At 38.5% G+C, this 57,671-nt stretch carries 55 protein-coding genes and 1 tRNA gene (2 of these 56 running past the window's edge); 27 read left to right on the top strand and 29 right to left on the bottom strand.

Annotated features, from left to right (window positions below; genetic code table 11):
- The 7 genes from DFQ12_RS10925 to DFQ12_RS10895 form a co-directional block, all read left to right on the top strand.
- On the top strand, positions 1–171 hold the 3' portion of the coding sequence (locus DFQ12_RS10925; RefSeq protein ID WP_147420385.1) for a FecR family protein. The gene continues 1,005 nt to the left of window position 1, outside the view; the window shows 171 of its 1,176 coding nt (coding positions 1,006–1,176); the start codon falls outside the window, past its left edge; its stop codon occupies positions 169–171.
- Positions 172–364: 193 nt separating this feature from the next.
- Positions 365–3,727 (top strand): TonB-dependent receptor, encoded by a 3,363-nt coding sequence (locus DFQ12_RS10920; protein WP_120258947.1) that lies wholly within the window; start codon positions 365–367, stop codon positions 3,725–3,727.
- 19 nt (positions 3,728–3,746) lie between these two features.
- Positions 3,747–5,660, top strand: coding sequence for a RagB/SusD family nutrient uptake outer membrane protein (locus DFQ12_RS10915; RefSeq protein WP_120259313.1), 1,914 nt, complete (start codon positions 3,747–3,749; stop codon positions 5,658–5,660).
- Positions 5,661–5,712: 52 nt separating this feature from the next.
- Positions 5,713–6,894: a DUF5000 domain-containing lipoprotein gene (locus DFQ12_RS10910; protein ID WP_120258946.1), complete on the top strand. Its 1,182-nt coding sequence runs from the start codon at positions 5,713–5,715 to the stop codon at positions 6,892–6,894.
- 24 nt (positions 6,895–6,918) lie between these two features.
- Complete coding sequence (locus tag DFQ12_RS10905) at positions 6,919–8,130, top strand: DUF4998 domain-containing protein (protein ID WP_120258945.1); 1,212 nt, start codon at positions 6,919–6,921, stop codon at positions 8,128–8,130.
- A 95-nt stretch (positions 8,131–8,225) separates the two neighbouring features.
- On the top strand, positions 8,226–10,595 hold the full coding sequence (locus DFQ12_RS10900; protein WP_120258944.1) for a discoidin domain-containing protein: 2,370 nt from the start codon (positions 8,226–8,228) through the stop codon (positions 10,593–10,595).
- 44 nt (positions 10,596–10,639) lie between these two features.
- Positions 10,640–12,970 (top strand): glycoside hydrolase family 95 protein, encoded by a 2,331-nt coding sequence (locus DFQ12_RS10895; protein WP_120258943.1) that lies wholly within the window; start codon positions 10,640–10,642, stop codon positions 12,968–12,970.
- Between the two features lie 143 nt (positions 12,971–13,113).
- On the opposite strand, the gene DFQ12_RS10890 is transcribed toward DFQ12_RS10895, so the two are convergent.
- The 4 genes from DFQ12_RS10890 to DFQ12_RS10875 form a co-directional block, all read right to left on the bottom strand.
- Positions 13,114–14,052: a DUF5777 family beta-barrel protein gene (locus DFQ12_RS10890; RefSeq protein WP_120258942.1), complete on the bottom strand. Its 939-nt coding sequence runs from the start codon at positions 14,050–14,052 to the stop codon at positions 13,114–13,116.
- Between the two features lie 18 nt (positions 14,053–14,070).
- Entirely contained in the window at positions 14,071–14,619 is a 549-nt protein-coding gene (locus tag DFQ12_RS10885) for a YceI family protein (protein WP_120258941.1), read from the bottom strand.
- A 12-nt stretch (positions 14,620–14,631) separates the two neighbouring features.
- Entirely contained in the window at positions 14,632–15,036 is a 405-nt protein-coding gene (locus DFQ12_RS10880) for a c-type cytochrome (RefSeq protein ID WP_147420384.1), read from the bottom strand.
- 155 nt (positions 15,037–15,191) lie between these two features.
- Positions 15,192–16,040 carry a hypothetical protein gene (locus DFQ12_RS10875; protein WP_120258939.1) on the bottom strand — a complete coding sequence of 283 codons (849 nt, stop codon included), beginning with the start codon at positions 16,038–16,040 and terminating at the stop codon, positions 15,192–15,194.
- 162 nt (positions 16,041–16,202) lie between these two features.
- Here DFQ12_RS10875 and DFQ12_RS10870 point away from each other — a divergent pair, with 162 nt between their 5' ends.
- The 3 genes from DFQ12_RS10870 to DFQ12_RS10860 all read left to right on the top strand — a co-directional run bounded on the left by DFQ12_RS10870 (position 16,203) and on the right by DFQ12_RS10860 (position 19,300).
- The gene (locus tag DFQ12_RS10870) at positions 16,203–16,781 is read left to right on the top strand and encodes an RNA polymerase sigma factor (RefSeq protein WP_208642504.1); all 579 of its coding nucleotides are present in this window, start codon (positions 16,203–16,205) and stop codon (positions 16,779–16,781) included.
- The gene (locus DFQ12_RS10865; RefSeq protein WP_120258937.1) at positions 16,778–18,031 is read left to right on the top strand and encodes an outer membrane beta-barrel protein; all 1,254 of its coding nucleotides are present in this window, start codon (positions 16,778–16,780) and stop codon (positions 18,029–18,031) included. Before DFQ12_RS10870 ends, DFQ12_RS10865 begins: the two co-directional genes overlap by 4 nt.
- Positions 18,032–18,292: 261 nt before the next feature.
- Positions 18,293–19,300, top strand: a complete 1,008-nt coding sequence (locus DFQ12_RS10860) for a bestrophin family protein (protein ID WP_120258936.1) — start codon at positions 18,293–18,295, stop codon at positions 19,298–19,300.
- A gap of 527 nt (positions 19,301–19,827) precedes the next feature.
- Here the strand turns inward: DFQ12_RS10860 and DFQ12_RS10855 are convergent.
- The 5 genes from DFQ12_RS10855 to DFQ12_RS10835 form a co-directional block, all read right to left on the bottom strand.
- Positions 19,828–20,466 carry a hypothetical protein gene (locus DFQ12_RS10855; RefSeq protein ID WP_120258935.1) on the bottom strand — a complete coding sequence of 213 codons (639 nt, stop codon included), beginning with the start codon at positions 20,464–20,466 and terminating at the stop codon, positions 19,828–19,830.
- Between the two features lie 201 nt (positions 20,467–20,667).
- Positions 20,668–21,183 (bottom strand): cupin domain-containing protein, encoded by a 516-nt coding sequence (locus DFQ12_RS10850; protein ID WP_244211714.1) that lies wholly within the window; start codon positions 21,181–21,183, stop codon positions 20,668–20,670.
- Positions 21,184–21,187: 4 nt separating this feature from the next.
- Positions 21,188–21,913, bottom strand: a complete 726-nt coding sequence (locus DFQ12_RS10845) for a carboxymuconolactone decarboxylase family protein (protein WP_120258933.1) — start codon at positions 21,911–21,913, stop codon at positions 21,188–21,190.
- Between the two features lie 51 nt (positions 21,914–21,964).
- Positions 21,965–22,411 carry a nuclear transport factor 2 family protein gene (locus DFQ12_RS10840; protein WP_120258932.1) on the bottom strand — a complete coding sequence of 149 codons (447 nt, stop codon included), beginning with the start codon at positions 22,409–22,411 and terminating at the stop codon, positions 21,965–21,967.
- 24 nt (positions 22,412–22,435) lie between these two features.
- Positions 22,436–23,485 (bottom strand): alpha/beta hydrolase, encoded by a 1,050-nt coding sequence (locus DFQ12_RS10835; protein WP_120258931.1) that lies wholly within the window; start codon positions 23,483–23,485, stop codon positions 22,436–22,438.
- A gap of 338 nt (positions 23,486–23,823) precedes the next feature.
- Between DFQ12_RS10835 and DFQ12_RS10830 the strand changes: the two genes are divergently transcribed.
- Positions 23,824–24,723 carry a helix-turn-helix domain-containing protein gene (locus DFQ12_RS10830; RefSeq protein WP_120258930.1) on the top strand — a complete coding sequence of 300 codons (900 nt, stop codon included), beginning with the start codon at positions 23,824–23,826 and terminating at the stop codon, positions 24,721–24,723.
- 83 nt (positions 24,724–24,806) lie between these two features.
- Here DFQ12_RS10830 and DFQ12_RS10825 read toward each other — a convergent pair whose 3' ends face one another.
- A complete protein-coding gene (locus DFQ12_RS10825; protein ID WP_120258929.1) occupies positions 24,807–25,838 on the bottom strand; it encodes a hypothetical protein in 1,032 nt (343 codons plus the stop codon).
- 31 nt (positions 25,839–25,869) lie between these two features.
- Positions 25,870–26,691: an SH3 domain-containing protein gene (locus DFQ12_RS10820; protein ID WP_120258928.1), complete on the bottom strand. Its 822-nt coding sequence runs from the start codon at positions 26,689–26,691 to the stop codon at positions 25,870–25,872.
- A 214-nt stretch (positions 26,692–26,905) separates the two neighbouring features.
- Here DFQ12_RS10820 and DFQ12_RS10815 point away from each other — a divergent pair, with 214 nt between their 5' ends.
- The gene (locus DFQ12_RS10815; RefSeq protein ID WP_120258927.1) at positions 26,906–27,343 is read left to right on the top strand and encodes a GNAT family N-acetyltransferase; all 438 of its coding nucleotides are present in this window, start codon (positions 26,906–26,908) and stop codon (positions 27,341–27,343) included.
- A 17-nt stretch (positions 27,344–27,360) separates the two neighbouring features.
- Here the strand turns inward: DFQ12_RS10815 and DFQ12_RS10810 are convergent, their stop codons facing one another.
- Positions 27,361–27,984: an outer membrane beta-barrel protein gene (locus tag DFQ12_RS10810; RefSeq protein WP_120258926.1), complete on the bottom strand. Its 624-nt coding sequence runs from the start codon at positions 27,982–27,984 to the stop codon at positions 27,361–27,363.
- Positions 27,985–28,286: 302 nt separating this feature from the next.
- Between DFQ12_RS10810 and DFQ12_RS10805 the strand changes: the two genes are divergently transcribed.
- The 4 genes from DFQ12_RS10805 to DFQ12_RS10790 all read left to right on the top strand — a co-directional run bounded on the left by DFQ12_RS10805 (position 28,287) and on the right by DFQ12_RS10790 (position 31,392).
- Complete coding sequence (locus DFQ12_RS10805; protein ID WP_147420383.1) at positions 28,287–28,745, top strand: hypothetical protein; 459 nt, start codon at positions 28,287–28,289, stop codon at positions 28,743–28,745.
- 166 nt (positions 28,746–28,911) lie between these two features.
- On the top strand, positions 28,912–29,652 hold the full coding sequence (locus DFQ12_RS10800) for an SDR family NAD(P)-dependent oxidoreductase (RefSeq protein ID WP_120258924.1): 741 nt from the start codon (positions 28,912–28,914) through the stop codon (positions 29,650–29,652).
- 258 nt (positions 29,653–29,910) lie between these two features.
- The gene (locus tag DFQ12_RS10795; protein WP_120258923.1) at positions 29,911–30,879 is read left to right on the top strand and encodes an ROK family protein; all 969 of its coding nucleotides are present in this window, start codon (positions 29,911–29,913) and stop codon (positions 30,877–30,879) included.
- A 129-nt stretch (positions 30,880–31,008) separates the two neighbouring features.
- Positions 31,009–31,392, top strand: coding sequence for a hypothetical protein (locus tag DFQ12_RS10790; RefSeq protein ID WP_120258922.1), 384 nt, complete (start codon positions 31,009–31,011; stop codon positions 31,390–31,392).
- A gap of 147 nt (positions 31,393–31,539) precedes the next feature.
- Here the strand turns inward: DFQ12_RS10790 and DFQ12_RS10785 are convergent, their stop codons facing one another.
- Positions 31,540–32,436 carry a hypothetical protein gene (locus tag DFQ12_RS10785; RefSeq protein ID WP_120258921.1) on the bottom strand — a complete coding sequence of 299 codons (897 nt, stop codon included), beginning with the start codon at positions 32,434–32,436 and terminating at the stop codon, positions 31,540–31,542.
- A 119-nt stretch (positions 32,437–32,555) separates the two neighbouring features.
- On the opposite strand from DFQ12_RS10785, the gene DFQ12_RS10780 reads away from it, so the two are divergent.
- Complete coding sequence (locus DFQ12_RS10780) at positions 32,556–33,296, top strand: glycine-rich domain-containing protein (RefSeq protein WP_120258920.1); 741 nt, start codon at positions 32,556–32,558, stop codon at positions 33,294–33,296.
- 611 nt (positions 33,297–33,907) lie between these two features.
- Here the strand turns inward: DFQ12_RS10780 and DFQ12_RS10770 are convergent.
- The 5 genes from DFQ12_RS10770 to DFQ12_RS10750 form a co-directional block, all read right to left on the bottom strand.
- Positions 33,908–34,354, bottom strand: a complete 447-nt coding sequence (locus DFQ12_RS10770) for a VOC family protein (RefSeq protein WP_120258918.1) — start codon at positions 34,352–34,354, stop codon at positions 33,908–33,910.
- 87 nt (positions 34,355–34,441) lie between these two features.
- On the bottom strand, positions 34,442–34,660 hold the full coding sequence (locus DFQ12_RS10765) for a PLDc N-terminal domain-containing protein (protein WP_120258917.1): 219 nt from the start codon (positions 34,658–34,660) through the stop codon (positions 34,442–34,444).
- A gap of 221 nt (positions 34,661–34,881) precedes the next feature.
- Positions 34,882–34,963, bottom strand: a tRNA-Leu gene (locus DFQ12_RS10760).
- Positions 34,964–35,502: 539 nt separating this feature from the next.
- Entirely contained in the window at positions 35,503–36,222 is a 720-nt protein-coding gene (locus tag DFQ12_RS10755; RefSeq protein WP_120258916.1) for a DUF1028 domain-containing protein, read from the bottom strand.
- 339 nt (positions 36,223–36,561) lie between these two features.
- On the bottom strand, positions 36,562–37,446 hold the full coding sequence (locus DFQ12_RS10750; RefSeq protein ID WP_120258915.1) for an AraC family transcriptional regulator: 885 nt from the start codon (positions 37,444–37,446) through the stop codon (positions 36,562–36,564).
- Between the two features lie 126 nt (positions 37,447–37,572).
- On the opposite strand from DFQ12_RS10750, the gene ppsA reads away from it, so the two are divergent.
- The 3 genes from ppsA (at position 37,573) to DFQ12_RS10735 (ending at position 41,687) form a co-directional block, all read left to right on the top strand.
- Complete coding sequence (gene ppsA / locus DFQ12_RS10745; RefSeq protein ID WP_120258914.1) at positions 37,573–40,005, top strand: phosphoenolpyruvate synthase; 2,433 nt, start codon at positions 37,573–37,575, stop codon at positions 40,003–40,005.
- Between the two features lie 319 nt (positions 40,006–40,324).
- Positions 40,325–41,125, top strand: a complete 801-nt coding sequence (locus DFQ12_RS10740; RefSeq protein WP_120258913.1) for a 3-keto-disaccharide hydrolase — start codon at positions 40,325–40,327, stop codon at positions 41,123–41,125.
- Between the two features lie 103 nt (positions 41,126–41,228).
- Positions 41,229–41,687, top strand: coding sequence for a VOC family protein (locus tag DFQ12_RS10735; RefSeq protein ID WP_120259312.1), 459 nt, complete (start codon positions 41,229–41,231; stop codon positions 41,685–41,687).
- On the opposite strand, the gene DFQ12_RS10730 is transcribed toward DFQ12_RS10735, so the two are convergent.
- The 3 genes from DFQ12_RS10730 to DFQ12_RS10720 form a co-directional block, all read right to left on the bottom strand.
- Positions 41,684–42,013 (bottom strand): winged helix-turn-helix transcriptional regulator, encoded by a 330-nt coding sequence (locus DFQ12_RS10730; RefSeq protein ID WP_120258912.1) that lies wholly within the window; start codon positions 42,011–42,013, stop codon positions 41,684–41,686. The genes DFQ12_RS10735 and DFQ12_RS10730 overlap by 4 nt on opposite strands.
- 87 nt (positions 42,014–42,100) lie before the next feature.
- Entirely contained in the window at positions 42,101–42,535 is a 435-nt protein-coding gene (locus tag DFQ12_RS10725; RefSeq protein WP_120258911.1) for a hypothetical protein, read from the bottom strand.
- Positions 42,536–42,635: 100 nt separating this feature from the next.
- Entirely contained in the window at positions 42,636–43,484 is an 849-nt protein-coding gene (locus DFQ12_RS10720) for an NAD-dependent epimerase/dehydratase family protein (protein ID WP_120258910.1), read from the bottom strand.
- Between the two features lie 346 nt (positions 43,485–43,830).
- Between DFQ12_RS10720 and DFQ12_RS10715 the strand changes: the two genes are divergently transcribed.
- Together DFQ12_RS10715 and DFQ12_RS10710 are read left to right on the top strand one after the other, a co-directional pair.
- Entirely contained in the window at positions 43,831–44,397 is a 567-nt protein-coding gene (locus tag DFQ12_RS10715; protein WP_120258909.1) for an RNA polymerase sigma factor, read from the top strand.
- Positions 44,398–44,399: 2 nt separating this feature from the next.
- Positions 44,400–45,242, top strand: a complete 843-nt coding sequence (locus DFQ12_RS10710; RefSeq protein WP_120258908.1) for an anti-sigma factor — start codon at positions 44,400–44,402, stop codon at positions 45,240–45,242.
- A gap of 62 nt (positions 45,243–45,304) precedes the next feature.
- Here the strand turns inward: DFQ12_RS10710 and DFQ12_RS10705 are convergent, their stop codons facing one another.
- Both DFQ12_RS10705 and DFQ12_RS10700 read right to left on the bottom strand, forming a co-directional pair.
- Positions 45,305–46,138 (bottom strand): ferritin-like domain-containing protein, encoded by an 834-nt coding sequence (locus DFQ12_RS10705; protein ID WP_120258907.1) that lies wholly within the window; start codon positions 46,136–46,138, stop codon positions 45,305–45,307.
- A 21-nt stretch (positions 46,139–46,159) separates the two neighbouring features.
- A complete protein-coding gene (locus DFQ12_RS10700) occupies positions 46,160–46,882 on the bottom strand; it encodes a ferritin-like domain-containing protein (protein WP_120258906.1) in 723 nt (240 codons plus the stop codon).
- Positions 46,883–47,308: 426 nt separating this feature from the next.
- Between DFQ12_RS10700 and DFQ12_RS10695 the strand changes: the two genes are divergently transcribed.
- The gene (locus DFQ12_RS10695) at positions 47,309–47,638 is read left to right on the top strand and encodes a hypothetical protein (protein ID WP_120258905.1); all 330 of its coding nucleotides are present in this window, start codon (positions 47,309–47,311) and stop codon (positions 47,636–47,638) included.
- Between the two features lie 209 nt (positions 47,639–47,847).
- On the opposite strand, the gene DFQ12_RS10690 is transcribed toward DFQ12_RS10695, so the two are convergent.
- A complete protein-coding gene (locus tag DFQ12_RS10690; protein WP_208642503.1) occupies positions 47,848–48,942 on the bottom strand; it encodes a DKNYY domain-containing protein in 1,095 nt (364 codons plus the stop codon).
- Between the two features lie 157 nt (positions 48,943–49,099).
- Between DFQ12_RS10690 and DFQ12_RS10685 the strand changes: the two genes are divergently transcribed.
- From DFQ12_RS10685 to DFQ12_RS10675, 3 genes are all read left to right on the top strand, one after another.
- Positions 49,100–50,095 (top strand): phosphotransferase enzyme family protein, encoded by a 996-nt coding sequence (locus DFQ12_RS10685; RefSeq protein WP_120258904.1) that lies wholly within the window; start codon positions 49,100–49,102, stop codon positions 50,093–50,095.
- A gap of 232 nt (positions 50,096–50,327) precedes the next feature.
- Positions 50,328–50,822: an RNA polymerase sigma factor gene (locus DFQ12_RS10680; RefSeq protein WP_120258903.1), complete on the top strand. Its 495-nt coding sequence runs from the start codon at positions 50,328–50,330 to the stop codon at positions 50,820–50,822.
- Complete coding sequence (locus tag DFQ12_RS10675; protein WP_120258902.1) at positions 50,813–51,469, top strand: hypothetical protein; 657 nt, start codon at positions 50,813–50,815, stop codon at positions 51,467–51,469. The genes DFQ12_RS10680 and DFQ12_RS10675 overlap by 10 nt, the downstream gene beginning before the upstream one ends.
- A 74-nt stretch (positions 51,470–51,543) precedes the next feature.
- On the opposite strand, the gene DFQ12_RS10670 is transcribed toward DFQ12_RS10675, so the two are convergent.
- From DFQ12_RS10670 to DFQ12_RS10650, 5 genes are all read right to left on the bottom strand, one after another.
- On the bottom strand, positions 51,544–52,701 hold the full coding sequence (locus tag DFQ12_RS10670; protein WP_120258901.1) for a TlpA disulfide reductase family protein: 1,158 nt from the start codon (positions 52,699–52,701) through the stop codon (positions 51,544–51,546).
- A gap of 128 nt (positions 52,702–52,829) precedes the next feature.
- Positions 52,830–53,765, bottom strand: coding sequence for an alpha/beta hydrolase family protein (locus DFQ12_RS10665; RefSeq protein ID WP_120258900.1), 936 nt, complete (start codon positions 53,763–53,765; stop codon positions 52,830–52,832).
- Between the two features lie 323 nt (positions 53,766–54,088).
- Positions 54,089–55,147, bottom strand: coding sequence for a hypothetical protein (locus DFQ12_RS10660; RefSeq protein ID WP_120258899.1), 1,059 nt, complete (start codon positions 55,145–55,147; stop codon positions 54,089–54,091).
- Between the two features lie 372 nt (positions 55,148–55,519).
- Positions 55,520–56,419, bottom strand: coding sequence for a TraB/GumN family protein (locus DFQ12_RS10655; RefSeq protein WP_120258898.1), 900 nt, complete (start codon positions 56,417–56,419; stop codon positions 55,520–55,522).
- A 335-nt stretch (positions 56,420–56,754) separates the two neighbouring features.
- On the bottom strand, positions 56,755–57,132 hold the full coding sequence (locus DFQ12_RS10650; RefSeq protein ID WP_120258897.1) for a nuclear transport factor 2 family protein: 378 nt from the start codon (positions 57,130–57,132) through the stop codon (positions 56,755–56,757).
- Positions 57,133–57,385: 253 nt separating this feature from the next.
- Here DFQ12_RS10650 and DFQ12_RS10645 point away from each other — a divergent pair, with 253 nt between their 5' ends.
- Positions 57,386–57,671 carry the beginning of a winged helix-turn-helix domain-containing protein gene (locus tag DFQ12_RS10645; RefSeq protein WP_120258896.1) on the top strand. It continues 962 nt past the right edge of the window, so the window shows 286 of its 1,248 coding nt (coding positions 1–286); its start codon is at positions 57,386–57,388; its stop codon lies beyond the right edge, outside the window.

Here is a 57,671-nt window from a genome sequence, read left to right as displayed (position 1 = left end):
GATTTTGCCAGATGGTACAATATTGATGTGGATCTTGAAACCCTTCCTACACTTACATTTAGCGGAACTATACCAAGAAATTATGAGCTGGACAAAGCACTGAGTGTTATTGCGCGGACAGCAAATATCAAGATTAACCGAACGGGAACTACACTAAAATTTGAAAAATAAATGGGGAAAAAAACTTAATCAAAAAAAAACCGACAGTACTGCCATACCGTCGGCGAACATTAGGGTAATACAAAATTTTCTAAAAACCTAACATCACAAAAGTATGAATTTAAAAGTTCAATACAAGCATTTGTATTGTTTATTACAGCGCCTATTTGGGACTGGAATATGTACTCGCAAGCATCTAATCATAATGAAGCTAACATTTGTAATTACATTTTTATTTTCAATTTCGGCATTTGCGGAGGGCTATGGCCAACGTATCAATATCGAGCTGAAAAATACAGCTGTAGAATCTGTGCTGAAAGAGATCAAGAAACAATCGGGGTACGACATGTTCTATAATATAGATCTGATCAACCCGTTAAAAAAGACAAATTTTCGGGTTAAGAACGCCACACTTGATGAGGCGTTGAAGGAAGTTACAGCTAATTTAGGGCTAGAGTATGCGATAGAGGAAAGAATGATTATTATCTCCAAAAAAAGGGAGAGCCGGGCCAATCAGAATCTGATCAAAGGTGTTGTTTCGGGAGAAGGAGATAAAAAACTACAGGGTGTCTCTGTCGTAGAAAAAGGGACAAGCAATGGAACGACAACAGACGTCGATGGAAATTATAGTCTCAAAGTCTCAAACCCCAAGGGAATTCTTGTTTTCTCTATCGTTGGTTATGCAAAAAAAGAAGTTCCGATTGAGGGGCTTCAACAGATAGATGTACAATTAACGGAGGATAAGAGCGAATTGGATGAGGTGGTCGTCGTCGCTTATGGCCATCAGAAAAAAGAGAGTATGGTCAGTTCCATTACAACAATCAATCCGAAAGAATTGAAAGGACCGACCAGCAACCTGACAACGATGCTTGCAGGAAGGCTATCCGGGGTCGTTGCCTTTCAACGGAGTGGTGAACCCGGGGCTGATAACGCACAGTTTTTTATCCGCGGGATCACAACATTTGGTAGTGGGAAGGTAGATCCATTGATTTTGATTGATGGTATGGAATCCACTTCTAACGCGTTAGCCCGATTGCAACCCGATGATATTTCCGGATTCTCGGTCTTAAAAGATGCAGCAGCATCATCGCTTTATGGGGCTAGGGGAGCTAATGGCGTGGTGTTGGTGACGACGAAATCTGGTATCTCAGGCAAAACAAAATTCAATGTGAGGGTTGAGAATTCGCTTTCCTCCAATACGCAAAATTTCAAACTGGCGGACAATATCACCTATATGAAGCTGGCGAATGAAGCTGTGCTGACCAGGGATCGCTTGGGAGAGCTGCCATACAGTCAAAACAAGATTGATCGGACAATTGCTGGAGATAACCCCTTACTGTATCCAAATAATGATTGGATCGGCTTGTTGATCAAAGATTACACACTCAACCAGCGATTTAATATGAATATGAGTGGTGGCGGAAAAAACGCACAGTTTTATATTGCGGGAACCTATAACGTGGATAATGGTGTATTAAAGTCTGATAATGGAAATAAATTCGATAATAATATTAACCTGAAAAGTTATCAGATCCGGTCAAATGTCAATGTTAAACTGACCCCTACTACCGAGGGAATCGTAAGAACTTCGGGAAGCTTTGATGACTATCAAGGGCCAATTGGTGGTGGTGGAAATATCTTTCAGGGCGCAATAGCTGCAAATCCTGTTAAATTTCCAGCTGTTTTTCCTGCGTCTGATATGGCCTATGCGCAACATCCTTTATTTGGCAATGCTAAAATTAGTGAAAGAGGAGAAGCTTTGTATTTTAATCCGTATGCAGAAATGGTATCGGGATTTCAGCAGTACAACACTTCAACATTAAATGTGCAACTTGAAGTTAAGCAGGATTTCAAATTCCTTACAGAAGGACTGAGTGCAAGACTCATGGCTTATACACAACGCTATTCTTATTTTGATTTGAACAGAAGGTACAATCCTTTCTATTATCGGGCAAATGCGCTAGATGCCAAAGGTGATAAATATTCATTGGAATTGCTCAATGAGAAAAATGCAACAGAGTATCTGGATTACAATAGAGGAGATAAAGTTTCAAACACAGTCTCTTATATGGAGGCAGCGGTTAATTATAATCGTGTTTTTTCAGAAAAACATAGTGTCGGTGCTTTATTAGTGACCCAGTTACGGAGTTTTCTTACCGGCAATGCAGCTGATCTTCAGGCTTCGCTTCCTTTTCGCAATCAAGGGCTGTCGGGGAGATTTACGTATGGCTATGATAACAGGTATCTACTTGAAGCAAATTTTGGACTAAATGGCTCTGAACGTTTTGCGAAAAATCATCGTTATGGCTTCTTTCCTTCAATCGGGGTAGCTTGGAATGCATCGAATGAAGATTTTTTTAGATCATTAAGACAGACTATAACGAAACTAAAATTTAGAGCAACTTATGGTTTGATCGGTAACGATCAGATCGGCAATACAGATGACCGCTTCTTTTATCTGTCTAAAGTGAATCTGAGGGATGGAGGTCATGGATCAGCTTTTGGTACAAACTATACCTATAGCAAAGATGGTGTATCGATTTCGAGATATGCCAATGAGACGATTACCTGGGAACAGGCAACAACGGTCAATCTAGGAATGGATCTTAGCCTGTTTAACAGTGTCAATATTATTTTGGATGCTTACAAAACACGCAGAAATAATATTTTGATGAATCGGGCTTATGTTCCTACGACAATGGGATTATCTGCTGGCATACAGGCTAATGTGGGTGAGGCAGAAGGAAAGGGTATTGACCTTTCGGTGGATTACAATAAGACTTTTGGTGATATGTGGGTACAGGCAAGGGGAACATTTACCTATGCCACGAGCAAATTGCTTGTCAATGAGGAACCCAATTATCCATCCAGTTTAGCTTATCTGTCTAAAGTCGGTAATCCACTTAGCCAATATTATGGTCTTATTGCAGAACGACTTTTTGTCGATAATGAAGAGGTGAAAAACTCTCCAGTTCAGACTTTCGGTGAGGTTATGGGGGGAGACATCAAATACAGGGATATTAACGGGGATGGTATTATCTCTTCCTTAGACTATGTGCCATTGGGCTTGCCGACAGTACCTGAAATTATTTATGGTGTTGGGTTGTCTGTAGGCTATAAGAACTTTGATCTTAGTGGATTCTTTCAGGGATCAGGTCGGTCTTCTTTCTGGATTGATCCCGATAAAACTAGTCCTTTTGTTATGAATGGCGCCTATCAGCATGGTTTGTTACAAGCCATTGCTGATGATCACTGGTCCGAAGAGAATGGCAATATTTATGCGTTTTGGCCTCGTTTAAGTCCGAATCTAAATCAAAATAACCTCAAACCTTCCAGCTGGTGGATGCGTAATGGTTCTTTTTTACGGTTAAAAACAGTCGAGTTGGGCTATAACCTCTCGAGCAAAATGCTCGATAAAATGGGTGTGGGACCAATCAGATTTTATCTAAATGCCAGTAACCTATTTGTCAAAAGTAGCTTTGATCTCTGGGATCCAGAGATGGGGGGTAATGGTCTAAGATATCCACTTCAAAAAGTATACAATTTCGGATTAAATGTCCAATTCTAATACAAAAAAGAAATTCAATATGAAAAGATATACGATTCGTTTTACCCTTTCAGCGGTTTTGCTGCTATTGATGATGAATTCCTGTAAGAAAAATTTTCTTGATGTGGTTCCAGACAATGTCTCTACCATTGATCATGCTTTTTCCAATCGTAATGAAGCAGAGAAGTTTTTGTTTACTTGTTATGATGGGCTGCCACGGGAAGGCCATCCAGAAATGAATGCTGGACTGAATACCGGAGACGAGCTATGGATTTATTGGCCAATGCCAACGGGCGAGGATTATTCAAGTTTATCTCCTTATAATATTGCCAGAGGGCTTCAGAATAAAGATGAGCCTGAATTAAACTATTGGGACGGTTATGACGGTAAGTCGATGTGGAACGGTATTCGGAACTGCAATATATTTCTTGAAAATATCGACAGGGTCAAAGATGTTGAACCCTATATGAGAGATCGCTGGATTGCTGAAGCCAAATTTTTGAAGGCTTATTTTCACTGGTACCTCTTTAGAATGTATGGTCCTATCCCTATTGTCGATAAGAACTTACCAATTTATGCAACGCCAGAGGAGGTAAAAGTAAGTCGGCAGTCAGCTGACTCCGTCGTGAACTATATTGTTAATCTACTCGATGAGGCGGCGGCAGGAGAAGGTAGTGTGGGATTACCGGATAAGATTATAAATCAAAGTACTGAATTAGGAAGAATTACTAAACCTATTGCACTCGCAATAAAAGCAAGATTGCTTGTCACGGCAGCAAGTCCTTTGTTTAACGGAAATCCGGATTTTGCCAATATTAAGAATCCCGATGGGAGAGTATTATTTAATGCAACCTATGATCAGAAAAAATGGGAAAGAGCAGCAGAGGCATGTAAATTGGCAATTACTGCAGCAAAAAATGCAGATATTGATTTATATCGTTTTATTTCGCCAACAAAGCCGGTCGATGATTTCACAAAAACGGAAATGAGCATCCGTAATGCCGTATGTGAGAAGTGGAACTCGGAGCTGATCTGGGGAACAACAACCAAGCCCAATGATACCTGGACGCTGCAGCTCTATGCGAGCCCGCAGCTGGATCCGAATGTTCCTAATTCCGGTTTAAAAGGGCAACTCGCGCCTACCATGAAAATGGCAGAATTGTTTTACACAGAAAATGGTGTTCCTATTACAGAAGATAAAACATGGGACTATGCCAATAGGTTTCAGCTGCGGACTGCAACAGCTGCCGATCTTGGGATACAGAATGGATACCAATCCGTCGGCTTACATTTTGACAGAGAGCCCCGTTTTTATGCAGATATGGCCTTTGATGGTTCTACATGGTATATGGAGAATGGAAATTTTAACATTCAAGCCAAATCAGGTCAACATTCTGGGAAAAAGCAAAGTCGTATCTATTCGGTGACAGGTTATTACACTAAAAAATTGGTCAATTGGAAAATGGTTGCCAGTGCTACGAATATTACCGTTGAGCGCTATCCATGGCCTGTGGTGCGCTTAGGCGATCTTTATTTACTTTATGCCGAAGCGTTAAATGAGACGGATAACAAGGCTCTTGCTTTGGAGTATGTTAATATGATAAGAGACCGGGCAGGGCTTAAATCTGTCGAATCGTCATGGACAAACTTCGCAAAAAATCCGAATAAATATACTGATAAGAACGGTTTGAGGGAAATTATTCAACAGGAACGTTTGATTGAAATGGCTTTTGAGGGTAGCCGCTTCTGGGACCTGAGACGTTGGAAAAGAGCCGGAGAATTTTTAAATCAACCTATCTATGGTTGGGATGTCATCCAAACGAGCTACCCCGATTATAACCGCAGGATATTATTGTTCAATCAAAGCTTTAATAGTCCAAGAGATTATTTTTGGCCAATAAAAGACAACAGTATTTTGGTAAATCCGAATCTGGTTCAAAATGGGGGGTGGTAATAGTAGCCAAGGAAAATTTAATATGAATGACTAACTAGTGAGAAAAGAAAAAATGAAACGAATAATATCTGTGTTATTTGCGGGACTATTGATCGTTGGAATGATCGGATCCTGTCGGAAAACCGAGGTGGGTACAATGGATAAAAGTGACAAGCAGGCACCGGATCCCGTGAGCCATGCTGAGGTTGAAAATTTAAATGGGGCGGCTAAAATAACCTATAGTCTACCAAAAGATAAAGATTTACTCTATATAAGAGCTGAGTATACCACCAAAGAGGGGGTTGTTCGGGCGACAAAAGTGAGCCGGTATCTGGACAGTGTTGTCTTGGAAGGATTTGCTGATACGGATGTTTACGAAGCAAGGTTATACGCGGTCGACAAAAGTGAAAATGTATCGGCGCCATTGGTCGTAAAAGTACAGCCCAAAACACCGCCATTTGATCTTGTTAAGGAAAAGCTAGTCGCGAGTGAGGCATTTGGAGGAATAGATGTTACCTATAAGAACGATATTGGCTCAGATGTCGCTATTGTGATCTTAACCAATGATAAGCTGGGCAATTTTGTGCCTGTAAAAACGCTCAGTACAAAAGCGAAAACAGGACGCTTTGGCGCCAGGGAGCTGCCATCTGTGGAAACCCGATTCGGACTGATGGTACGGGATCGCTGGGGCAACCTATCGGACACGACTTACGTAACATTAACTCCCATCTTTGAAGCTAGACTGGACCGGACAAAGATGAAAGGACTAAATATTAATGGCACGGATGCTAAAAATTTTCCGGGTAACGAGGTCGAATATCTTTTCGACGGTGATGTAAGCAATGCGACAGCATATCATACGATAGACCCTGTAAAGATGCCGCAGTGGTTTACCTTTGATATCGGGAAGGCAGCGAAATTAAGCCGTTTAGTTTGGTTTATGAGACCAGGATGGTTTTATGACCTACACAACCCAAGAAAGGTAGAAATATGGGGTTCTAATGATCCGAGTCCGGACGGCAGTTTCACCAATTGGATATTACTAGCCGAACACGAACAGATTAAACCTTCTGGCTTACCTCAGAAACAGAATTCGAACGCTGATATAGAAGCTGCCTTAGAAGGAGAGACCATTAATATCCCTATAGAAGCACCTGCAGTAAGATATATCCGGTTTAAAACCTTACAAAACTGGACCAATGGTGTTTATGTAAACTTTACGGAACTGACACTATGGGGGAATCCTAATCCGTAGTAATCATACTTTAAAAGAGAAAATATGAAAATAATAAAATATCTAACCTGCTTTTTTTTCTTTATCGTTGCTGGGATCGCTATAATTTCCTGTACAAAAGAAGACGATTATAAAGAAATTACAAAAGATGGCGAAATTTACTATCCGGGGAGAGCAGATAGTGTAGCAGCCAATGGAGGAAGGAATAGGATTCAATTGAGGATTATTCTTGGCAATGATCCCCTGGTCACTAAAGTCAAGGTGTTCTGGAAAAATAATACTGATTCGGTGGAGGCAGATGTTGTAAAGACAACTGGGAAGGATGTTGTTGATTTTATGTTCAATAACCTTACCCAAGGAGCCTATTCTTTTGAGGTATATACATATACCGCCAATAATGCGAGATCAGTCGTCAAAAAAGTGACTGGTACAGCATATGGTGATAATTATCAACGTGCATTGTCCAACCGTACGGTTAAATCAATTGGTTTTTCTCCGGATGGAAACAAGCTTATTGTCAATTGGAATGCAGCATTAGATGGCGAAAAATCCATTGAACTAAAGTATACAGACGAAGCGGGTGTGGCACAGACAGCCATTGTTCCAGGAGGAAGTGCAACGACGGAGCTGCCAGGGTATAAGGACCAGTCTAAGATCATTTACAGATCCATTTATCTGCCCGAACCTAAAGCAATAGACGAGTTTACTGTAGAAGCGATGGAATCGACTATTCCTTTATTCGAACGGCAGCTGGACAAGTCCAAATTTAAAGAATATGTTTTGCCAACAGATGTTACAGACAACTGGAATTGGCTATTACGTTTTCTATGGGATGAGAATTATGGAACACCTGGCTTTGCATCTACATACAGTAACACACCTTGGTTCACTTTCGATATGGGGGAGTCTGTTTCGATTGGTAAATTTAAAACCTGGCAGGCAACAGACCGGATTTTCAGAGCAGAAAGCATTAAGCGATTCGAAATCTGGGGGAGCAATAGTCCTGCTTCAGACGGATCTTGGGCAAGTTGGACAAAATTGGCGGATTGTCAATCCATAAAACCTTCTGGATTGCCTGGCGGTGAAACGACCGCAGGAGATATTGACTATGCGAAAGCAGGAGAGGAGTTTAAACTTCCTCCGGGAACGCCGAAAGCGCGGTATATCCGAATTAAAGTACTGGAAACTTGGGGTAATGGTTCATTTATCACCATGGGAGAACTTGGTGTATGGACTAGCGATAAGATAGGCAAATAATAACGATTTTTTAGCATGTGCTATTACAAGAATATTCAGGGTAAAACCGTCAGATTTTACCCTGAAATTTATGCAAAATTCAAACAGGTAATACAATGAAACCAACTATGTTTAAAAACACAATTACAACACTTTACTTAGCTCTTGCAGTCAGTGCTGCTTTAGCACAGACGAATGCTGGTTCATCAAAACTAATTAAGATTGACGAAAAAGGTAGCGGACGGCTTTTTGATGGGGTCGGCGCTGTGAGTGCAGGCTCCTCCTCAAGGCTGTTAATAGATTATGCTGATAAATCTAGAAGCGATATTTTAGATTACCTGTTCAAACCAAACTTCGGTGCAGGCTTTACTTACCTTAAGACTGAAATTGGGGGGGATGGTAACACCACTTGTGGTTCGGAGCCAAGTTTTGCACGAACAAGGGCTGAAATGGAAAAACCTCATTACAATCGTGGATTTGAGTACTGGCTGATGCGTGAAGCCGCAAATCGAAATCCGAATATAGAACTTGATGCCCTGGAATGGAGCATGCCCGGATGGTTTAAAGGAGTATGGTCACAGGACAACGCAGACTACCTGGTCAAGTTTATTGAAGGTGCAAAACACTGGGGACTCAAGATGAAGTATATTTCAGGTTGTTGGAATGAACGCGATTATAACAGGGATTGGATTGTCAATGTGTTAAGACCTACACTCGATCGAAATGGCTTTAAAGATATTAAAATAAATGCACCCGAAGGTGCTGGTAAAGCATGGGAAATCAGTGATTTGCTGGTTAAAGACTCTGTATTCAGAAATACAATTTCATCGATCAGCTATCACTATCCGGACTCCTATATGTGGGGATATAGAGGTGAAGAACCAAATCCAAATTCTGTTCTGACAGAATTACCCTTATGGTCTGGTGAGGATTTTTCATTGCCTGGAGCATCCTGGAGAAACACGACATATTTAGCCAAGAACATTTTAAAGTGTTACATCAAATGGAAAATAGTGAAAGTAAATATGTGGTGTCCGATTGCTTCAATGCCCGATATTTCCTGTTTTTCGAATGTAGGCTTGATGAAAGGAACTACACCTTGGTCAGGATATTATGAGGTGTGGCCAACGATCTGGGCAGTAGCGCATTTTAACCAGTTTGCCAAACCAGGATGGAAGTACCTCGATAGTGGCTGTGGGGAATTCAGTGGTGATGGTGCTTACTGTACTTATAAAAACATGGATGGCAGCAATGATTATAGTATTGTGGTGGTCAGCGGTTCAGAGGGACAGAAATTAACATTCAATATCGCTGATCTTCCTAAAGATAAGTTGCATGTGTGGAAGTCGGACAGTAAAAGCCAATTTGTACAACAGCAAGATATTTCGGTAGTCAACGGAGAAGTTACATTAGCTGTTGATCCGGAGAGTATTTATACGATTACGACAACGACAGGTCAGCAAAAGGGAGCGCACAATATCCCTAAAGAAAAAGCCTTCCCAACAAAGTACAGTGATAATTTTGATAATTACTCTTTAGAAAGAGCACCGCTTTCGCCAAAATACTTTTATGACAACTCGGGTGCTTTTGAATTGGCGCAATCTGAAGGGAATAATAAATACTTAAGACAATTGCTCGTAAACGATATCACCCACTGGATTCCGGATGAATGTGCCTATACGTTTGTTGCGCAAAATACGGAATGGGAGCAGGGCGAAATTTCTTCTGATGTTTTTGTCGAAAATGATGCCTTTAATGGAGTCGGTTATGCCGGACTAATTTTGAGAGGAGCCTATGATAAAGCCAATCAATCAAATATTCCTTTCGGCTATCGTTTTAATATCTATAAAGATGGTACATGGAAACTTCAGACGAAGAAAAATATACTTGCAAGTGGAAATGTGGATGCCAGTAAATGGCATAAATTGAAGCTGACCGGAAAAGGAAGCAATATCAAAGGTTACATAGACGGCCAACTCGTTGTTGATGTACAGGATGATACCTATTCAATTGGTGCAGCAGGTTACGTATCGGGCTTTAATTTTGCTGGATTCGACAACCTTGTCCTCAATTACACGCCGGCCTCAGGCCAATTGCTGTCCGCATGGAAACCAGCTACCTCTCCTGCTGATCCCGTGGGACATAGCTTGATTGGTGCATTTGATGGAAATAGCCTTTCCAAGTGGAGTCCAAAAGCTGATGGTACCGAGCAGCATCTGGTCGTGGATCTTGGTTCTCTACAGAAAATAAAAAGATGTGAAACCTTCACGGATTTTGTAGATAAAGGAGCACAATACAAAATTGAGTACTCCGCCGACAATGTGAAATGGTCTGTTTTTGCAGATAAAACCAACAATGCTAAAATATCAATTCCATGTTTTGCTGATGAGGGCAATGCCAAAGCGAGATGGGTGCGATTGACAGTGTTGCCTGCCAAAGACAAGACTATTGCCAATATCTATGAATTTAAGGTTTATGGAGATTAACTAGCTTTCCGCAACAAAATGAGGGATTTGAAACACGATATATCATGAAGAAACTGTTAACTGTATTTTATTTTTGCTGCTTCGCTCTTACAACCGTATCTGCCCAGCAAAAGCCCTTAAAATTGTGGTATGATAAACCAGCGGAAATTTGGGAAGCCACATTGCCGCTGGGCAATGGCCGGTTGGGAATGACACCCGATGGCGGTATTTTAAAGGAGCGCATTGTCCTGAACGATATTACTTTATGGTCTGGAAGTCCGCAGGATGCCAATAATTATGAGGCCTATAAAAGTCTTCCGGCTATCCGGCAACTTATTTTACAGGGTAAAAATGATGAGGCGCAAGCATTGGTAAACAGCAATTTTGTTTGTAAAGGCGAAGGCTCAGCAGGAGAAAGGTGGGGTAAATTTCAAACAATGGGTGCATTGCAGATCGATTTCACCTATAAAGGGGATCAGGGAAAGGAACAAAAAGTTGAGAACTACCGTCGCGAACTCCTATTGGACCAAGCCATTGCGAACTGTACATTTACACGTAATGGTGTAAATTATAAACGCGAGTATTTTACAAGTTTTGATGATGATGTCGATGTCATTCGGTTGACAGCAGACAAGCCCGGGCAGCTCAATTGTCGTATTGCGATGAATAGACCTGAGCGCTATCAGGTTAATACGGTGGGCAACGAATTGCAGATGTCCGGCCAGCTCAATAATGGTACCGATGGTAAGGGCATGAAGTATCTGGCTCGGGTACAGGCGAAATTGAAAGATGGAACTATCCGTTCGGAAAATAATAATCTGGTTATTGAAGATGCTACTGAGGTGTTGATTTACGTTTCTGCTGGAACTGATTTCAAGGGCTTTGCCTTTGAAGAAAAGACAAATCAGTTTTTGTCCGCAGCGATGAAAAAAAGTTATGATCTGCAAAAACGCAGTCATATAGCTGCATTCAGCAAGCTCTTTAAACGTGCTTATATTGATCTTGGAGAAGGGGCAGCTGCAGATTTACCAACAGACCGTCGGATAGCCAATTTTTACAACAATTTCAATAATGATCCATCACTTGCTACTTTGTTTTTTCAGTATGGGAGATATCTGAGCATCAGTAGTACCCGGGTGGGATTGTTGCCACCAAATTTACAGGGTCTTTGGGCGCAGGAGATCAACACACCATGGAATGGGGATTATCACCTGGATGTGAATGTACAGATGAATCATTGGCCTCTAGAGGTGGTCAATCTATCTGAACTGAATCTGCCACTAGCGGAATTGGTGAAAAGTCTCGTTGAACCGGGAAAGAAAACCGCCAAGGCTTACTATAATGCTGATGGTTGGATTGCGCATGTCATTACAAATGTCTGGGGATTTACTGAGCCTGGTGAGAGTGCGTCATGGGGAGCATCAAATGCAGGCTCAGGATGGCTATGTAGCAATTTATGGGATCATTATGCTTTTACAAATGATTTAAACTATCTAAAAGATATCTATCCTGTGCTGAAAGGTTCTGCGGAATTTTATAAAAGCGTGTTAGTGAAAGACCCTAAAACAGGCTGGATGGTTACTTCCCCCTCGGTTTCGCCAGAGAATACTTTCTATATGGCTAACGGAAAGACCGCGAGCATCTGTATGGGACCTACCATTGATAATCAGATTGTGCGGGAGCTGTTTACGAATGTGATCACAGCCTCCAAAAAGCTGAAAATTGATCATGCGTTTAGACAGGATTTAGAGAATTTGTTGCAAGCGATACCTCCAGCTGGAGTGATCAGTAAAGATGGACGTATACAGGAGTGGTTGGAGGATTATAAGGAAATCGAGCCGACCCATCGTCATGTTTCTCATTTATATGGGGTTTATCCAGCACCATTAATTACGCCTTTATCTACTCCTGAACTTGCGGAAGCGGCAAAAAAGACGCTTGAGGTAAGAGGAGATAATAGTACGAGCTGGTCTATCGCTTATAAAACCTTGTTTTGGGCAAGACTTCATAATGGAAACAGGGCGTTCAAATTGATCCGGGAAATGCTAAAACCGGTCGCTGACCCCAATAATATGGGCGGTGGTGGAGGTGTTTATCCGAATCTATTTTCCGCACATCCTCCATTTCAGATCGATGGCAATTTCGGTGCTACAGCTGGTATTGCTGAAATGCTTTTGCAGAGTCACGATGGCTGTATAGATCTGTTGCCTGCTCTACCTGATGCATGGAAAAATGGCGAGGTGAAAGGCCTCAAAGCGAGGGGCAATTATACGGTCGACATGAAATGGAAAGACGGTAAATTGATCAAATATACCATACGCTCTGCGAAGCCAGAGAAAATAAAAATCAGATTAAATGGTGGTTACCAATGGTACACCACACTTAAAAATATTTAAGTAGCTGTTCAAAAGAATGCTTCTCATGTGCATTTAAAAAAACTATTATCCCTCTCACCGATAAAGGAGAGGGGATAATAGTTCAGCTTTAAACGATTAATATCATTGATAGCAAATCAATAAGCGCAGCGTGTATACTGATTTTATCCCTTCTCTTTTTTGTTAAAATTAAAACGTCTTGCAATATTGAATCCCCATCTAAATTGTCCTTTCCCCCATGAACTGTTGGTCTCACTGATAAACTGTGATTCTTGTATCGCTGTTGCATTTGTAAAATTGAGATGAAATATATGTCCACCTGTGTCCATTTCCAAACCAACTCCTAAAGCATTATAGTAGCGTTGGCCAGTTACCTCTTCGCGGTATTTCTTTTTCGAGGATTGACGGAAGGGAAGGAAATAATCGGCAACGAATGCTATCCTTTTACTTACTTTCGCCCTACCACCAATACCGATTGCAAACATGTTATTCTGATCATTATAAGCTGTATAATTACGGTGAAGATAGGAGGGTACAACAGTAAGAGAAAAACTCGAACTGAATTTTCGAGCAATAATCAATTGCGTCACATAGCTCAGACGGTCGCTGAACCGTTCGAAACTTGCCGCTGAATGTTTTTCTTCCGTAGCCTCCATCGCGGATACGACTGTGCTTCCAAAAAAGGCGATCGAAACAGGTACACTATTGTCTATTGTTTGTTCAGCAAAGCGGTATTTGATATTACCCTCATAGAGCTGTCTGACTTCTGTGGCACCTTTCGCTCTGGCGATTCCGATGTTGATATTATCCGTTAAACCATAATCAAAACCGATCCGGATATCTGTTGAATTGTCAAGACCGAAGAAATTTTTTGCTCCGCCGGCACTTCCTCCAATATCCCCAAACCGGTGATCTACTCTGAAGTCCATTTCATTTCGATGAATGGTTTCAGTAGTTTTTAGATTGATCAAGTTGCCTGATTTAAATGTTGCAGTAACTTTTTCGTTCTTTGGCCCTTCAAGCTTGATCATTTTATCGAGATCTTCCTGTGCAACTACTTTGAGCGAAATAATAGATAGCATTATGCATAGTATACTTTTCATAATTGAATGGAATAATTATTAGTTATAAGCAGCTTCTATTTTTACTTTCACGACCTCCGCAATTTTCTTTCCGACGATGGAGGGAATACTGATTTTATGGTCTGCCAGTCTGACATCAAAGGCTGCGATAGCTTTTATTGCACCATTCTTCACATTGAAAGTTGCCGCGGTAGAATAGGATTTACCGACACCGTGAATTTGTAAAGTACCTGAGACATTCAATTTGTAGGTGCCATCTTTGGCTAATTTTTCACATTCTTCGATCTTACCTTTAAATTCAGAGAGCGGATATTTATCGCTCTCCATATAGTTTTCATTAAAATGCTCCTGCATCAGTTTTTTATCAAATTGAAATGAGGTAATTTTTACCCGAAAGATAATTTCTCCTGTTTTGATATTTAGGGCAGACCCCGCTAAACTGCTTTTCGCTTCTATATCTTCCAGGGGGGCACTGCTGAAAAAAGAAATGCTTGCAGCTTTGGAGACTAAGGAATTTGTCTGCTGAGCGAATGTCGCTTTACTCCCAAGCAATAACAGGAGTATACTATAGATATGTATCTTATTCATATGAGTTTTGCATTAGTTTTCCGGAGTATTGCGTTTGATCCAAGCATCCAGCAATTCTATTTCTTTCGCTGTCAAGGTGCCCCCGATGGGCATCGTTTTGGTCACCAATACGACGTTGTTAATTCTTGTAATATGATCTTTGACAGAGTTATATCCGTTAAATTCCCAGCGTGCACTGGCAGGTCGTCCAGCGGTATGGCATGACCTGCATTTGGTTTCAAAAAGTGCTTTTGCAAAATTTGTATAGGATACATTTTTTACGGTAACTTCTTCTGGGCCCGGAGGTTCAGGAGATAATTCCTCGGCCTGTTTTTTTGTACATCCTGTAAGTGCAATCGCTATTACAATAATAGTCGCAATAGTCAACATGAACTTATTGTTCGGAATGAGCGTTCTAGCTATTTTTAGTTTTTTCATCTGTATCATTTTTTTCTCGAAGTTGATGAAGCTACCAGCTTTATTTTTACACATTTTTATCTGCTGTTGCTGTTCAGGGACTCATTCGAATGTTTCGGACTCCGTTCAGCTGGCCGTTTATTTGAATAAATCATTGTAGCTTCATAAACTATAATTTAGCTAGTAGGTGCGGTAGTTGTTTTGTCATTCAAGATTGGCCATACAGCGGGGCGAGGGAAGCTAATTCCTTTGTTGTCACCACGTTGTTGATCCTGACCAAAATAGTACATAGGCCATCCTTTGAAAGTCAATTGTTTTTTACCAAAAACATCGATAACGGAGATATCTGCCGATTTTATGAGGGACGGTAAGGCTCCTTTGTCCATTTGATAGATGGGCCAGATGTTATCATTGCTGAAATCGGGTTTGGTAAACGTATTTTTATTGAATTTGTCAGGGCTAAAGGCATAAAGTGTTCGACCTTTATCGTCGGTTAAATACAAGGTGCTGCCCGTACCTTCCGTGTAATCTCCCAGATAGTTTTTCCCATCATGCCCGACAAGTTGTGCATTGGCAACCATCAGCAGATAATCGGGCTTTGCCACATACCAGATTTTATTTACGGCATCTCCTTTTACAGGATCAGATTGGCTGTCTCCTGCATAATAATATAATGGCCAACCTTTGTAGGTGCTTTGTTTGTTACCATCGGCTCTCGTAATTTCGCCCAGAAGACTTTTATCGATCTTCATATCAGAACTAGTCTCATTGTTATGATAAACCGGCCAGGTGGATAGACAATTTCCCGTACATGTTGACATGCCTTTTGTATCATTTGAAAAGAAATAGAGCGTTTTCCCATTAGCATCAGTCAGAATGGTGCCAAATTGAGCATTTGCAGTTGTTTGTATTCCTTTCTTTTTATCTTCAGGAGCTTTATCGTCATCTTTAGAACAAGACGAAAATAGGGATAACAGGAAGACGGCCACTAGGGCTGTTTTTACATTTTTTGGGTTAAGTTCCATAATACTAAGTTTTAATTGTTGATACTAGCCATTACGACCATGCGCTGGAAAAGGTTGCCTGCAATAAAAAAAAATATTTTTTTCATTGCAGGCAACCTTTCTTATTATCTCATCGTACTACATTTTATACTATATTTATCAAAAGAAAAGCAACAATATCGAGTGGCGATAAAAGAAGTTGACGAAAAATCTATCCATATTATTAAGGGATGCATAAATGAGGACCGCAGATCTCAAAAAGATCTTTATACCACATATTATGCGCTGGCGCTGGGTATATGTTTACGATATGCCGATAATAAAGAAGATGCAATAGGTATTTTAAACGAGGGATTTTTTAAAGTATTTAAAAATATAATCAAATATGATTATCAGAAGCCTTTATCTACCTGGATAAAAAAAATCATGACAAACACGGCAATAGATTTCTATCGCGCGAAAATTAGACAGGGGTACCTGGTCGATATTGCTATGGTTGAACATGCTATTGCCGATAATGATACGATAACTCAAAAATTGAATTACGAGGATTTGCTACTGATGATACATCGGCTTCCACCAGCCTATCGTACAGTGTTTAATCTTTATGCGATTGATGGGTATGGACATGAAGAGATCAGTGATATGCTGGGGATTGCAGTTGGAACTTCAAAATCCAATTTGCATAAAGCCCGCGGACGACTTGCTGAAATGGTGAAAAGCCAAGAGGAGACAAAAGGTAAAACTGGGGAGAATACATGATGGAAAAGGACAAGAACAAGATTGATGAGATCTTTAGAGAAGGTCTCGATGAAGCCAATTTTGACTTTAATGAATCGCATTGGGAGGAGATGGAGTCTCGATTGAACAATGATCGAAAAAAAAGAAAGTCAACATTGTATTTCCTTACAGCACTATCTATGGCAGCTGCCGCAGTACTCGCTCTTTTTTTTATCTGGAATAAGGATGTACCGGTAGAAAGCAAAAAAATGGATAATTCTGTTCAATCCGCTGCTATAAATAAATCTGAGCAGCAGGTAGGGGATACGATTATTCAGCATGATTTTTCACGGATAAGGCCTCAAGGAAAAACGGAAAATATAAAATCTAGGTTGAAAGAAAATGTTGATTTTAGTCTGGGGGAAAAAACTGCTGGAGAGCTGACACAAAATAATATGATAACAGCGCTCCCAGAAGCAAATCAAGGTATCTTGCGGCGTATTGATACAAAAGCCGATTTTACGGTTCCGAAAATGAAATTTAAAACTGGGCAACTTCCACGTTTTGACTTATCCCTGGATCCGGTTGAAACAACAGGAGATCGGTTAGCCGCGTTGTATAATCAAAAGCAGGTTGAAGAGCCTAGTGTGCCAAAACGAGAGTCGTCAGTGTTAACACTTTTGGCGGGACCTGATCTAACGAGTGTAAAAGGTTCCGGTAAATCTTCCGTAAGTCAGAACGTTGGTTTGGCTTATTCCTATCCACTAATTAAAGGGTTGAGTGTTTCTGTTGGCGCTATCTATGCCAAGAAGAATTATAAGTCAGCATACAGCTTTTACTCTCCCTCAAATCCCCCACAACTGACACAGTTACCTAACCAGGTCAGTGCCGTATGTGATGTGATCGATGTCCCCCTGACAGCAAATTATACGGTATTGAAAAGTAAAAAGGTAAAGTTTAATGTCAGTGCTGGTCTGTCCAGCTATTTTATGCTGAAGGAAAAATATACATTTGACTATGAAGGTGAAGCCAGTTACGGAGGCAAAAAGGGTGCAGTCTATGAAGCCAAAAGTAGTTACAACGATAAAAAAAGTGCAAGCTATGAGGTCAATGGCGAAAACCAGCATATTTTTGGTGTAGCAGACTTTTCGATATCGGTTGAAAAGAAAATCAGCAACAAGATTAATATAGGCATAAAACCTTTTGTTAAGATACCTCTAACAGGAATAGGATATGGGAATGTGGACTTACAATCAAAAGGTGTCGCGTTTACACTGGGATTGAGTTTATAACATGATACGATCAGTATATACTGATCAAGCATCAAGCTGTTCCTGTTTAAAGTTGAATAATTCTGTCGGACGAAGGAAAAAGACAGGGACAATTGGTTGTTTCAACCGTCTATACTATTATACGGATAGATCATCATGCTTGAATCGGGTACAACTGTATGCAATAAAGTATGCTGTAGAAGGATAATGGATATTAATGAATGACAGTTGATTAATGCAGAATATTTCGTATTTTCAAGAGAACATATGATCAAATAGACTATGCATACCGGAAGAAGATACAGTCCCCAGGAATTTTTCAAATGGACTTTCCGCGATACCTTGTGGATACTTTTAATAGCTACAGTCCCTACCGCTTTATATTATTTTGGCTGGCATTTTCTTGCATTACCCTGGCAGCCCCTAGCTCTGTTGGGGACTGGCTTGGCTTTCATTGTCGGATTTAAAAATAATGCGAGTTATGGGCGTATTTGGGAAGCGAGGCAGATCTATGGCAGCGTGATCAACGACAGTCGTAATTTCGCATTTTTGGTACGTGATACGGCCGGTGGAAAGCAGAGTCCGATTGTAAAACAATTGTTCTACCGGCACTTTGCCTGGCTTACCGCATTGCGATACCAACTTAGGGAACCACGTAATTGGGAAAATACCAGTCGTAAGAGCAATCAAGAATTTCTGCGTACACATTATCGTATTCCTGAATGGGATGGCAAGTTGGAGGAAGTGTTGGGAAGCTACCTGGAAGAAAAGGAACTCACTTATATTCTGTCCAAAAAGAATAGGGCAACCCAATTGTTGGCATTACAGTCGGAACAAGTTGCTGTCCTGAAAAAAGAGGGGCATATCAATGATATTCAATGGCTGGAGCTGCAACAGGGGATCATCAGGCTGATCGATGATCAGGGAAAAGCCGAGCGCATCAAAAACTTTCCTTATCCGCGCAATTTCGCTTCGGTTACGACTTATCTGATGTTTGTGTTTATTTTATTATTGCCTTTTGGTTTGCTCCGGGAGTATGATAAATTGGGTGAGGGGACGTTTCTGGAAGGATATAGTATTTGGCTTAATGTTTTGTTTTCGACAATCGTAGCATGGGCATTTCACGTTTTGGATACTATAGGAGAGAGCTCCGTCAATCCATTTGAAGGTAGTGCCAATGATATACCGATTACACAAATTAGCCGAATGATCGAAATTGATATGCGTGATATGTTGGATGAGACTTCGCTACCGCAACCTATTGTTGCTGAAAATAATATTTTAATGTAAACCGTTTATTCTGTCCGTCGCAGCTTTTTTGTTCTTTTTAGCTCGAAAACAGCATGTGTGTAAAGGATTGAAAACAGAATGAAAAACAAAAATATCTACTATTTTGGTAGATATTTTTGTTTTTATGATTTTAGATCTTTATATTTGTGCTATCATAATTTAGGTTTATAATTGGTTATTTAAAGGTTTTCATTCTCCCCGTTTGAAAACCTTTTTTTTGTGAAAGTGTCTGTTTTCTATTGGTCAGAAAGGACCTTCAGTTGATTTTCATGGCTGTTGGTGCTTACAAGAGCATGAAGGTTTTGTTTATGTATTGTTTTAATCAATGATCAATTCATGGTCTATCTGTCGTTCAATCCCATCTAGCGAAAAAGATCTTACACTGGTTCTAATTTTAATGTAAGATCCTTGTATTTATCATTTCTCTCATGCATGTCGGGAGCATAGGAAAATGTATATCTTAAACTGAAAGTGTTAGAACTTTTGTTGGAAACACTATTCGTTTCAATCACTATGCTAGGAGTCTGTTAGTTCATTCGCATCTTATGGATCTTGTTTGATACATAGGCGTTATATTGTATGAAACTTGGATATTGATCTGTTTTGGCCATTTCTGGGATAATAATAGCTAATTCAGTACCCAAATCTAAAAACTGTGTCTCCAGGAGCTTAAACCTATTTTCATCAGCATGCTCTTTAGCCTTGGTCATTTCAGCAAATAGGTTTTCCAGTTTATCCAAATATTTTTCTGCTTTCTCATTGTTTAACTTGGGACGATTTGCGTTTCCTACCTGTTCTGTCGCTTGTCTATTTTGCGCACTGTACCCTTTTTTGCCAGACTGATTATTGTTGAAGAATGTATTTAAACCAAAAGCTAGTAGTGTAAACAGGGGTAGAACAATCAGCATGATAACCGGTTTGCCACCGTATTTTTTAAATTTGATGTAAGCATAATATAAAAGTATACCGCCCAATATAAGTAAACCGATTGCTAAACCTATATTTCCTAAAAATTCATAAACAGGAAGTAATATTCTTGGGATTCTATAAGATGATTGCTCATTAAAATAACTGACTCCAAGAGCCAAAAAAAATGTGCCAATAAATCCCATAGCGAAGGATTTAACTTTTTCTGCAATTGCCCGAACGTTGTTTGCTGTTGTCATTTTGTCGAAGGTTTAACGAGCTGAACCAATAGCATCAGCCTTTATAAACTAAAATTAATGACTACTATAAAATTAAATCTTATCTATTTACAATCCGTGATATCCCTTTTACAATTCGACTAATGGGATCTCCAGAATACTTGCTACTGCTTATTGGATCTTCATGACTCATTAATACGAAGTATGTCACAGGGATTAGGGCTACCTTTCTTTCTGCCCGCCATGGTATTCCGCGTCGCTTACAGGTTCTAGCCAGACTGTTTCTCCTTTTTCCCGCCCAGTTATCGCAATCTGTACGAAGGCTGTATCCGCGCTCGCTCCATGCCAATGAGGGACATTGATCGGACACTTCACAACTTCTCCTTTCCTTACGATCACCTTTTCCTTACCCTTTTCCTGATAATATCCAACCCCATCCAAAGCTAATATAATTTGCCCTGCTGGGTGAGAATGCCATTTTGTTCGTGCACCCGGTTCAAAGGTTACACTCCCAACAGCATTTTGGTTGGTACTATCCGCATCGACCAGGCTGTTAAGCCAGGCTGTTCCCGTGAAATTATCATTTTCGATTTTTTTTCCTTTGGCAAAAATCAGATTTTCAGTTCTGTTCATATCAGTATTGATGGATTGTACCTTGTTTCCACATGCCGAAAGCAGGGTGGTGAATATCAGTGGAGTAATTATTTTTAAGTGTTTCATTTGTAATAGCTGTTTCATTGTTTTACTTTGTTGTCTTCAGCACCTCGTCCAGTACATTTCCAGCAACAATTGCGTCATCTTCCCCGATCTTTGACTTTATGATCGTAACGAATTGTTGCAATTGTTCGGCAGTCAGGCCGACATTCAGACATATTTTCAAATGGGATTGAAGCATGGGCTCGACGCCACCTATACTTGCGAGTACCGATATTGTGACCAGCTCCCGTTCTGTATAACTCAAAATATCCCGTTCAAAAATATCAGCAAATAGATGTTCTTTCAGAAAAACTTCTATAATAGGGGCAAAAGCGGCATAACCAGCTTTCGTTCCCATTTCAGGGACACCCGTTAGTTGCTGCAGTATTGTCCGCCCACGTGCATATTTACTTTCACTATTATCAATAGGCGAAGCTTCGGCTCCGGGTGGATCTGTTATACCTTTTGCTTTTCGTTCGTCCAGTACAGCCATGAATGTTTGTAGGCCGCGGATACTTCTTGGAAACCCAGCATAGGCATAGATATGCACAATGACCTCCTTGATCTGGTTAACCGTCAAACCGGCGTCAAGTCCTGTTTCCAGTTCTGTTTTGAGCATAGCGAGATCTCCTTTTGAAGTGGATGCGGCGATGGCCACAATATGCTGTTCTTTTAAAGATAAGCTTTTCTTTGGGTTTGTCTGCGCTTTCAACATATAGGAAAGGGATACAAATAAGATAAGTAGTATGTTGTTTAATTTATTGCTAGTCATTGTTATTCTTGATTATACAATCTGCGTTCTGGAATAGTGATCTTTTTTCAATTACCTGCTATCAGGGACAAGTAGCTTTGTGAATGACAAAGAGCCCAATTTCCAGACACCGTTCTGTTTCATGTAAACCTCAGTCACCATAAAAGGATTGTTTACCTCATTCCCACCAACAACAGCCAATAGGTCAATTCTGTTTAATAAAATGGCTGTATTGTCGATAATATTTACAGATACTTCGTGGATATCCGCTTTTTTGTACCAGATACCGCCGCTCTTGATGATATCGAGTTCCTGTTGTTTCCCCCAGGAGCCGCCCATATGGACGAACATGGATTTTTCATGAAAGAGCTTATCCAATTCGGAGGTGTTTTTATCAGCCATCCATTGCCATTTTTCTTTGGATATCGCCATGATCTCCTGATCGGGAGAAGATTGCTGTGCAAAGGACAACTGTAGTCCCATGACGATGAATAGCATATTGAATATTAATTTTTTCATGTTGTTTGATTCGTTTTAAATCCCTTATTTCAGATTCTTACCAAAGAAGTTGGTCAATTTTCCTACAGCTTCTTCAACATATTCCGGTTTCCAGTAGGTTTCAATATGTGTGGCCCCTTCGATTACAAAAAGCTCCTTGTTTTTTGCATTGATTGCTTTTGGAAAAGCTTCGTCGCTCATATATTTTGTGTCAGCTTTACTTCCTGCGATCATGAGCAGCGGTTGACCGATAAGTTCGATCTGATCAGTGGCATCCCATGTCATCAGATCCATCAGACTGCTTGTCGTATAGAGAAAGGTTGAATTGGGATGAGCGTGGGTCCGGTAGTAATAGACAAATCCTTCACGATAGAGATCGGTTGGCGTTTTGGCAATTTCTTCATCCGTTACGCTGGCGAGCCCCGAAAGCTTGATCTCTCCACCGGCAGCTTCTTGCGCGCGGGCATCCGAAGCTTGTTTTAGGCGCTCTTGGATGGTATTTATCTGGGAATTCTGAAAACCATTACGTCTTACCTCACCAGAATTGAACATACTCAGGGTAGCTATGGCTTTTAGACGCTTGTCCGATTGCGCTGCTTTGAGGGTATAACCACCACCACCGCAAACTCCCAACGCACCTACTTTGTTTGCATCTACGCCAGTATACGAACTAATAAAGTCTGCCATTCCACGGATATCTTCTGTGCGGAATTGGGGTCTGTCTGTATGACGTGGAGTGCCACCACTTGCACCCTGATAAGCTGCATCGGCAGCAATGGTAATGTAACCCACTTCTGCCAGACGCTGTGCATATAGGCCCGCGGTTTGCTCCTTGATACCACCGTTAGGATGGGCGACAACAACCGCCGGATATTTCTTTGAACTATCGTAATCCGCAGGAGTATATACGTTGGCAGCGATATCGATTCCATTCAATTTGTAGCTGACGGGATGGATATTTACTTCACCTTTTATATTTTCCTTGATGGCATCCCCATAGACAAGACCAAAGGGGTTTTTGGACTTGTTCTGTGCTTCTGTGATCATGCCCGTTGCCATAAACATGGCTACTATAATATATTTTATCTGTTCCATTTGATGTGATTTTAAAGTTATTTCCTGTTATTTAATTTTTACAAACCAATCTATCGTTAGTACCTTCATCGCTGTTTTCGGTGTTTATGCAAAGTTCAGCATGTTGGCTTGCTTTTTGGGTATACGGATTACAGGTATTACTACCAATATTACTTATCCAAACTTTTAGTTTTTAATTGTTTATCCTGATACAATGTGCTCACAATACAAATCTCAGGTTTGCAGCAGCGGAATATGGTATATGGATTACTTATATTGATACCATTATTACTGATGATAGCCTGTTTAATAAAATATTGGATTTCAGTTTTGTAATTTTGAATAAATAAGAAATTGCCATGGAAGAGATTATCAATTTTAAAACAATCAAAGAATACAACAATTTCAATAATAATGAAACGTTGCATCCCTTGATTAGCATTGTTGATTTGAGCAAAGCGGATCCAAGAAAGTTGTCGAAGCTTAGGTATGAATTTTATACCATATTCTTTAAAGAAGTGAAATGTGGAGACTTGAGATATGGACTGAAGAATTACGATTACGAGGAAGGTACTTTGATATTTCTCGCACCGGGACAGGTGATCGGGGAGAATGGAAATGAATATTATCAACCCCAGGGTACAGCTTTGGTTTTCCATCCGGAGCTTTTATATGGGACTTCGCTCGCCAAGGACATTAGCAATTATTCTTATTTTGCCTATTCAGCCAGTGAAGCGCTACATTTATCAGAGCAGGAAAGGAAGACCATCATTGACTGTTTGGAGAAAATCAAACTTGAGTTAAAACATAACATCGACAAGCATACCAAGAAGCTGATCGTTTCCAATATTGAGCTCTTCCTCGATTATTGTCAGCGTTTTTATGATAGACAGTTTATCACCCGTGACAATGTAAATAAAGGAATATTAGAAAAATTTGAGACGCTTTTGGACGATTATTTTAATTCTGAAAAACCGCAGGAGAATGGCTTTCCGACAGTATCTTATTGTGCTGAACAGTTGTATCTTTCTCCGAACTATTTTGGTGATCTTATTAAGAAGGAAACTGGCAAATCACCGCAGGAATTTATTCAATTCAAATTGATCGAACTTGCAAAACAGAAAATATTTGATACTGAAAAAAGTATTGGTGAGATAGCGTTTGAACTCGGATTCAAATACCCACAACATTTTAATAGGTTTTTCAAAAAGACAATCGGAAAAACTCCGGGGGAATACAGAACTGCAAATTTAAATTAAGGTCGATCAATTTTGCTGGTGATATCTATCTAAAGATTTTTGAAGACATATTTTAACGAAACCGGTTAATAAGATGTAATTTTTCAATAGAAGGTGTAGCTCAGATCGAGGATGCGATCTTCAAAATAATGAGCCATTTTAGCTGTTTCAGATTTTCGTTGTATGGTCGTTAGAAAGCCTTTTTTATTATACGTCATAATCAACTCGCTTACTTTTTGTCCATTCCAGCTATTTTGCATCAATACCAGATTTTTGTTTTTGTCATAGGTATATTTTTCATTTCTAGGCTCAACACTGGCATTTGTTTCAGTTATTGCCAGTAGAAGTCCATCTTTAAAATCATATTGTTCGGAGGGTATGGTCTTGGCAGCACAACCAGAATGGAGAAATTGAACAATAGGATGATTATTTAGATAATAATACGTCATCTTTTGGTGACAGGTATCTTGACTACCCCCATTTTTTACAAAATCGAAGAATTCTGTACGTTCCTCTGCCTCAAATTTATTCTCTGTAAAATAACGATATCGCCAGGAAGAAAACTTATTTTCATTGATCATGTTATTTAATAGATTTTCATCCGGCCAAGATCCTTTGAGAATGATTTGATCTAAACCGGGAACAGGTTCGCCCATCCAATCATTATTTTGTGTTCTATTGGGCATTTGAGCGTTCAAGGAAAAGATTCTGATATTGTCAATTCGATTTTTTTCGTCATACCCATACAGCTTTATTTTTACGATGCCATTATGATAATCAATTCTCGCTTCTCTAGCGACAAGACCATTGGTATTATAGTGATATGCTATATAAAAAACAGTATCTATTTTTTCTTTATTGAATCGGGTCATACTTATGCTCGCCAAAAGACCATTGGAATCAAATGCATAGTGATTGGCAATTCCATTTTCCTGACTTTTGAGGGTTACATTTTTTACCCTATTTTCCTTCATAAAAGTTGGGTTAAACGGGAATATTGTCTTTGTGAAATAGCCTTCGATCTCAACAGGTGTAACCTGATAGAAAGATGCCACTTGAGCGTTTCCTGTCATTGGAGCAAGGTATACTAAGATACCGATGAAACGGGAAAAAAGACTGTAATTCAGGTTTATCATATTTTAAAAATTATACTGGATCGTAACAGAATTACAGTGTGGTTTCATAAAAAACAACAATATCATTACCAAGCGTGGATATTTTGAGTGTATTGTTATTTCCATTGTTCCAGGTTATTACAACTGACTGTAGAATTTTGTCTTCAATTTCTTCTCCTTTCTGATAGAAGACCTCCCATTTATATTCGTTGCCTTCGCTATCTTTAAAACTAGATGTCCCTTCACGCAGTACTGTATTTAATTTAAAAACCGATTTAAAACTTCCGATATGTTGTATCAGGTTATAAACTGCGAATGCATTGGTATTTGGTATCTGCACAGTCTCCGAGGAATTTACATCATAACCTGAGGTCACCGTTAGAAGTATTCCGTTTTGAAATATTTGCCTTGAGATGTAATTGTCATGTTCACTTTCGCTCAAGGATTCAGCTATTTTGCCACTTTCCCATTTATTGGCGAAGGGTTGAGCGAATTGTTTCAACCAATCAGAAAGCTTATCCGTATTCTCCTTCGGTGGATGTATGGTTGCCAAATTATCTTTTATAACATAACCCTTGACATTATTATGTATTACTTTCATCCAATAAGTTCTTGCTCCATTTACGACCACTGAATTGTCTAGCATGGTCAGCTTATCTGCATCCGAATTATTGAAGGTCACTTTAGAACCATAGGCGACGGTCGTTAGGACCTTTGCTTGTTCGCTGGGACTTTCATAAAGTTTCACCCCCTCAGACAGTGTGGCATAATAGGTTTTGGATACTTGTTGTGCAAATGCATTTAAGCTAAAAACAAATGCTAAAAAACTGAAAATCCAAGTTTTTTTATGAATGAATGTTTTGAGGCTTGCCATAGAGATAATTTATTTTATGAGTCAATCTGATCGCTTCATCACAATTGAAACCGCCGAAGGCAGCACGAATGCCTTAAAGGGAAAATTGACGAATGAATAAACAAATTTATATAGATGAAATATAGCTATAATTGCAATTTTATTCTATAAAATTTTTATTTTAAATTACAATGAATGGGTGGGGTGCTTTTTTTACCGTTCAAAATTTACAGGTATGATTAGAAAAATTGAAACGAGTGATTATCAAAATCTGATTCAAATATGGGAGAGTGCTGTGTTGAACACACATGATTTTCTGAAAGAGGAGGATTTTAATTATTATAAGGCGCAAATTCCAACCTATTTTGAGCATGTTGCCTTGTTGGGCTATGAGGAAAATGGCGTATTAGTTGCGTTTATGGGGATTGCTGGAGAGAACCTGGAAATGTTATTTATTCACAATGATTTTCGTGGTAAAGGAATCGGAAAACAACTGATTTATCATGCAATAAAACATCTGGAGGTGGCTAACGTCGATGTAAATGAGCAAAATATCCAAGCCGTGGATTTCTACAAGCATATCGGATTTAAAGTTCTTAAAAGGTCCGCATTGGACGGACAGGGTAAAGAATACCCTATCCTACACATGGGATTAGAAGTTAATAGCTACTAAGCTGCGGCTCTATTATTTTATTTGCGAATGTTAAAGACTAGACCAACTTCGACTCCGAAGATATGTGTCCTATCATGATAGTTCTCAGACTGGAATGGAATCAGTGAATACATTTTATAATGAGGTGAGAGTGAAACTGCAAAACGTTGGGATAGTGGTACTTTAGTGCTAACACCAATGGTTACGCCAACACCAGTTTGCTTATCGACAAGATCATTGGAGTTCAGCTGGAAATGTAAAATAGGGCCTGCATTTGCATAAAAATATTTTAAAAAAGATAATCGTGCTTCTAGAGGAATCTCTAATACATGGAGATTTGAGGAATATATTTTTCTTTCAAGTTCGGGATTTACTATCGCACTTTCTGTGATTACTTTTTGCGTCGAATAACCAATGCCGGCATTGAAGGACCATCTTTCGTTATACTTGTAAGTACCGCGTATCAACCCAGATAAGTAATGTTTGCTTTCTTGGCTTCCATTCCCTATTAGGCTTTGAAAGGGAGCAATGTGGACAGTTGACAAAGGTGTAATTGACAGTTCTAAACTGTAAAGTCCTAGACGGTTTTCCTGAGCGTCTACGAAGGTTCCCAAAACTGTCAAAACAACCAATAATGACTTGGAACGTAAGTTTTTTAGCATAGTTAATCTATTGTTGTGCTTTTTTGTGTCAAATTTAATGTTGGATCAATTGGTAGGCTAAGCCTTTCAACCATCTTTTCAAATTATAGTATCTATTTTTTTTGGATAATAAATAGCTGTTTAATTAATTATTGAATATATGGAGAAATATTAAGATTACGTAATTGCCACAAATAATTTTCAATCAACAGCTTCAACTTTATTGCAGGGGCTATTGACGGGGCAGATCTATCTGTTACTTAATGTTGTAGCGAATCAATGGAAACTCGCGTTCGATATTCTGCTAATCAAATAGATGCATTATGAAAAAATATCTAAAATTATTCCTCCTATCCATGGTTTTTATTACTGTTGGAGCTTGTAAAAGCAATGACGATAACGTATACTGTGCCGAGATTTATATTCCAATGGTAAGTAACATTAATTACCTAAATGAAAATGGAAAGGATTTAATATTTAGTAACAGCCCGCTTTATCCAGCTGAAGGAATTAAAATATATAAAATAGCGCCAAACGACCAACATATTTCCCTTTCTTTTACAATAAACAGAGCGCAAAAGTTTATTGACGTTAATTTAGAAAAAATAGAAAATGGAACATTCTATATACAGCTCAAACCCGGTGTAATAGACAGAATAAGCTATACAGCTAAAATTGATGAAGCTGATCCCTGCAGAGATTATAAACTAACGGAATTGAAACAAAATGATAAATCAGGTCAATATGATAAAAAAACGCAGGTTTGGACTTTAAAAAAATAGGATCACAAAATGCAGATGACCAAATCAGTGTTGTGATCTTTAATGCTCGATTTTTTTGGAGGAATTTTTATTGACTTCAAAGTGAAGAATAACAAATGTAGCAAGTTTCGGATTTTATCTTTTTATCTATCCAGATAGATTTGTATTAACCAATACATCAATCGATATGCAGATTTTTAAAGATAAGGTCATCCTGATCACGGGGGCCAACAGAGGGATAGGTAGGGCGCTCGTAGACGCGCTGCTGAACAATGAGGCAGGAAAGATATATGCTACCTGTAGGAATTTGAGCACAATGCCGGTATTTGATGATAGCCGGGTCGTACCGTTGTTCTTGGATATAACGGATGATCAGCAGATCGCAAGGATTGCAGCTGCCACTCAGGATACTGAAATCCTTATCAATAATGCGGGCGTTTTAAGTGCAGGAAATATTTTGGATGGTGACCTGTCGGGAATGGATAATGATATGAACGTAAACTATTTAGGAACAATAAAGATGATGCGGGCATTTGCACCTATTCTGAGAAAAAATAAGCCATCAAAAATGATCAACATTGTCTCGATTGCAGCTTATTCACCCTTACCATCTATTGCCGGATATGCTGCTTCAAAAGCAGCCCTCTTTTCAGCAACACAATCTGTCAGAATCGAATTGGCTAAAGAGGGTGTTGCTGTTTATGCGGTCAATCCTGGAGCAATTGATACGGATATGAACAAAGGAAGTGATTGGGATATGCCGGATCCAGATAGCATAGCCCTAAAGATATTGGAATATATATCTAAGGGTAAACTTGATATTGTACCTGATGAGATGGGGCAAGGGATGTACAATATCTGGCGAGAAGATCCTTCTAAGCTAGCAAAGATCTTTTCAGATCTATATTATGCGGAAAATACGAACTAGAGACTTGAAGCACGATCTATACATGAGCCTGGTTTTTAATGCGTCGAGTTCGACGCGTTAAAAACCAGGCTCATGATCTTAAATAATCGAACTAGCATCGGCAATCGGCAGGCTGTTATTGTAATATCTGTTTAAACAGACCATCATTGTATTCGATTGTTTCATCGTCAGTATCCAAACTGGTACACGAATCCCTTGTTTAATTCACTATAAAACACTATCTTTTCTAAGTTTAAAACTTAGAAACAAGGAATAGTAATGTCATTAATAGATTTATCAAAACGTGTAGCGCTAGGCATAGATATCGGAGGTACCAATACGAAATTTGGGGTAGTCAATCACCGGGGTGAGGTACTTGAAAAAGGAAGTATAAGAACGAATGATTATGAGCATGTTGAAGAGTTTATAGACGCTTTGTATGAGAAAGCCCATCCTTTTATCGAAATGTTTGGTGGTGAAGAGAACTTTGATGGAATTGGAGTTGGTGCTCCTGATGCGAATTATTATACTGGGACAATAGACCATGCCCCTAATCTTCCCTGGAAAGGCGTGATTCGATTTAGTGATTTAATGACTGCCAAATTCAATATTCCCTGTACAATCACCAACGATGCAAATGCCGCAGCCTATGGTGAAATGCTTTTTGGTGCAGCAAGAGGAATGAAGGATTTTATTATGATCACTTTAGGAACAGGTGTTGGAAGCGGTATTGTTGCTGGTGGGAAGCTTATTTATGGACATGATGGATTTGCAGGAGAACTGGGACATACAATCGTCAAACCGGGAGGAAGAAAGCATTGGAGCACAGGTTCTGAAGGAAGTCTGGAAGCCTATGCGTCTGCAACGGGAATCACAATTACTGCGAAAAAAATGAGAGCTGAATTTCCGGAGTCAATGCTGAATCAATATCCCGAAGACGCCATCAACTCCAAAACTGTTCATGAATGTGCGGAAAAAGGTGACCCCATTGCCATTGAAGTCTTTAGGTATACTGGTCAGAAACTAGGGGAAGCATTGGCAAATTTTGTGATGTTTTCCTCTCCGGAAGCTATTTTGCTGTTTGGTGGGGTAATTAAAGCTGGTGATTTTATTTTAAAACCCGCGAAGTTGCACATGGAAAGAAATCTTTTTCCCTTATTTAGAAATAAGGTGAAACTGGTTTTCAGTGAACTGGAAGAAGCAGACGCCGCCATTCTCGGAGCTAGTGCTTTGGTTTGGGAAAAGTAATTATAATAATGCATATTTAATTTGTGGGAGAAGGGCTGAGCTTTTACTATTAAAGGGCATAGTATTTGCTTAACTTATTCTTTAAAAAATTGAAAAGTTTCTATACAATTAAAAGACAAATTTAAATAGATGAAAAAGACCATTTTATTTTTTGTATTGCTCTGCACTGCTTTTTTTTCAAAAGCAGATCAACTTTCGGCACTAACACAGGCGCAGGCAGAGAAAGCTGTTGGATATCTCAAGAAGGAAGCAGTTGTTGTTTTGTGGTGCAGCTGTTGTGATAATGAAACACCGAAAAAAGTTACCGTTAACGAGGTGTTTTTTAAAAAAGATAGCGATGGAAAATATTATTCTGTCATATTAAAAGGTAGAGATGAAAGTGGAAAGGAAGTTGAAGAATATTTAGACCTAGCTTACGTGTTTGTAAAAAAAGGTAAAAAAGCAAAGAGCCTGGGTAAGGTATTAAAATTTGAGTGCGACCCCTGTACAAAACCTTTCGACTGGTCAGCTTAAGTTATAACAACAATTTTGAATCTGTGGAGCTATAACACGCACAGCGATTGAAAAAAATCAGCATGGAATCTTCCATGCTGATTTTTTTTGAAAGATACTGAACACCAATTTGAGGTATTACCTTCTGGATATCATCCCACCTAATACCTATCTGTAATCTATTCTGTTTGCCTCAGTATCTTCGAGCTGCCTTAAAATAGATTGAGGAATTTCATCGCTGTCAATGGGGAAGCTGATCGAATCGGAGATAAAGGTCTTTCTTTCTGCTTTTTGAAATATCTCAAATAGCGCAATCGGTTCCTGATTAAAGCTGATACAGGTACTTATAAAATGCAATTCAAAGAGCTTATATTCCGGGTTTTTAAGCTTTTCATTGATGTCTTTTATTCTTGAAATAAAATGCCGCTGACGAATAAATGTATTGCTGTTCATTATGATAAAGACATAGTCTGAATATGCTGTTACCTTCCCGAAATATTTGTGATGATCACCACCACTTCGTTCAATAAAATATTCATCAGAAGTTTCAGACTTGTAGATCTCCATCGCGGAACGCCATATCCGATCCTCTTTAGCCTGTAGAATATTGTCTGGAAGATTCCTGTTGTAGGAATACCAGCATCCCACCAACCGATCCAAAAGCAATGTGTTCTGCTTTGCATTGTTCATATTAATCCTTAGATCATTAAAATTAAATGCTTCCGTATTTGAATTAATAAAATCAATATAATTTGCATAGCCTAAAACTCTGACGATTAAACTCAGTTTTGCTAAATTAGGTTTGCTTAGAATGGTGGTCTTATTCTGGTAATACTTCTTTAGTTTGTTGATTATCAGGTGTTCATAAAGATAGTTGGAGCCCAGTATTTCAGGTTCTTTTTTGATGCTTTTTTCTGTATTGTCCTTGATAATTAATTCATTAAGCTCTGCAACGATGTAAGACCATTCGGTTTTTGTGACATCTTCCCAATGATTTTTCTTCAAAAAATGCATGCTCAGAAAATTCATTAATTTCTCAAGATGCAGGATATCTTCTTTTTTCATCCGTTTTTGTGTAAGACTAATTTAAGATTTATTTACAACATAAAGAGACTGTTGCAGGACTTTTATATTTTCTAATCAAAGCATATTTGAATAAGAAATAGAACTTAAAATTTAAAACAATGGAAACAAACACCATACTACAGAATGATTCTCTCTGGAGCGGGCTTCAGAAGTTTTCGTTAGACAGTCCAGATGTTGATCTTCCTTTTTCAAAGAAACTGGCCAAAGAAGAAAACTGGACTTTGGACTTTACAAAAAAAGCGATAGAAGAGTATAAGAAGTTTGTCTATCTCTGTTGTATTTTGCCAAACGGCGCTTCACCAAGTGAAACCGTAGATAAAGTCTGGCATATGCATCTTATGTATACTCAAAACTATTGGGAGGAATTCTGTCCCGAGATTTTGAAAAGAAAGTTACATCATCACCCATCAAAAGGCGGCGTCGCAGAGAAAAGCAGGCACAAAAAATGGTTTGTAGATACGTTGGCCGGCTATAGAGAAATTTTTAATCAAGATGCACCCAACGATATTTGGAATAATAATGTGAAACCTTCGGGACTGAGTTGGTTTAAAAGATTAAAGCTGGTTCCTTTTTTTGCACTGCTGTTGATGATGACGTCTTGCCTAGGAGAAGTGATTAATACGTTGGCAGCCATGATTGTGTTGGTCATTAGTATCTTCTTCTTGCTAGGTTTTTTCTCCTGGATTTTTGGTGGTACTATCACGAAAAATCCAAAAAATGGTAACAATACTAATTCTGATGGCGGAAGTTGTGCTACTACGGGGGGAAGCTGTAGCGGAGGTGGAAGTTGTGGTGGTGGCTGCGGCGGTTGTGGAGGATGCGGGGGCTGTGGCGGTTAAGACCTGAATTTATACCACTGAAGGCAACCTGAGCCAATTGTGCTGAACGATTGAGCTCATGAATACCATTGCAAATAAATACTTATGAATAATACCTTATCTAAAAATAATTGATGAACAAATAATTCAGACAGATGAAAAGAATACTATTTCACTCGGCCACAATTGTAATAAGTATGATCTGGCTTGTAATAAACCATCAAACTTACAATCCATTTTCTTTGAAAGGACCTGAATTTTTAAAGTTTTATTTGATCCTCTTATCCGGATTTTATCTTTCAGTTTTTAGCCTTAACTATTTACGGCAGACTATTTCGAAGACAACATTTTACTTTATGATGGTCATTCTTTTTTCAGGAATGATAAAAATAACAATTGGTCTTTTTTTAGGAAAACCAATTGGTTATCTTGTCATCCTGTTAATAATACAATTTATCGCTATGAACCTATGTGGTTTTATTGGTAGAACAACGCCGAGAAAAGTCTGACGATATTTTAAATCCCGAACCAGATGCAAATAACTATTACTCGATTCCCTACAAACGATGTATTTGCAGGAAATCGAGTAATAGACAGTGTACATGTTTAGCTGTATTGTTTGAAGGGATTCCTTATGCTCTCATTTTTTTGTTGCCTTCAAAGTGGATCATCCATGCAATGCCGAATTTATCCTGAAAGGATGCAAATAATTCAGCGAAAAACTGCTCGCCCAAAGGCATTTCCATATTTTGGGCACCCACTGAAAGCTTATTGTAAAGTTCTGTGGCCTCTGTTGCAGATTGAGCGTCCAGCATCAAATAACTGCCTGTTCCAAAGGTCGCTTTCTGTCCGAAACTCTCCAGACAATCTGAGCCCATTAGCATAACCGAATCGTTAATATTGAGTGCAGTATGCATAATTTTATCCTTATCAGCTTCTGCAATAGGATGTTCGGGATCCGCAGGCATGTCGCCGAAACGATGAACGCCGATTAGTGGAGTATTAAATACTGTTTTGTAAAAGTCAAATGCTTCTTCGCAATTGCCATTGAAATTTAAGTACGCGTGTAATAATGCCATGATAATATTATTTTAGTTGAATACCGCAAAGATAAATTCGACGATGACACCTGTATGTCAATAGTTGTCGAGAATGGCTATTTATTGTTAATAAGCTTCTGGCTTTTTTGTTTCAATCATCCAGTATAAGATACTGCCGATAATATTGAAAAGGAAAACAACCACAACCCAAAGAAGTTTCTTGTCATTAGTAAACTTATTGTTGGTAACAATATTGTATAGTGTATAAATGACCAAGAACTGCGGAATAAACAGGAGGAGAAGAATGAGTTCTTGGGTTCCAATGTTTAAAAATAAAAGGTTCATATTCAAATCGGTTATAGCTAATACTTAGCTTATTAAGTTAATAGTATTAACACTAATATAATGAATTTATTTTTGTAATTGTTTGCTTATTGGGTTTTATAGTAATTCAAAATATCTTATTGAATAGGAGATAGATTACGGCGGTAGGGGGGGCTCAGATAATTCTGGGATATTCTAAAATAAAAAAACCTCCTGCGATTTTATACTCAGGAGGTTTCCAGTGCGGAAGAAGGGACTCGAACCCCCACGCCTTGCGGCGCCAGATCCTAAGTCTGGTGCGGCTACCAATTACGCCACTTCCGCATTAGGATTTCTTTTGATGTCGCAAATATATAAACCTAAGCTATATCTTGCAAGTATTCTGCTTACATTCGTTGTACAGGACAGATTATGAGCGAGATATTTTTAATGCGGATTTTTCTTGCAATGAATGAATTTTATTATTCCTTAGTTTCGGTTTCCCATTAGTGATTTATCATAAAGCAGTCTATGCTTTTTTGGTAACAACCAATTCAATTGGACAGTCAACTGAATTTCATCCCTGACACCTTTTTATAGATGTTGTTTTAGCTGTTTCCCCTGTATTTATCACTGTGCACCGCTGGCTAAAAAAGAAAGTGCCTATCAACTTATGCACATGGTCAACAATTAGCTATTAAAGAATTGCAGTATCTTCCGTATAATGGTATCGCCATGGAGGAACTTTATTAGATTAAAGGTTCGGTCAGATCAGTACAAATTACCCTTACAGAGTTTCAGTCTGTAACCATGGTCAATTCGCCGGATAAAAAACAGATTTATGCTATCCATACGACTGTTGATGGTAGACTAAAATTTATGCACTACCTTTTTTTAACGTCTGCTTTCCAGGTTTCAAACTTATTGCGTAGGGCCGTTATGGCATTGATATTTTCATTTTCTCCGGTCACGACCAGATTGATTGATAAATTTTGAGGATCATCACTTGGTTTTGCGACGCTAATGAAGGCGCTTGCGGCTTTACGTTCACCACATCTTTTGTCACCCCCCAATTCTGCTCCCGCTTCAAGCGCACGCATTAAAATTTCCGCTATATCTAAGTGCTCTTTTTGCCCTTTTAATACTGCATCTAGAATTGCTTTCAATTCGCCGGGATCGGCTAATATATTTCCTTGAACTGAAACCCCATTTGCTGTCAAACTTCCCTTAAAAGGAGATGCCGATGTGCCTGTATAAGAGACAGGGGTCGATAAATCATATAAACAAATGATCGCATATTGTTGGTTTTCGGGATCAAAGACGGGATCTCGTAGGGCACTCAGAATTTTTTTCGGGGCAATACCCTGCTGAACCATTGTAGCTCCTTTTTTTCTAGCATTATTATTGCTCATTGCCTGAACCACAACTGCTCCTTTTCCGGGAACGATAGTGCCAATCCCATATACGCTGTAGGTACAAGAAGCCCCGGCAATTCCAATTTCTTTAGTTTTGGAATCTATTATAATAATTGACCATGTCGCAAACGCCTGTAATGTATAACACAGAGCAAAAAATGCAAGAAAAATTCCCTTGGATAGTTTCATAACGGTTACTGTTTAAAATGAACAAAAAAAGACTATATTAAAGTTAATTCATTTTTTTAATAACAATCATACTTCCAAATTGAAAACTATTCAATTTGATTATCAGCTAATTGTTTATCTCTACCAAAACAGCCTGAAGATAGAGATGTTTTTCTCAATATCGGATGTAAATTGGATCCCGTGCCTGTTTAATGATTATGTATGATAGAAGATATCAGCTTGAAGTTAATGTTGGAAATCTTGGCGATTGAAGAGTCGTAGTTATTGCTGGCGGGCATGACCATATCAGGTATGGTTATATCAAAGATAACGAGTTGCAGCTATTTATGACAATATTACTTATTGTCGGTGTTCCTGCCGATAGGCAATCGGAGATTTTCCGGTTTGTTGTTTAAAATAGCGGTTGAAGTTCGATAAATTGTTAAATCCTGAGCTCGTACAGATGGCAGAAACACTCTCATTTCCGTCACGCAATAGCTTACAGGCATGTTCGATTCTGACTTCAATGAGAAAGTCAAAATAGCTTCTTCCGGTACGTGACTTAAAATAGTGGCAAAAAGCATTCGGAACCATATATACTATGCCTGCAATGTCACTTAGCTTGATGTCTTTGTAAAAATTGTCCATGGTGTACAAGTAGATCCTGCTCAAACGAGTTTCGTCTATTTTCTTAAAGGGTTTGATAGCGTCATTTTCGCTGCTCGGAGGAATATCTTGGCTTGCGCTGATTTCATTTATTAGCAGCAGTAACAAAGGGAGCTGTTCGTAGCTTTCACAGCTTTCTAACTTCTTGAGCTTCCTTATCGCACGCGTTTTTGTTCGTCCTTCGAGTTGCAATCCGACCTTTGAAGCTGTTAGTAGCTTGCTTAATAAGTTGTTTTCAGGGAGATTGAGAAAATCTTGCCCTAATTTGTTGGGATCAAAATGCAGTGTCAACAGCTTGAGAGGTACCGGTGTCCGGCCGTGCTTCATGGCATAGTCATAATAGCGGTTCGTTTCGAATTTGAACATGTGTGGCGCATTTGCCCCAATGAGGATGATCGTACCGCTGGAAATTCTTTTGGAAGATTGACCTATTGAAAAAGTTCCCTCCCCCGAGCAGATATAAATCAGCTCGAGTTCACGATGACTGTGGAAGCTGTTTGCTGCATGGTAAATATCAGCAGTTGCTAAGGTAAACATCGAATTTTTCGTTAGGATGGTCTGTCCAAAGTAGTTTTCCATTTATATAATATAAATACAAATATGCATATGATGTGAATAAAATTATTAAAATAATATCAGTTTGTCTTAATATTTAACAAATGACTTCAAAAAATGCAGCCTAACTTCGTGTAAAATAATTGTATAATGAACAACAACAGATTTACAATGCGCCTGATTGAAGCCTCTATTGAGGATATTGATTTGGTAGGAGGGAAGAGTGCTTCCTTAGGAGAAATGTTACAGCATTTGAAACCTTTAGGAGTAAATATTCCAGATGGATTTATTGTGACCAGTCAGGCTTACTTTCAGTTTATCACCGACAATCAACTGGATCAGAAAATCAAAGATATACTGAAGGGTGTTGACAGTACAAACCTGCGGGAGCTGACCAGTTGTGGTGCTAGGATCAGAACATTGATTCAGCAAGGTGTTTTCTCGCCGGCAATGGAACAGGAGATCCTAGCCGCTTACGAAGAGCTTATCGGTTTAGAGTATATACAGGACTTTGGTGTTGCGGTCCGATCTTCTGCTACCGCAGAAGATCTCCCTGATGCCTCATTTGCTGGTCAGCAGGATACCTATTTAAATATTAGGGGGCGGCAAGATCTCTTGGTAGCGATTAAAAATTGTTTTGCCTCTCTTTTCACTGACCGGGCGATCAGTTATAGAGAAGCATTTAATTTTGGACATTTTAATATCGGACTTTCTGTATGCATACAACAGATGGTACGATCTGATTTGGGGGCTTCAGGAGTTGCTTTTTCTATTGATACAGAAAGTGGTTTTAAAGATGCCGTGATTATAAATGGATCTTATGGATTGGGCGAACTTCTTGTTCAGGGAATGGTGAATCCGGACGAATTTATTGTATACAAACCTTTGTTAAAAAGAGGTTACGCATCGATTGTAGAAAAGAAGCTAGGGAGCAAACAATTACAGATGATTTACAGTGTTTCAGAAAGTGAAACAGTGAAGGTAATAGATACGCCAGTGGAAAGCACGAAGCGATTTTGTCTGAGCGATGCGCAAATCCTTCAGTTATCCAAATGGGTGTGTATTATTGAAGAGTATTATACGGCGCTCAAAGGAAAATGGTGTCCTATGGACGTAGAATGGGCTCTTGACGGTTTGAAAGGTGATTTATACATTGTTCAGGCAAGACCTGAGACCATCCATTCACTGAAAAAATCCAATTGTATCACGGAATATAAAATCAATGCGAAAAACAGGTCCTCGCAGGTGCTGCTAAAAGGTATTGCGGTGGGAGACAAGATTGCTTCGGGGAGAGTTCATAATTTCAAAGGTGTCAATAAGCAAAATATACAAGAGATCAACTTTAATACAGGTGATATCATGGTTGCGGAGATAACCGATCCCGACTGGGAGCCAATTATGAAAAAGGCAGCTGCAATAATTACCAACAAAGGTGGACGGACATGTCATGCTGCTATTGTTGCCCGTGAATTGGGGGTACCCGCTATCGTGGGCTGTGATGGAGCGACAGAAACATTGTTTACCGGACAGGAAGTTACTGTTTCATGTGCAGAAGGGGATACCGGGTTCATTTACCAAGGACAGATTCCATATAGTAAGCACGAACATAATCTTTCTGACTTACCGGAGGTGAGTACGCCAATAATGATGAATATTGGATCCCCGGACATCGCCTTTCAATATGCGGAGTATCCGGCAAAAGGAGTAGGTTTGGCACGGGAAGAATTTATTATCAACAACTATATCAAGATTCATCCGATGGCGCTCTTAAAACATCGGGAACTCAATGATATCGAATTGAGCAATTACATCAGCTCGCTTATTACCGGTTATGCAGATGAACAGCAATATTTCATTGAAAAGCTGTCCTACGGAATCGGTAAAATTGCTTCGGCTTATTATCCAAATAAGGTAATCGTTCGTTTTTCAGATTTTAAAACCAATGAATACTATAATATGCCCGGTGGAAAGCACTTTGAACCCGGAGAGGAAAATCCAATGATTGGTTGGAGGGGAGCTTCGAGATATTATTCAGCGGCCTATAAGGAGGCTTTTGGGATGGAATGTAGAGCGATAAAAAGAGTTCGCGAAATAATGGGGCTAGACAATGTTGTCGTTATGATCCCATTTTGCCGTACAGTAGATGAGTTGCTGCGGGTTTATCAGGTGATGGAGGAATTTGGTCTTAAACGGGGCCAAAAGGGTATGGAGGTTTATCTGATGGCGGAAGTTCCTTCCAATGTCATCCTCGCTGAAGAGTTCGCTCGTTATATCGATGGATTCTCCATTGGATCGAATGATCTTACCCAGTTGGTACTTGGATTGGATCGCGATTCGGCCTTAGTCTCCGGTTTATATAATGAGCGCAATGCTGCGGTCAAAATAATGATTGCGAACCTTATTCGCACCGCAAAGAGGCAGGGAGTCAAGGTAGGTATCTGCGGTCAAGGTCCATCCGATTATCCGGATTTTGCCCAGTTTCTGGTCGAAGAAGGTATAGATTCAATTTCCGTTACCCCCGATTCCTTTATGAAAACAGTGAAAGCCGTCAAAGAAATCGAAGAGAAGTTGGTCGCTTATTAAAGTTCAAAATACTCCCGGGATCAAAATCTCGGGAGTATTTCTTATATGAAAATTAGTCTACTGTGATTTTTCCTATCGTTACTTGAATTCTGTCAGGTTTGCTAAATCCGGGAAAAATGATACCTGATCTTCCCTCACAGAAACGCTGTTGAAATCTTTCAACAGCCTTGCCTTGGAGCTGTTTACACTCGAAATTTTTATACATCAAGCTAAGATGTGTAGAAGCAATTACTATTAAACACTAAGAACAAGCCTGTTCAATGAGGCTTAATGGAATATGTCGTATATTGCCCTCCGATTTAAACCAAATAAGTATTCAATGAAAAGATTGTTTTATATAATTTTAGCCGCCGCTCCGGTGTTTGGTGGTTGTGCCGGAATAAAAGGTAAGTCTGATAACGCGGGCTGGAAATCATTATTTGATGGGAAAGATATTAATGATTGGTTTGTCAAAATTCATCACCATGAAGTTGGTGAGAATTATGGGAACACCTTTAGGGTTGAAGATGGAATTATTAAGATCAGATACGATCAATATGGTGATTTCAATGATCAGTTTGGTCATTTATATTATAAAACACCGTTTTCTTATTATCACTTAAAATTTGAATATCGGTTTGTGGGTGATCTGCACAAAGGAGCACCTTCATATACGTTGCGCAATAGCGGTGTCATGTTTCATTCACAAGATCCCCGAACAATGTTGAAAGAGCAAGATTGGCCCATCTCTGTAGAAATGCAACTTTTGGGTGGATTAAGTGATGGCGAGCCACGGCCGACAGGTAATATGTGTTCTCCGGGGACTAACGTGGTTTACAAAGGTAAGATTGCTTCTTCACATTGTTTAAATTCGACTTCCAAGACTTATGATGGTGATCAATGGGTTCAAGGAGAATTGATTGTATTGGGTGATTCACTGATTAAACATATTATTAACGGTGATACCGTTCTGGAATACTCAAAACCGCAGATCGGAGGGGGAACAGCAAATGGGTATGACCCCAAAATTAAGATCGATGGTAAGTTGTTGAGTAGCGGATTTATCGCCTTGCAAAGTGAGGGGCAACCAGTAGATTTTAAGAATATCTGGATCAAAGAGCTCCCTAAGCCAAGGAGATAAAGATCGCGATGCTTTATTGTTTCTTTTCATATACTAACAATTTTGTAAGCCCTTTTATTGCGATCTATTGATGGGTACCTTTGAAAATACAAAACTTAGCAATATGGATTTAAAAAATAACATCATCGGTTTTCATCATATATCTATTAAAGCCAAGGACTTTGAACATACTGTGGATTTTTATAAGAATTTTGGCTTCGAAATAGTACACAGCTGGTCCTTACCCGATTTCAATTTGGAAAAATGTGTGATGCTTCATAACAGAGCCATCAATTATTACTTGGAGATATGCGATGAAAACGCAGCTATACCAACACAGGGCAGAAAAAGAAGACCGGGTGACGAATACATAGAGAATGCTTTACTTCATATATGTTTCGTTGTAAAAGATGCCGAAGCGGCAAGAAAACAAGCCCTTGAATATGGGGCCAAAGACCTAAGTCAAGGCATGTTTGAGCTGGATTTATCAAATGACACCAAAACTGTTCCTGTGAGAAATAGCTTGGTGTACAGTCCTAATGGGGAAGTGATCGAGTTTCTGGAAAAAATAGATTTTGGTTAATCTTGATCATGAAATGCGGAAAGGTCGATTAAAATTTTTTCAAGCTTCAAGCCTTTATCTGTCAATGTATACATCGACGAAACCTTGCTCTTATTCTTTAAGATCAATCCATCCGCCATTAGTTCGTTCAATTGTTTAGAAAGCGTTCGGTCGCTTATTTCAGGCAGAAGGAGTTTGAACTCCGAATAGCTTGTCTCGGTTTTAAGCAATTTGAATAAAATGGAAAGCTTCCACCGCCCGCTAATTAATGATAATGTTTTAAAGGCACTGCAATATTGTTGTAGTGCTTTTTCATTGATGGCATTGGTCGAATTTTCTTTACGCATACCTGTTATACTTTGAAAGACCACAGTTTTGTTTATTGTTACTCCATAATGCAGCGATCATAATTCTCTTGTTAAACATCATTTATTCTATTTTTTTTGTACTGTAATGACGATTTTATAGTCCCCTTTTAAATCTTGTGCCCCACGTTCGGCTGTAGGGTAGGGAGTAATATCTTGTAATGCAATGGTATATCCATTGAGATTAGTAGATTTTTGGTACCCCCTTGTTTGCATATCTGTTGTCGCGAGATTCAAAATGATAGGTTTGGCCCCCTTTTCCGTTATTTCAATTTCGGCAACAGCAACTCCCGCCCATATACAATCCACTCCTTTGGGGCAACGACTTTCTTCTACAATACGGTTGAATTTAATTTGCAACGGATATTCTTTTAATATTTTTTGTTGTCCCTCAGATAGGTCTATAAGTTCAACCTCTTTCCCATAAACATTAACATTTTTTTGAGAGGTACAACTTGTCAGACTATAGATGCCTAAACTCAAAATGAGAACTTTATGTATCATAATTTTCCTTGATTGAAATCACTAATAAAACTGTGTATAATTCTTGACCAAAACTAAGCTATATTAAATGAAATTTTAGATATTGACAATAACTAAAATTCTAGGATAGTTGATTTAAAAGAAAAGTGAATGTGAATTGTGGCTTATAGCCAAGTACATGAGCTGCCTTATCACTTCTGTACACCCGATCTATCGAGGTTGGAAAGCTCCAGCCTTTTTGTTTGTATATTTCAATGGCTTTTGGAATACGCTTGGCGATAACATGCAAAGGATTAGATTTTAGTTCGATTAGATCGTCAATTTCAAAAGGGGATCCACTGGACACATTGAAGATCTGAAAATCTGTAAAGTTAAATTCAACACCGAGTCGAAGAGCTTCAGCGCCATCTCTTTCATCTAATCCCCTATACAAACGATGGTTTAACATGAGATTCTCAGGTTCGGGAAGGAATCTACCTACACGATAGACGCTAGTCATTATTTGTTCTTTTTCAAAAAAATCTCTACAGAGTTCTTCACAGGTTTGTTTTGTGATGTCGTAAATATCACGTGGTTGGATTGTTAGTTCTTCCGTAACCCATACAGCTTTTTCATCATCAACCATAGCGTTGCCATATATAGAAGTTGTGCTAGTAAAAAGAAATCGTTTTATACCGTTTTTTACACAGGCATTTAGCAAGTTTAATGTCCCCGTAATATTTGTATCTATAAAACGCTGTCGAATATAATCTAAATCCATATGTCTTCCATGCAAAGCTGCCGTATGAACAATTGCATCATAACCAACAGTAAATTCTATAACGGAATCAAGTTGCTGGACATCTAAAAAGTGATTTGTTGTGTTACTTTCCAATAAATCAATTCCAGTGACATCATGTCCTGCCTGACGTAGCGTCTGAACCGTTGTGCTCCCTAGTTTTCCTGCTGAACCTGTTACTAATATGCGCATTTTCGTTTTTTTAGTAAATAAAAGTAAAGATATCACTAATGCTATTTAAAATAGTGAAGCCAGATTATTGTCCTCTTCTCACTATATTTTTTTACTAAGCTATCAGTTGTTCTTTTTTACGGAGGTATTATATTCTAACGTTGATCATTTGAAGTCTATTTTGGAAAGGTCTTCAGATGAGAAAAATGGATTATGGCAGAGAACAATAAAACGGATGAGATCATTATTAATCGATCTGCAGTTTAAGTATTTTATGCGACTGGTTAGGTATTTTAACTTGTTTTATAACAGCGGCTTGGTTTTATAACATATATTTTTGATCTTTATCCAGTTATAAACGTAAAATTTGAGCCCTTTACACAACCTTCCTGAAGAAACACTGATTCTTTTATTGAAAAAAAAGAACCAACAGGCTTTTAGTTATCTTTATGATAACTATTCCGAGGCACTTTATGGGGTGGTTTGTCGTATTGTGGCTTCAAGTGAGCATGCCGAGGAAGTGATACAGGATGTATTTGTTAAGATCTGGAAGCATGTCGATCTTTTCGACGCTGAGAAAGGCAGGCTCTATACCTGGATGATCAGTATCGCCCGGAATACGGCCCTAGACTACCGAAAATCCAAGGCTGTGTTAAACGAACAAAAAAACCAACCGCTTTCAAATATCGTAAATAGTAAGGAAGAACAGGATCAGACTCAAATTGAGCAGAGCGCCAAAGCAGATTTTATTGGATTCAGAAATATTTTGGATAAATTAAAGCCTGAATGGCGTATCTTAATCGAAATGGCATACTATGAAGGCTATACGCAACAGGAAATTGCTGAACAGCTTGACGTTCCTTTGGGGACGGTCAAAACACGTACCAGAGCTGCGTTTTTACAGCTACAACAATTATTAAAGGAGTATCGTTAGTTTTGGATATTAAAGGATACATATCGTCAGGGATTATTGAATCATATGTCTTGGGGCTTGCTTCGGAAGAGGAAGTGAGTATCTTGAACTGTATTCGAAAAAATAATGTCGAAGTGGAACAGGCCATCGCTGAGGCGGAGAAAACGCTCGAAGAGTTGGCTGATATCCAAGCGATGGCTATGCCTGTGTCTCTAAAAGAGGATATCTGGAATAAACTAAATGCGGAAAATCTCGTTGCATCTAGTGATCCTGCTGAAGGAAATGAGACTGAATCCTCAACAATCGATTATAATATCGAACAGAACTCCGGAGAAAAATCGGAGGCGGTTATTGTGCCACGCAAGTCCTACAATTGGGCAATAGCCGCGAGCGTGTTGCTTGTACTCAGTGTCGGCGCTAATGTGTTGCTGTATCAGCAAAACAATGAAACGAAAGATAAACTGACAAAGACGAGTGCTTCGTTTGATCAGCAACAAGCGAGCTTAGCCACCTTACAAGATAAATGGCGCCTTGTGCAAAATCCTGAAATAAAAACAATTCCGCTAAAAGGGGTTGAAAATAAACCGGATCTTCATGCTTTGGTTTTTTGGGATCAACTTTCGAAAGCAGTGTACCTAAATCTTGAGCAGATGCCTACCGCTCCTAAAGGTAAGCAATATCAATTGTGGGCGATGGTTGATGGTAAGCCGGTGAATGCTGGTGTATTTCCATTGGATGCAAAGGTAGATGGCACAAGCAAAATGCTGGACATCCCCAAAGCGCAAGCTTTTGCTATTACACTCGAGGATGAGGGAGGCAAAGATGTGCCAACGCTTAGTGAACTCTATGTCATGGGCGGTATCTAAAAAAATGCCCTGATTCGATAAACAAACCAGGACATGCTAAACAGATAAACTACGTTTTTTTGTTATGCTTTAATAAATAAACCTGCAATATTAAGTACAGCTTCTGCAGAAAGTGGTTCATCAAAAGACTGGGTAGCCGCATTTGTTGATATTTTTCCCATAGGGCCCGAGAGGTTTGTGATGTCTACTCCAGCTTGTGTAACATTGTTTTCACCAGCATATATAGGGTCTACAACCGCGCCGATGCCGGTGTCATTGCTTCCTGTGATCCATGGTTTTTGATCAGCTGCGCCGCCACCACGAGCCCGTCGCATCTGACGGATGTGGGAGGCATGTCTCGCTTCTACCGAATGAATCTGCAAGGCTGCTGTAAGCACAACACGATTACCAAGCAGTATACCAGCCTGCCCTTTATATGCCCGTACTCCTGTGTCTTCAAAAGCTTGTGCGACAGCTAAAAAAGTGTCATAATTGCTAAAGACATTCCCAAAAGTGCCACCAGCAGTAAAATCAAATGTAGGTTTGGAAACAGCTTTATTGCCAAGTACCTGTTTGAGGAAATTGACATGAGCAACTTCATGGTCGCGGATGGTGGTGATGGCACCAAGTGGTCTACCCGATGGAATAAGACCAGCTTTGGCAACCCCCATCGTATAGTATTCCGCTTCGAGATATTCCAAGGTCAAGGCGTAGTTAAGTACACCGTTGACGTCAGTGGGTGCGGTAGCACCATATGCCTTTTTAAAGAGTTCGCTGATTAAAAAAGGAATTGCCGCTAGCGTGACTTTTCCGCTTATAGAGGCCAGATTTTTGATAGCTTCACGACGTGGGCTGATGCGATCGCTAAATTCTGGATCTACAGCATTTATTTGGTCAAAAACGTTTAAGAGATTCATGATAATTAGATTTTAAGTGAATTAATAGGTAGGTAGATCCTTTACATCTATTTTTGATTTGATAAATGGTGCCGCTGCACTCAAAACTACGCTAGGGCTCTTGGCCAGGTCAAGTCCATTGGAATCGACAACTTCTTGGTTGGCAAAACTACCATTGTCGATCATATCACGCACCCAGGCGGCATGCCTGGCTTCCACTGAAACGATTTTACCTGCTAAAAGGAGATATTTAGGATCTTTAATCAACCAACCGGCACCGTTATAGGCCGAAACACCCAGATCTTCAAATGTTTTAGCGGTAGCTAAGACAGATGCTCGACTGCTAAAATTAATACCTGATAAGTTGAATTCAAGATTAGATATAGCCTTTGCTCCCAAAGCCACTTTAAAAAACTCTCGATGGGCAATCTCATGATCACGGATATCTGTAAAGAAAGCTTTTTCCATATCGGAAATGCCGGAGTATGGATTGTTGACCAGCTGAATGTAAAAGGCCGCTTCAAGCTGTTCCAGTGCATAGGCATAGTTTAAGATGGCAATGTCCCCACTACCGAAGTACATGCCTTTACCCCCATTATCCATATCGTCATCACGATCTTTTTTACAGCTTGCCACGCTAAGAATGGCAAGTGAGGCGGCACTGGCGCCTGCAAATTTTAGAAAATCTCTACGTCCGAGATCTTTCTTTTCAAATTCACTATCGGAGGTCAATAGTGGCTCATTGTTTGGTGTTATCTTTTTCATAACAAAAGTCTTTTAGTTTATAATTTTTCTGTACTTATAAGCATTTACGACTTTTTGGATTGCTTGGATTGCGAAGATCCATCTTTTTTTTAATGTCCTGAAAAATTGAATTAAAGAATACCAAGATCACTTTTTATATTAGAATGGATGTTGTCATCCTACCTATTTCAAATACCAAGATATTCAAATGCTTTTCAGTTAAGAAACCAATAGGCGATGAAAATTCGTGTTTTTCCACCTATTAGACCAAAATTTACCCCAACCAACAGCCCCGATTCACCTAGATTTGATTCGTAACTGAATTATAAACCAAATTCCAATAAGGGAAGTGGTAGCTAATTTCAACTGATAAGCGAATCAATCAGGTGTGATTAATGATCTGGACCAATGGATAATTTTATGAACCGATAAAACAAATAGACCGTTATGTTGACCGAAATTAATGCCTATATGCATCTAAAAAAATATATCAGCTTCAATGAGCTTGCCGATCTTGATATGAGTATTTTCTATTTCAAGAAAAGACCATTCGTTGTTATGGATTTATTTAATGAAAAGATCTATTTTAACGAGTGTGGATTAGAATGGCTGCGCACCGAAAAGCAAGTGGAGTTGCCTGTTCAATGGATCCGAAGTAAATATCTTCCAACCAAAAATTGGGTCGGATTGGTCGTAGATAGCAAAAAAGATGATTTAATTAAGCAACTGATTGATGAGTTTTATTTGGCCACATACAATATGTTGCTTCGGAATTAGTGGATACTTTTCAAATATAGATGCTGCAACCGTTTAGTTTTTTGTAAACCTGTATACTAGGGAGTTATATTTTCTATGATACGTTTGTAAATCCAAAACAAGTATTTGATCTTTTTAAAGAACAAAATTTAAAACTTGTATTACAAGGTCATATACATCTGTACGAATTATATCTCCTCCGGCAAGCTCCCTCCGGAGGAGATATTTATTTACACTTTATTTCCTGTCAAAGCGCTGAATTTATTCCCTCGTTTGTCTTTATAAAAATCACCGTCTTTTTTAAAGCTTGTGGCATCTACACCTTCTAGCCGTTGTTTTTGATAAAATACATTTTTAGTGTCTTTTCCGAAATCACGACCGATTGGTATAAATGTCTTTACATCTGCATCCGGAACTATTTCCTGATTATAGTATATATGGTTTTTGTCTTTTGAATAAGGGTTGTCTGCATATATTCCATCTTTTTCATCCACGGGAAATAACTGAAAGGAGGTAGCATCAACAGCTGTGTATTTAAAATCTTTGCCTCGGAACAGGATGGTTTTATTGTTGACACAAATTATATCCTGATCAAGCACCCGAATGGTATGTATGGAATCAAATGATTTCGTTATGGCGGCAGAGCCTTGCTGAAAAGGCGGATAGCATACTGTATTTGCGATTCTCATGTAATACTTGTTTATGGCTTCAACATTTCCGGTGTTAGGCATGACTGACCTAAAGTCTCCAATATTAGGCGAAACATAAACAGAATCTTTATCCTTCAGAAAAAAGTCATTGACGAATGCAAAAGTTTCCCGATCGGCCTGTATCATGTCATTAGAGTAGAAGTAATGGTCTTTGTCCCGAGCCCAGTTGATATGATTGCTTATTAGTTCATAGGTTTTTGGATCTGCTCCTTCAATGACATTAAAGCCCAAGACCTGATCAATATAATATACGTGAAAACGATCTTTAGGAACTTGATTGTCGACATAAAAGGAATTCCTGTCTACCAGTTTTTGTGTCATATTACGAAAGTATACCGAATCTTTGTCTTTGCCTATATCTTCTGCCAAAACCTCAAACGATTTTGCATCAGCCTGCATTTGCAATACGCCCAAGCTAAACCAATTGCCATTCTGACAATAGACCACCTGTCCTTTGGAATCTATAAAATAGGAACTCGATTTTTGCTTATCAACCAGTTTGCCAATATCCTTACATGAGGTACAAAAACTGAGTAAAATACAAGCCAGGAAAAAAAAGTATTTTTTCACTTGCCTGTTTGGTAGAATCGATGCCATATTCTTTATAGTGTTCATTTATATAAATTTACGCCATGGAATTTAAAAAAGGGGAATTTTCTTGTAAAATTACAAAAAACCAAATCTAATATTAGGTCAATAAACCTTTTAGAATATTTGGTTTTGCAATGGATGTGTATTTGTGATCTGCTACATATTCAGGTATCTTTATGAAATGAAACCTGTTTTTCCTGCTACTTATTCTACACTCTGTCCAATCGCATTATCTTCGCTGATTTCAGCGAAATATAGACTTGAAAATGTTCAATGTAAATTTCTGCTTCGAGGGGTAGGAGATACCTATCTTGTAGAGGCTTCTGAAGCCAAGTTTATATTGCGGGTTTATCGTTCATCACATCGAAGTTTACCACAGATAGGAGAGGAAGTGAAATTATTGCAAGCTTTAAAGGAGACAAAGGTTTCCGTATCCTATCCGATTACTGATATTTTGGGAGAATCAATACAGAAAATTGAAGCAGTAGAGGGGGAGCGTTATGCGGTGTTGTTCAGTTTTGCGCGAGGTCAGGTCGTCCGGTCATTGAGTGAAAATCAGCTTCGTGTTTTGGGAAATGAAATGGCACGTTTTCACCATACCTCATCCACAGTTAGTTTGGGCGGAGAAAGATGGACTTTCGATCTTGAGACAACAGTTTTTAAGCCTTTGGAAAAACTGAGACCTGTTTTTAAAGAAAACGCTGGAGAATATAGCTGGTTGTGTGAGATGGCTCATCGTATTGAACAAAAACTGTCGCAAATAGATCCATCGGTATTTTCAAAGGGCTATTGCCATTTTGATTTTCTACCCAAAAATTTTCATTTCGAAAATGATTCGGTGACTTTCTTTGACTTTGATTTCATGGGGTACGGCTGGCTGGTGAATGATATCATGACCTTTTGGCAACACCTCATCTTAGATGTATATACTGGGAGGATGACACCGCAGGCTGCTCATGACTCCTATCGTATCTTCTTGGATGGATATCGTCTTATACGCCCTGTCGAAGATGAGGAATTAGCGCTGGTACCCTATCTTTCATTGGGGTTTTGGCTGTTTTACATGGGATTCCACACCTCTCACGATCAATTTTCTGTATTTAGCCAACCCGCACATTTGAATTTTTACACGGCCTTCTTAAAGCATATCGTGGAGAATTATTGGGATAAGTGCTAATTTTCACAAGCTAAATGATCGCGTCCAAGATTTTTTTGTAAAAAGCTCCAAAGAAAGTCGTTGATGGATAACAGTAATAAGAGCGTTTTGGGCCCAATGAGATGCGGTGAGATGTATCCGATATTTTAAAGAATATGGTCGGCATAGCTTTTTTTATTTCTGTTGTAATGTTTTTAACTTTTTAGAGACTAACAAAGTAAAGCACTATAAAATAAGACATCCTCAGAAAAGTATGGACATTGAAAGAGACTTTATTAGGTTAATAACTTCCAATCAGAAGATCATACATCGTATATGCTGCATGTATCTAGACAATAAAGCCGATCGGGAAGATTTATTTCAAGAAATCGTATTACAGGCCTGGAAATCATTCAAAAGCTTTAGAGGTGATGCCAAATTTCAAACCTGGCTATATAGAGTAGGATTGAATACGGCTATCACATATATCAAGCGGGATCGCCGGAACAATCTTGCAGAATTACAGTTTAGTCAAGAAAGCTACTGCGAAATCATTTACAGTGAGGATGAGGAAATTTTGGTGATGTATCAGGCAATAAGTAAGTTGAATAAGGTGGAGAAAGCCTTGGTGGCACTCTATCTTGAAGACTATAGTTACAATGATATTGCAGAGACTATGGGTATGACGCCCAACCATGTAGCCGTAAAAATATCGAGAATTAAAACAAAATTGAAGGAATTAAGCAAACAACTATCACCATGGAACTAGATCAACTGAAATATAAAATGCAAAAAAATAGTATGGATGGTCAACCAACAATGATGCACTTACCTGAAAATACTATAGAAAAAATAACTACACAAAAATCAACAGGCTTGCTTGATCTGATCGATCAGAACTTAAGGAAGAATATGCAATATCGCTCCGTGCTTGTCATCCTTGCCCTTGGTATTCTTCTGTATTACTATGACAGCACATTCTGGGGGTGCTATTTGGTTCTTGGCTCATTGGTTGAAGTGGTAACAATTTATGTCGCCCATAAACTGCGAAAAAATATTCGTCAGAACTATGAGGCAGACCTACCTTTAATTGAGCGCTTCAAGAGGATACAACAGCTTATCTTCGCTTATTTGAGGTTCAATAAATTGACAGGAATAGCACTCTACTTCATGCTGATCACCTCACTCTCGTTAAAGAATATCCATTCCTTTAATCTTGCGTCAATATTAAACACTACGGTCTTTTTTAGATTCGCTCTCTATGGACTAATTTTCTATTTTGTACATCGCTACTTTTTTAGAAAATTTGCCAAACCTCATCAAGATATGTTGGTGGATCTAAAATATTATATAGCTGAATTGGAGGAGCGACCTCTGGAAGATCCGGATGAACGAATAGAGAGTAATACAAATTAGGTAAGACTGTTAAGATTATTAGTTCAACAAACCCTGTTGCTTGTTGAACTTTATGAAATTGAGCGGCCTTAAATTTACTTTACGATTTCATGAATTTTATTTTTTAGCGCATCACCTTTCAGATCCTTTGCTATTACTTTTCCGTCAGGATCTATCAAAAAACTAGCAGGTATTGTTGTAATTCCATATTGCTTGTAAACGTCACTATCGCTAGCCTTTAAATCGCACAATTGTGTCCATGTGAGACCATCTTTTTTGACAGCTCTTTTCCAATCATCTTCTTTACGATCAATGGAAATGCTAATAATAGAAAAATTTCGCTTCCCATATAATCTGTCGATTTCAATAAGGTTGGGGTGTTCGTTTCGACATGGTAAGCACCAAGAGGCCCAGAAATCGATTAAGACGAACTGCCCTCTATAGGATGACAATTGAACAATATTTCCATGAATGTCTTTCATGTCAAATAAAGGTGCATCATTTCCTATTCGTATTTTCTTTTTCTCTCTGATATTATTTCTCACGATATCTGCTTGTGGCATCGCTTTAAGTCGCTCACTCAATCCATTGAAGACCATTTCGGTTTTATCTATTAACCTGTTTACTTCTGAAATCTGGTTTACCAGATCAAGGCTAATATAGGAGTCGGGAAAATCTCGGGCAAAATCCAATTCCTGATCTTTCCAAATGAAATACAACGAATCTATAATCCGTTGATTTTGTTTTACCAAAATAGTGTCTTTCAATTCCTGGGCATTAAAAAAGTAGGGGTCTTTTATACTTTTTAGTTCATTTGAGATACGAAACAATCTTTCATTTTTCAACTGAAGTACTCGGTTTAAGTCTGTACCTGAAAGAACAGAATTGCTGAGGGTGTCATTGCTTCTCAAGATTATTTTCCCTGCCTCCAGGAAAATGCTCTTACGGTCACTTATGAAATTATAATTATTATTGGTAGGATTCTGATTTCTGGACAATGAAGCAGAAAGGGGAGAGTTCCCGATTTTTCCTTTAAATCTAAAGGAATTATTCTTGACCTTTGTCGAATCTATAACAAGCTTCCCATCTTGCTTGTAGACGAGATAGATAATATCGTTATCTGACATTGTCTTTCCGATCCCCATAATTTGGAAATCCTGTTGCGCAGAAACGGCTTGTGTATTGAGTAATAAGTTGACAGTAATCAGTATTATTGTAAACCAGATTTGGGCCAAGATTCTTATTAAAGTCATTATGTCGGTTATAATTTTTAAATAAAAATACTTAAAAATTTGTATACATATACCTTTTGCTGTGGTGGAACTTTATCAGAACGATCTGTTGATTTCTAATTATTTAAGAAATGAGCTTTTTTTCGCTTCTATTTTGCTTTTTCGCTTAGCTTTTTGATCCAATTTATAGCTATTTTAATAGGAGCTGAAGAGTCCGAAGCTGTTAAAAAGTGCCCCATTTCTGGAAATAGACAGTATTCAAAGGGTTTCCCTTCAATTTTAAGTAAATTGAGATGATCAATGGATAAACCGACAGGGATTTGGACATCTTGTCCACCAAAAAGCCAGATTCCTGGTGTATTTGAACTGCGGAGGGACACCTGCGGATCGGTTGTAATAAATTTATATCTATCGGGGGCATTTCGGATATGGTCCCTTACCTCTTGCTCGGTATGATTTGACCAAAAATTTGCCTTTCCTTCGGTAAAAAATTGAAAACGGAGCTGTTCCAATGTAGGAACTACTGGTCCACTAAAAATGACCGTAAAATCCACGTTGTTTGATTTATTTGATGCCAAAGGAATAATCCAGCCAGCTTGGCTGCCCCCCGAGAGACCAATATGTGTTAGTTTTTTTCCAAAATAATTTTTAAGGGTTAAAACTGCTTCACTGGCATCCTCCGCTAGAAGATTGAGGTTTGCTGAGTCAATATTATTCGTACCAACTTCAGGACCGGCATATTCCCCTCCTGATTCACCAACCCCTCTCTTATCATAAGTCAATACAGATATCCCATTTTTAGCCAACATTGCTGCAAACTTATTCGATCTAAGTTCTTGTCCAGATCCGTGGACTATGACAATTCCAATTTTCGAATTTAAAGCGGTGAAAATTGTCCCCGCTAATTCAATCCCTTTACTTTTAAATTTTATATCTTTTACTGTGTATGTTGTAGTTTGGGCGATGATGTTGGTTGTAAATAATAGAAAAAGTAAGAGTAAAATTACGCTTTTATGTAATCTCTCTTTCGCATATTGAGTCGGCGATTTATGATAAGAATACGCTATACTTAAGTGTTTTTTCATTGGGGATCTATTTTTAAAGTTATGTTGCTTAAATGTCAATGGTGAACTATTATTTTTTGCATCTAACTTAGTTATTTTCGAGTTCCCTTCTTGGTATTATTTAGGTGAAGTGTTTGTTTTAATCGGTGAAAGCACCAATATATCGGTAAAAAAAAGACTTTTTCTTTTCTCATGTAATAGATTACCGAATCTTTAGAGGTTTTAGATCATCGGTTGCCGGGGCGAAGTGACCATCTAAATTGAATCTAGATATAATCTGTAAAAATAATCTTATAACCGCTATCAATAATCAAATTTGGCCAAATTGGCAATAAAATCAGCCGCTAATCTAATTTCCTAAGCGCTTTAGAGTTTCGCAATAAAAATACATATTGAAAATAATCTGTCGTATAGGTCTTATCGTTGGGAATAATATTCTCACCAAACATTCGTGACTTTACTGATATTAAATCTTGAGAATCCAAATAAGGCGAATTCTTTGCATTTAGCTTAAATAATGAAATGCTATTCGGCTGGCTCAACTCCTTTAGATCGTTAATTCCTTTCACGAGCATTAGGGGACCATCTGCATTTATCCAATCTACTTTTTCGTCTGGTGGTGTTGGAAATTGCGGATTTTTGGGGAGATACATTTCACTATCAAGGGTATAGCTTACGAAACTTGTTATTTTACGACCTTTGTTTTTTAATCTCGCAGCGAAGGGAACGCTAGTTGTATCTTTTCCTTTTTGTAATACATGGAAGAAGCCAAATAATCCATAAAATTTTTCACCTTCTAGATGATGCTTTTTGATATAATCCTCCAAATTTAATACCATTGCTGAATCTCTGGATATAGTCAATTTATCGTTTGTAAAGCTTTTGTCAATGCCAATGACGCTGATTTTTGCACTGTCAGCTAGCTTTTGATTATAATCATATATTTCGATCCATTTACGATATAATTCGACACTCGATTGTTGAGGGATGCGTTTGCGTATAGCAGTAACAACCTCTTTTAGCAATGCCTCATCTTTTACGGGTTTTGAAAGAAAACTGTTTAATTTGTCTGCATTTGTACTATCCATCTCAGCGATATAGTACCTAATATTTAGTTTTTTATTCAAGTATAAAAGAAGCTCTTTATCCAGTTTTTGGTTATCCGCATAACCATGGATTTCCCCAAGCAAAATGATGTCCGAATTATAGAAGTTATCGTCGAATAACTTACTTGGAATACTATCCGTAATCTGTACTTTGTGCAGGCTGAGGTAATCTGTATTTTTCTTGTTAGCTGTTCCGATGAAAATCTTGTTGGAAATGAATATATAGCTAAAAGCCAGTGCAAGAACGGCTAATATGGAAACAAATGCGTACTTAAGAATTTTGAAAAACTTCTTCATAATTTGGGTTTTGACAAAAATATTGTTTTTCAATCATTGAAACAATAACTATTCAGTTATTTAATTAAAGTGTCCTTCGATTTTGAACAAATAATGTCCAAAATCGATTTTTGGGTTGTTAAAGGTACAGCAATCAGCGAAAGGTTTTAGTCATAAACAGGTTGTGCTATCGAAATAGCAGAGTCCAATTAAACACTCCATCCTATGATGATTTTTTAACTCCACTTTTGTTAGGTCTTAGTATATAACTGCCTTACATATCCTCGAGTTCTTCATTCGAATAACCGTCAATAAGATAATGTAGTACTATTCTATTTGACAGTATGTTATTTGGGTAATAATTGTACCTTGTCAATAAATATTTGTTGGTTGCTAAAGTGCCACTGGTTCAACCTTATATCCCGCTCTTCTAAGTTGTTGAATTAACCCCGTTTTATAACATAGATGTCGGAATCCAACTGCGACAAAGCAATTTTTAGTTTTAAACGATTCGGTAAGCTGAGCCATCCATTTATTGTTTCTTTCATTCAGCAAGTACGAATTGCCTCTTATGCTTTTATTTAAAGAATAATCCAAATTTTTGTTTTTATAATCCCGTAAAATTTTAGCAGTCGGATTATTCGTGTTTTTTTTCAAAATATAATCAATATAGATTACATCCTGTTTTAACGTATTTTTTAAGGACAAACTCTCCTCTTTCTCAGTAGATATTTTAATGTCCTGAGCTTGATTTTTATCAAGGCCTATAACGGCCAATTTATGTGCTAACCCAATTTGTGTAATTCTGGTATCCATAGGATCGTATGAACTTCTGTTGAGGGTATCGCATACACCTTGTATATACATATATTGGAGCAAAAACATTAACTGTGCAGGATGTAATTTGTAAACATATTCATCGACCCATTTACTGTTCACAAATTTTTCAAAAATGACAAACTGTCTCGAGTTTAGTTTAGATTTCCACTTTTCTTTATTCCACGTTTCAAATAGAGCTGCATCTTTATTTTGTGCTGCTTTAGTCGTATCAGTATTAGGGTCTGAATATGCCTCAACAAATAAAATTTCACTATTTTTTAAATGCAGGTTTGCAATTGATAAAGAATCGAAAAAATCAGGATTAACTTGATGAAATGTTCCAAATAAGTAGGAAATACTTTCACTTCCATTTTTTGAAACTTTCCAAAGTAATGTTTTTGGCTTGTCTTGTGGATATACTATAGTAAAGGTTATAAAGAATAGCGAAAATAGAAACGTTCTCTTTATGTTCATAATTTTAGTATTTATTGATTATATGGTCTTTATGTTACTAATTTATTCTAATTAATTGTCAATTATGAGAAACTGAAAGAAAAATCATATCATAAAAAAATTGGTATAAGGTATATCTGCATGAAACTAAGGTTTTTTGCCTATTGAAAAAATCTAAATACGAACTGTATTTTTTGTGTCAAGTTCATACTTAAATTCAATACAGTCATCTGTTGTGTCAGATATCGCATTATAAGCAAGTGCGTCACATGATATTCTTAAGGTATACCGATTGGTTCCATATAGCATCTGGTTTAACATCAACGAGCTATAGATGCAAGCGACTCATTACATCTTTATTCCGGCAATTGCATGAAACTTGCACCAATGACTTTTAATTTGTCATCAACATATTTCCAAACCCTGAAATACCTGAATTTTCCTTCCAATGGAGCTCCCATTACCTTACCTTTTGCCGTCATCGTAACGACGGAAAGCGCGGTATCTCCGGTTATTCTGATATCATCAATTTCTGTGGAAGCCTCTTCAATAATCATTGCTTTTGTTCTATGCGCATTTAAATCCATTTCTTTGGTTAGCATTTGTCCCGTTGGTGCAACTGCAATGAGATTATCAAATAATAGCTGGTCCAGAGCATCCACATTGCTTGCCAACTGGGCTAAGAAAAGCTGATTTTCTGCATCCGCAACATCTTCTTTAGTAACTTTACTCATAATTGATTATATAATTAATAACATTATTTACTTTAAAAATAACAAAAAAAATCACACAGCTACTGCGGCACACTTTATTTCGTAAATTTGATTGAATCATAGAAGGTTCATTGATCGTTTCCATTGAGCCATAACAATACATAGCGGTTGTCGGGATTAATATCGATGTTAGCCCTCGTTAAAGACTAAACGAATGTTGGATAGCCTGCAGAAGTAGACATCTATCTTTCTGTAAGAAAATAAACTTAAAGAAATGCAGCGAAAATTGACCATACAGCAGCTGAAAAATATCACATTAGAAAGCCAGGGCTTACTTCGCAGATCAGCATTCGGAAAAGGAAAAAAGGCCGTGCTCAATGCACTGGATCACCTCGGTTATTTACAGATAGATACATTATCAATTGTTGAAAGGGCCCATCACCATACGCTTTGGACAAGGATCCCTGACTACAAAACAAATTATTTGGATGAACTCGTAAAGGAGCATCAGGTATTTGAATATTGGTTTCACGCTGCATCTTATCTTCCGATGAAAGATT

The sequence above is a fragment of the Sphingobacterium detergens genome, assembly GCF_003610355.1.
Taxonomy (GTDB): Bacteria; Bacteroidota; Bacteroidia; order Sphingobacteriales; family Sphingobacteriaceae; genus Sphingobacterium; species Sphingobacterium detergens.
Note: the sequence above shows the minus strand (reverse complement) of the source record. Positions and strands in the feature narration are given on the sequence as shown.

Excerpts from the sequence above, each read along its gene's own strand:
- DFQ12_RS10855 (WP_120258935.1), bottom strand. The coding sequence starts at position 20,466 with ATGACAACAGCAAACAACGTTCGGGCAATTGCAGAAAAAGTTAAATCC.
- DFQ12_RS10890 (WP_120258942.1), bottom strand. The coding sequence starts at position 14,052 with ATGAAAAGTATACTATGCATAATGCTATCTATTATTTCGCTCAAAGTA.
- DFQ12_RS10885 (WP_120258941.1), bottom strand. The coding sequence starts at position 14,619 with ATGAATAAGATACATATCTATAGTATACTCCTGTTATTGCTTGGGAGT.
- DFQ12_RS10790 (WP_120258922.1), top strand. The coding sequence starts at position 31,009 with ATGAAAAAGACCATTTTATTTTTTGTATTGCTCTGCACTGCTTTTTTT.
- DFQ12_RS10670 (WP_120258901.1), bottom strand. The coding sequence starts at position 52,701 with ATGACTTTAATAAGAATCTTGGCCCAAATCTGGTTTACAATAATACTG.
- DFQ12_RS10910 (WP_120258946.1), top strand. The coding sequence starts at position 5,713 with ATGAAACGAATAATATCTGTGTTATTTGCGGGACTATTGATCGTTGGA.
- DFQ12_RS10860 (WP_120258936.1), top strand. The coding sequence starts at position 18,293 with ATGCATACCGGAAGAAGATACAGTCCCCAGGAATTTTTCAAATGGACT.
- DFQ12_RS10780 (WP_120258920.1), top strand. The coding sequence starts at position 32,556 with ATGGAAACAAACACCATACTACAGAATGATTCTCTCTGGAGCGGGCTT.
- DFQ12_RS10665 (WP_120258900.1), bottom strand. The coding sequence starts at position 53,765 with ATGAAAAAACACTTAAGTATAGCGTATTCTTATCATAAATCGCCGACT.
- DFQ12_RS10920 (WP_120258947.1), top strand. The coding sequence starts at position 365 with ATGAAGCTAACATTTGTAATTACATTTTTATTTTCAATTTCGGCATTT.
- DFQ12_RS10735 (WP_120259312.1), top strand. The coding sequence starts at position 41,229 with ATGGATTTAAAAAATAACATCATCGGTTTTCATCATATATCTATTAAA.
- DFQ12_RS10725 (WP_120258911.1), bottom strand. The coding sequence starts at position 42,535 with ATGATACATAAAGTTCTCATTTTGAGTTTAGGCATCTATAGTCTGACA.
- DFQ12_RS10690 (WP_208642503.1), bottom strand. The coding sequence starts at position 48,942 with ATGAACACTATAAAGAATATGGCATCGATTCTACCAAACAGGCAAGTG.
- DFQ12_RS10705 (WP_120258907.1), bottom strand. The coding sequence starts at position 46,138 with ATGAATCTCTTAAACGTTTTTGACCAAATAAATGCTGTAGATCCAGAA.
- DFQ12_RS10765 (WP_120258917.1), bottom strand. The coding sequence starts at position 34,660 with ATGAACCTTTTATTTTTAAACATTGGAACCCAAGAACTCATTCTTCTC.
- DFQ12_RS10770 (WP_120258918.1), bottom strand. The coding sequence starts at position 34,354 with ATGGCATTATTACACGCGTACTTAAATTTCAATGGCAATTGCGAAGAA.
- DFQ12_RS10805 (WP_147420383.1), top strand. The coding sequence starts at position 28,287 with ATGAAAAAATATCTAAAATTATTCCTCCTATCCATGGTTTTTATTACT.
- DFQ12_RS10825 (WP_120258929.1), bottom strand. The coding sequence starts at position 25,838 with ATGATAAACCTGAATTACAGTCTTTTTTCCCGTTTCATCGGTATCTTA.
- DFQ12_RS10730 (WP_120258912.1), bottom strand. The coding sequence starts at position 42,013 with ATGCGTAAAGAAAATTCGACCAATGCCATCAATGAAAAAGCACTACAA.
- ppsA (WP_120258914.1), top strand. The coding sequence starts at position 37,573 with ATGAACAACAACAGATTTACAATGCGCCTGATTGAAGCCTCTATTGAG.
- DFQ12_RS10720 (WP_120258910.1), bottom strand. The coding sequence starts at position 43,484 with ATGCGCATATTAGTAACAGGTTCAGCAGGAAAACTAGGGAGCACAACG.
- DFQ12_RS10800 (WP_120258924.1), top strand. The coding sequence starts at position 28,912 with ATGCAGATTTTTAAAGATAAGGTCATCCTGATCACGGGGGCCAACAGA.
- DFQ12_RS10895 (WP_120258943.1), top strand. The coding sequence starts at position 10,640 with ATGAAGAAACTGTTAACTGTATTTTATTTTTGCTGCTTCGCTCTTACA.
- DFQ12_RS10750 (WP_120258915.1), bottom strand. The coding sequence starts at position 37,446 with ATGGAAAACTACTTTGGACAGACCATCCTAACGAAAAATTCGATGTTT.
- DFQ12_RS10755 (WP_120258916.1), bottom strand. The coding sequence starts at position 36,222 with ATGAAACTATCCAAGGGAATTTTTCTTGCATTTTTTGCTCTGTGTTAT.
- DFQ12_RS10810 (WP_120258926.1), bottom strand. The coding sequence starts at position 27,984 with ATGCTAAAAAACTTACGTTCCAAGTCATTATTGGTTGTTTTGACAGTT.
- DFQ12_RS10740 (WP_120258913.1), top strand. The coding sequence starts at position 40,325 with ATGAAAAGATTGTTTTATATAATTTTAGCCGCCGCTCCGGTGTTTGGT.
- DFQ12_RS10915 (WP_120259313.1), top strand. The coding sequence starts at position 3,747 with ATGAAAAGATATACGATTCGTTTTACCCTTTCAGCGGTTTTGCTGCTA.
- DFQ12_RS10650 (WP_120258897.1), bottom strand. The coding sequence starts at position 57,132 with ATGAGTAAAGTTACTAAAGAAGATGTTGCGGATGCAGAAAATCAGCTT.
- DFQ12_RS10795 (WP_120258923.1), top strand. The coding sequence starts at position 29,911 with ATGTCATTAATAGATTTATCAAAACGTGTAGCGCTAGGCATAGATATC.
- DFQ12_RS10815 (WP_120258927.1), top strand. The coding sequence starts at position 26,906 with ATGATTAGAAAAATTGAAACGAGTGATTATCAAAATCTGATTCAAATA.
- DFQ12_RS10850 (WP_244211714.1), bottom strand. The coding sequence starts at position 21,183 with ATGAAACAGCTATTACAAATGAAACACTTAAAAATAATTACTCCACTG.
- DFQ12_RS10900 (WP_120258944.1), top strand. The coding sequence starts at position 8,226 with ATGAAACCAACTATGTTTAAAAACACAATTACAACACTTTACTTAGCT.
- DFQ12_RS10700 (WP_120258906.1), bottom strand. The coding sequence starts at position 46,882 with ATGAAAAAGATAACACCAAACAATGAGCCACTATTGACCTCCGATAGT.
- DFQ12_RS10785 (WP_120258921.1), bottom strand. The coding sequence starts at position 32,436 with ATGAAAAAAGAAGATATCCTGCATCTTGAGAAATTAATGAATTTTCTG.
- DFQ12_RS10905 (WP_120258945.1), top strand. The coding sequence starts at position 6,919 with ATGAAAATAATAAAATATCTAACCTGCTTTTTTTTCTTTATCGTTGCT.
- DFQ12_RS10835 (WP_120258931.1), bottom strand. The coding sequence starts at position 23,485 with ATGGAACAGATAAAATATATTATAGTAGCCATGTTTATGGCAACGGGC.
- DFQ12_RS10845 (WP_120258933.1), bottom strand. The coding sequence starts at position 21,913 with ATGACTAGCAATAAATTAAACAACATACTACTTATCTTATTTGTATCC.
- DFQ12_RS10820 (WP_120258928.1), bottom strand. The coding sequence starts at position 26,691 with ATGGCAAGCCTCAAAACATTCATTCATAAAAAAACTTGGATTTTCAGT.
- DFQ12_RS10680 (WP_120258903.1), top strand. The coding sequence starts at position 50,328 with ATGGACATTGAAAGAGACTTTATTAGGTTAATAACTTCCAATCAGAAG.
- DFQ12_RS10695 (WP_120258905.1), top strand. The coding sequence starts at position 47,309 with ATGTTGACCGAAATTAATGCCTATATGCATCTAAAAAAATATATCAGC.
- DFQ12_RS10685 (WP_120258904.1), top strand. The coding sequence starts at position 49,100 with ATGAAACCTGTTTTTCCTGCTACTTATTCTACACTCTGTCCAATCGCA.
- DFQ12_RS10880 (WP_147420384.1), bottom strand. The coding sequence starts at position 15,036 with ATGAAAAAACTAAAAATAGCTAGAACGCTCATTCCGAACAATAAGTTC.
- DFQ12_RS10655 (WP_120258898.1), bottom strand. The coding sequence starts at position 56,419 with ATGAACATAAAGAGAACGTTTCTATTTTCGCTATTCTTTATAACCTTT.
- DFQ12_RS10840 (WP_120258932.1), bottom strand. The coding sequence starts at position 22,411 with ATGAAAAAATTAATATTCAATATGCTATTCATCGTCATGGGACTACAG.
- DFQ12_RS10875 (WP_120258939.1), bottom strand. The coding sequence starts at position 16,040 with ATGGAACTTAACCCAAAAAATGTAAAAACAGCCCTAGTGGCCGTCTTC.
- DFQ12_RS10830 (WP_120258930.1), top strand. The coding sequence starts at position 23,824 with ATGGAAGAGATTATCAATTTTAAAACAATCAAAGAATACAACAATTTC.
- DFQ12_RS10675 (WP_120258902.1), top strand. The coding sequence starts at position 50,813 with ATGGAACTAGATCAACTGAAATATAAAATGCAAAAAAATAGTATGGAT.
- DFQ12_RS10865 (WP_120258937.1), top strand. The coding sequence starts at position 16,778 with ATGATGGAAAAGGACAAGAACAAGATTGATGAGATCTTTAGAGAAGGT.
- DFQ12_RS10660 (WP_120258899.1), bottom strand. The coding sequence starts at position 55,147 with ATGAAGAAGTTTTTCAAAATTCTTAAGTACGCATTTGTTTCCATATTA.